Below are 54,907 nucleotides of genomic sequence, written 5' to 3' on the forward strand. Positions count from 1 at the left end.
AGCTGTTTCCGGTGTGGACGAGGCTATCGGGATCCTGCTGTAGGGCGGGTGCGTTGGCGAGCCGTCAGGGGTGAGGTCGAGGTCCTCGACGGCGGGGGTCTCTGGCCCGTCAGCGGGAGTGACGTCGGGTGCAAAGGTGTGGCTGTAGTTCGTCATCTGGACATGCCTTCTGCCGTAGAGGGCGGGGGCTGGTAAGAGGTCCGCACCGCTGTTCCACCCGGAATCGGCGCCGCCGGGGCAAGGCCTGCGACATGTTCTGCGGTGGTTGCCAGTACACGTGACCGGTGGCATTTCGAGCAGCGGATGGCCACCGCCAGGGTGCCTGCCTGTCCGCTTCTGACAGCCGGTGACTCGACCAGGAGGTGCCGGTCGGCGTCACGCGTCCGGCACCACGCATGTTGACCGCGCCATGCACGCCCCGGGGACGTAACTGTTGGTCGTTGTGGTCATCGGGGGTCAGATGACAGCCCGGTAGCTGTTCAGGATGTAGTCCGCTGCCGCTGGGCCCCTCATGCGCAGGTAATGCCCGGTATGGACGCGGTGCTTCATCGCGGCCCAGAAGGTGTGCTCTGGCCGGGGGAGTGGCGGGAGACGGTGGCACCAGCTGGTGTACAGGCCGTACAAGGAATCACCGTCAAGAGTCGAATCGGACTGCGGATCACGGTAGGTAGCTTCCTGGAGGAACTGGTCAAATTGCGAATGCGCCATGAACGGCTCTTACCAACACTGTGAATGTGCCATGAGGGCTCTTTTCACTACGGTGCAGATCTCCGCCGTTCGGCTACAGCGGCCTGAAACTCAGATGTCTTGCACGGGACATCGAGCGTACTGCCGCGACCATGAGGTCAGTGTTGCTCCGGCAGGCGAATACATAAGGTGAAGCAGATGACTCTGGCGCAGCATCCGTGTGGATGCTGCGCCAGGATCAGCATTCCCGGCGGGGGCCGGGGGGGCGCCCGTTAGGCGTGGTTGTTGTGGGCGCGGTTGCCGGCCTTGGCCAGGCCGCGGGCGATCATCAGACCAACAGTGAGCCAGGTGATGTACTGCATCGCGTCATTGGCGTTGAAAACATCGACACCGTTTTCGCTTGCATCGTCCCCAACAACTGCCGCGGTAATGATCGTGGCGATCACTGCAGCGACGTAGATAGCGAACTCGAGGGTCCGGGTCGAGATCTTGATGTCATTGGCGTTGCGGGCGGTGCTGGTGTGCGTGTTCTGGGTTTGGGTCGTCATGTGGTTCTCCTTGGGTGATGTGAGCAGCCCTGAGCGGCTATGCAAACTCTGATCCCTGTACTGAAACCATGTCGACAACTTCTCTACGCTGTAGACTTTACGCGTAGACTAAATAATAAGCAAGCTTACGCATCCGTAAACATGGGTGGGCCTGACGCAATCAACAGGACGGTTCCTCTATGGCCTCCCCCGCACACACTCCCAACAGTCCAGTTCCCCGGAAGGCGCGCCTGAGCAGGGACGTTGTCCTCTCTACCGCGTTGAAGTTGGTGGATGCCGAGGGCCTGGATGCACTCACTATGCGCCGGTTGGGCCAGGAACTGGGGCATGACCCCATGAGCCTCTACCGTTACGCGGCCAACCGGGCAGCCCTGCTGGACGGGGTCACCGAAATGGTGCTGAACGAACTGGCGATCTTTGCCGATGACCCTGACTGGCAGGCCCAACTGCGCCGGATCGCCCACGACCTCCGGCTACTTGCCCTGCGCCATCCCAACGTCGTGCCCCTGCTAGTGACCCGGCCACTGTCCACCCCTTTGGGCCTGCGCCCACTGGGCACACTTCGCCCCTTGGAACAGATCCTGGCGCTGCTGATAACGGCAGGCTTCAACCCCGCTGATGCCCTGCACGTCTACCGCGCCTACTACGGGTTCCTTTACGGCCACATCCTCAATGAACTGCAGGAATACATCGTGGACCCGGACGAGAACGAAGCCATCCTCCGCCTTGGCCTGCATCGCCTGCCGGCAAAAGAGTTCCCGCACCTGCGCGCACTGGGGCCGGTCCTCGCGGAGTACGACGGTGACGTTGAGCTTGATCAAGGACTGGGCATCCTGCTCTCTGGCCTTGCCACACAACTCTCGGGACCGCACCCAAAGCCTCTGGCTTGAAAACGCGTTCCGCCGCAGCGGAGATAAGCCTTCCTGAGGGCATCCGGCCCCCCCTCGGCAACTTGTAAACGCCGATTGTGATGATTCGTCAAGCCATCGTTCCACGGTGGGGGAGAGGTCATAATCTCCTGGACCGGCCAGTGGAGTCCGAAAGATAGGCCGGCATGGATAAACGTGTTGAGGTGGGATCGACGATCGGCCGGAAACGGTCCTGGAGGTACGCGTGGAACTGGTCGCGCCGCTGCGGCCGGTCGACGCCGCTGTGGTCAGAACGCGACGACGTCACGTTCGCCAATCCCCCGGGCCCCTTCGAAGGGCTACGACCAGGTATGTCAGGTCATCGACAGCGCGTCTGCACGTGTCCTATCCTGAGGCCAGCATGGTGCTGCAGGCGGCTTCGCAGCGGCGGCACGCTTCGGCGCAGATCCGGCAGTGCTCGTGCATGCCTGCGTGCTTTTCGCACTCTTCGGCGCAGGCGGCACATGCTGCCCGGCACGCCTCTAGTGCGGCGAGGGTGATGGATGTCTGTCCGCCGGTCTGCCGTGTCAGGATGTTTCCTGTCGCGGCGCAGACATCGCCGCAGTCCAGGTCTGTGCGGATGCATGCGGCGAGTTCTGCGACCATGTCTTCACCCAGACAAGCGTCCGCGCAGGCCGTGCACATCTGAGCACACTCGAAGCACGCCGCAATCCTCCCCGCGACCCTTCCCTTCCGCCCCCTGTTGACTTCGTCTGCCGGATGAGTTGGTTCGGAAGTGCGCGCCAACACTTCCGTGAATAGCCGTAACCGGTTTGGTTCGCCCATGCCTTGGCCGACAAACGCTCTAATCGCGATCATGATCCCTGTCGGAGGAGTCGCGTAAGCCAGGTCATATCTAATGGGCTGAATCAACGTCACCTTGGTAATAGTGTGAGAATCCCTAGGATTCTCTATTTCCCGTGGATAGTATCTGGGACAGGACGCCACCCTACGTGAGGGTCAGTGAGAACGTGATCGAAGGAGTTGCTGCGGTAATCGGCCGGAACAATGTCACCATTATCGGCCGGGATGATGGGCCTGTAATGATGTTTGCCCACGGTTTTGGTTGCGATCAAGCTATGTGGCGGAAGCTGCTGCCCTATTTCGTAGATGATTACCGGCTGGTGCTTTTTGATCATGTTGGTGCAGGACACTCCGACATCAGCGCCTACGATTGGGAGAAGTACGGGTCCCTGGATGGGTACGCGGCGGACCTGCTGGAGATTTGTGCCGCTCTTGAACTTGAGGACGTCATCCTGGTGGGCCACAGTGTCAGCACTATGATCGCTGTGATAGCCGCAGTGCAAGACCCCAACCGTTTCTCCCACCTGGCCCTGCTTGCTCCTTCACCCCGTCACACGGATGACCCGTACGACGGCTACGTGGGCGGGTTTTCGCGGGAAGACATCGAGGGCCTGCTGGCAGCTCTGGACAGCAACTATTTCGCCTGGGCGGCGGCCTTGGCGCCCGTGGTTATGGGCAACCCGCAGGAGCCGGAATTAGCGGAAGACCTGCGTACCAGCTTCTGCCGGACAAATCCGTCCATCGCGCGGCACTTCGCCGGGGTAACTTTTTTCTCCGATACCCGCCCTGAACTGAGAAAGGTGCGCACCAGCTGCCTGATTCTGCAGTGCTCCGACGATCGGCTTGCCCCGCCGGAAGTCGGCGCCTACCTGCACAAGAATCTGGAACACAGCACGTTGGTGCAGCTTCAGGCCACCGGGCACTGCCCCCACGTAAGCGCTCCGGAGGAGACGGCCCGGGCGATTCTGCACTACCTCAACACCACTGCGTAACCGGACAGCGCCGGAGCTCCGCGGATAGCTTCAGTGCAGCACCTTCCAACCGAGGAGCCCTCACCGTGAAGGGTGAGATGGTGCGATCAAAGCTTCCCATCGGATCAGAAGCGCCAACGGCCTGGAGGTAGTTGACTTTCTTGACGCCGACCGAGCAGGTAACAACTCTCTGACCGTACTTTCCTGGAATGACGGCTCGAGGCACCACGGTCAAGCGCCGGCCCAGAGTGCTCAAGCCGTTCGGAAAATGACCGTGGCCGGTACTGGGATGCAAGCACTCTGAGCCCGTCGGCACGGACCGCAGCATCCGCAACCGCGTAGAGGGCGCTACTTAGCTGGCTTCGCTCAGCAAAGGCGCCAAGCTCCCATGGCCTGGCAGAAAAGTCGGGGGCGTAACCCACAGACGTTTGGATCTGGTTCCACGCAGTGGCTATCTGTTTTTTCCGAGATCAATCCCGGCCATATCCAAGTGATTCGACAAAAGGCCTTGGTCATTAATTCGTGCAGTTTGGCCGTCGAACTCTACATATAACTCGACAGGAGTTCCGTCATGAAGAGTATGCGGAAGCGTGAATAGGTACCCATGGCCGGATTTCCGGACATCGATCAGACGTCGGTGATCAGGGGCCAGTTCTTCCATGAGATCGCTGGTTTTCGTTATGATGTTGTCGCCTCCTTCCAAGGGTGCGACCACGTCACTCCGCTTCGAGACCAGGATGCAGACGACCCAGAAGAACGCGGCCGAGTGCGTCCAGCTAGGATTCGCGTCCACCGCTACTCCCGCACGTTGTTCCCATGGCGCTCCTCCTGGGTTTCCCTACTTCACCCTCACCATCTTGATGGGCGAGTCTGGAAACTTGGTGAAAAACAGCCGTGCATTCACCACTTATTTGAAGCGTCCATGCAACTTGCCATCGCCCTCCGGACCACGCCCGCGATCCATGGCCCAAAAGTCACCCCACCGTGGCTTCGATCAGCGCTGGACGCGTTTCTGGGCAGAGGCTCGCGAAAGGCCCATGTACCCCTCCTTGGTCCCCAGTACATGGACTTTGAGAGCTTGACCGCGGTCAGTGGCCGCAATGCGGTAGGTGACTTTGTTGGCGCCCCGGATCGGCTGGTTGTTCCGGTACCACTGATAGCGAAGCTGCGTTCCGGGTATCCACGCCCCGGCATGGGCTGTTAGCGTCCGTCCTGCCTGCAGGGTTCCGGTTATTAGCGGTGTAGGGGCGGTCAGGACGCCGGTGTTGACCAGGTGCTGGGCGCCTTGCCTCGTGACCGTCGTGTAAAAGGTGTGCGTGCCCACGACCCGCACCCGCACTACGGCGTTGCGATCTCCCGCCAGCACTGTATAGCTTGAGCTTGTCGCGCCCTGAATGGCCTGGCCGTTTCTAAGCCACTGGTAGCTAAATTTGGTCCCAGCGGTCCACCCGGGGGTGGAGGCCCGCAGTGTCACTCCAACGCGTGCGCTTCCGGAGACCAGCGGTTCGGCGGACGTCAGATTAACCAGCGGGATCTTCACCACGGAGGCCTTGGCTTCGTGGGAGGCATAGCCGGGACTGTCCGTTCGAACCACTGCCTGAAGCGTAGCTCCGGCGTCAGAGGCTTTCAGGGTGTATGCCGCCGTGGTCGCACCGGAAACAGTCTGCCCGTTGCGCAGTCAAGCGTAGGTTACTGCCTGCCCGGTAGGCCAAGGATTGTTAGCCGTTAACCGGTAGCCGGGTTGGAGTCTCGGCTCGGTGAGCGCGACCGAAACGTCGTTCGCCCGTGTCGGTGCCCTGACGAAGCCCACGACCGTGACGGGAAATCTCCCGCTCTATCCCAGAATCAATACCCTGGTCATCAACCAGGACCGGCTGAACGGGTTGCCCGACAAAGAACGCCGCACCCTGGAGCAAGCAGCAGACGCCACCCGTGCGTGGGCCACCGCATCGATGCCTGCTACTGCAGCCGAGGCCGTCGGATACTGTCGGGCCGGAGGGACCATCTTCACGGCACCGGAAGAGGGCGTCGAGGCGTTTAAAGCAGCAGCAGCCCCAACAATCACCAGGCTGGAAAAGGACCCCGCGACCAAGGCCCTCATGGGCAAGATCCGCTCACTGGCGGCAACCACGCCCGCCCCGGCCCCGTTGGCCCCCTGCAGCCCCACCGGATAGCAACCCGCCTACCCCCGCAACGCGCCGAGCCCCGAAATCAGCGCCTCAAGCCCCAGTCCGAAGGCAACGTCAGCCGGCCGCCCCCCGCTCAAAGAAGCGGCGCTCCGCACGGCAGCGGTGAAATGAGGCGTGGACTCCGCCATGGACCCTGAATCAAAGATGTCCTCAGGCGCGGTCACGTCATAAGCCGAGCCGAAGATGAAGGACTCCAGTGCCACAATGGAGGAAACAACGCGCTCCTGTGGGAAACCGGCGTCGAGAAAACCTTTGCTCACTGTCTCGTACATGGCGAGGGTCTGCGGCGCGTCGGTCACCGGAAGCACGGCAATGACGGGGATCAGCGGCGTGTGTTCCGCGAAGACGTTGCGGTAGCTCCAGGCCCACCTGCGCACGGCGTCCTCCCACGGTGCCGACCCAAAATCCGACACGTCCACCAGTGAGGTGAGGTGGTCCTCCACCAGGAGCAGGACGTCCCGCTTGGCAGCAACATGGTTGTAGAGGGCCGACGGCGCCACGTCCAGTTCCTTGGCCAGGCCCGCCATCGTGAGGCCGTCGTAGCCCTTGCGGTTAATGAGCTCCAGCGCGGCTGCCGTGATCCCGGCCTTGTCCAGCAGCGCTGCCGACGGGCGCCCTGCACGCCTCCTGGCGCCGGCGTTTCCGGCGGAGCGTCCCTGCGTGGCTGGTACTGCCGGCATGACTGGCCTTTCTCTGGTGGGTCTCCAGCATTATTCCATCCGGCACTTCCGGTCCCTGCAGCGGGCCGCTATAGTTCTAATAAATGAACGCTATTCATTTAGTGGCTCCCGTCACCAAGGAAACAAAGAGGACATCATGCTGAACCTGAACCGCGACGTCGTTGTCGTCGGAGCCGGACCCTCGGGACTCACCGCAGCCCGCGAACTCAAGAAGGCAGGCCTCACCGTCGCCGTCCTTGAGGCACGCGACCGCGTCGGCGGCCGCACGTGGACCGACACCGTGGACGGCGCCATGCTCGAAATCGGCGGCCAGTGGGTCTCACCGGACCAGACAGTGCTCCTGGACCTCCTTCAGGAACTGAATCTCCAGACCTACCCCCGGTACCGCGAAGGCGAGTCGATGTACATCGGCAAAGACGGCGTTCCCGTCCGCTACACCGGCGACTCCTTCCCGGTGGACCAGGACACCGAAGCCGAGATGGACAAGCTCATCGCCCTGCTGGACGGGCTCGCCGCCGAGATTGGCCCCACCGAACCCTGGGCCCACCCCAAGGCGCGGGAACTGGACACCATCTCCTTCCATCACTGGCTGCGGCTGCACTCCGCCAACGAGGAGGCCTGCAACAACATCGGCCTGTTCATCGCCGGCGGCATGCTGACCAAGCCCGCCCACGCGTTCTCCGCCCTGCAGGCAGTGCTGATGGCTGCCTCCGCGGGCTCCTTCACCCACCTCACCGATGAGGACTTCATCCTGGACAGGCGTGTGGTGGGCGGCATGCAGCAGGTCTCCCTGCTGATCGCGCAGGAGCTGGGGGACGACGTCGTCCTTAACTCCCCGGTGCGCACCATCAACTGGGAACAGGACGCCGACGGCGGGCATCGCGTTACCGTCGTTTCCGACCAGGCCACCGTCAACGCCCGCTTCGTAATCATGGCCGTGCCGCCCAACCTCTACTCGCGGGTCTCGTTCAACCCGCCGCTGCCGCGCCGCCAGCACCAGATGCACCAGCACCAGTCGCTGGGCCTGGTCATCAAGGTCCACGCCGTCTACAGCCGTCCGTTCTGGCGGAACTCCGGCCTGTCCGGCACCTGCTTCGGCGCAGGCTCCCTCGTCCAGGAGGTTTACGACAACACCAACTTCGGTGACACCCGGGGCACCTTGGTGGGATTCATCTCCGATGAAAAGGCCGACGCCGTCTTCGAGTTGGGTGCCGACGAACGCAGGAGCGCCGTCCTGGAGTCCATCGCCGGGTTCCTCGGCGCCGAAGCCCTCGAGCCCGAGGTCTACTACGAGTCCGACTGGGGCTCGGAGGAGTGGACCCGCGGCGCCTACGCCTCCAGCTACGACCTCGGCGGCCTCCACCGCTACGGCAAGGACCAGCACGCCCCCGTGGGGCCCATCTACTGGTCGTCCTCCGACCTTGCCGCGGAAGGCTATCAGCACGTCGACGGTGCCATCCGGATGGGCCGCCGTACTGCCGCCGGCATCTGCGAGGCAGCCCGGGTGGGCGTGCCGGCCTAAGTGATGCCGGGGTAGGCGGGCTGGAAAATAAGCATGCTTACCAATAGGCTGGCGGATGGGGAGCGTCCCCGCATGCAGACGAACGAGGTGAAATATGACTGACACCGAGAGCATCAGCAAGGTCACGGACATCATCAACCATTCCCACATCGGAATGTTGACCACCGTCAACGAAGAAGGCGCCCTCGTCAGCCGGCCGCTGGCGGTCCAGGACGTTAAAGACGACGGCGACATGTGGTTCTTCACGGGCCTCGGCACCTCGCAGGTGGCCCATGTCCGGGCTGACCCGCGCGTCAACGTTTCCTTCGGCAAGAAAACCGAATGGGTTTCGGTTGCAGGGACTGCTGAGGTGGTGACGGACCGGGCGAAGATCCGGGAGATGTGGAACCAGGCCGTTGAAGCGTGGTTCCCGGACGGCCCGGATACCCCCGAAGTGTGCCTGCTTCGCATCGATTCCGACTCCGCCGAGTACTGGACCAGCCCGGGCGGCACCGCCGCGACCGTGTTCCAGTGGGTCAAGTCCAAGGTCACCCACAGCCGGATGAGCGTGGGCGAAAGCGGCACCGTCGAGCTGTAGGAAGCTCCTACGAATGGTTCAGGGCGCCGAGGACGGCGGGCAGCAGCACGCCGTCCCGGCCCCAGAACGGGTCCAGGACCTCCACGTACCAGGAATCGGCGAGCAGCAGCGCCAGCGTTTCGTTGGTCTCGTCGGCCCAGTCCTGGATTTGCTCCTCCGTGACAGGGTTCTCGCTGGACCCCAGGACCGTCACCACCTCGCCGCCATCCAGGGTCACCGGGATGGCTGCATTGCTGGACTCGCCGGGGGAGTGGGCCACAGTCACGAGTTCAGACCGGGTGGACAGGGCCAGGAGTTCGGCTGCCACTTCTGCGCTGCAAAAGCCGGTGACGTACTGGCGCTGTACAAGTCCGCCTGCGTTCAGCCCGGGCTGCGATTCCTTAGTAAAGAGCCCATTCCGGTTCAGGTCAGCAAGCGCGACGGCGATCGCTGCGGTCTCGGCGTCATACCTTGCCGTGAAGGTGGCAGGTTGAAATTCACTGTGCCCTTCGAGCCAGCGCGCTGTCAGTTCGCCGGCGGCCGGCAGCGTGGTGGCCTGCCGCCAGGCTCCCCGGTCCTCCAGACGCCTGCCGAACCGGTCGCGGTCTTCTGTTTCTTGAGGCTCCATCCTCGGATGCTACGGCGCCCCGCCGCCGGACTCCAGTGGAAGCGACACAGCAGTTAATGCACAAACAAGCAGTTATTGTCCCGCCGCAGGGATCCCCGCCGCCTGCTCGGCGTCGGCCAGGGCACGGCTGAATCGTTCGACGGCGGGCGGGTACCCGTGGTGCCCCGCGGCCCTCAGCTGCTCGGCCTCACGCATGGCTTTGATGACGGCAGCGGTCTGAGGCCGCCGGACATCGGTCATGGCCGGGTAGTCGATGCAGTACGCAGGATCCAACTCGTACCGGCGCCAGCGCTCCAGCAGCACGCTGTGTTCAGCCTGCGCAGCCGTGTGCAGGGGCAGATACTCCCGGCGTTGCCGCCGAAGAGAAAGCCAGGCCACCATCCGCGGGCTGCCCCGGTAGGCGGCGACGCCGGAAGCCACGGCCGCGCCGGCGAGGAAAAGCCCCGCCCACGCGGACGTGAGGGCGGGAATGATCAGGGCGGGAAGGGCAACCGCTGACCCAAGGAACAGGTCCCAGAACAACTGGTCCGACCACTCAGGTTCCGGGGCCGGCACGGCAAGCGCCCGCCGTCGGACCTGGAAAACGGTGGCCGCCACGCTGATGACCAGCACGGATCCGCACAGCAGGAGGATCCATGCCCCCTGGAACAGCGATTCTGCGATGGCTGCCACCTTGCACCTCCACGTCCACAGGCCCGGCGCGAGAGGCCGGCTGGTGTCCTTCCATTCCAGCGCCTTCCTGCGCCGTGGTCAATGGCCACGGGACCGGGACCGGGACCGGGAGCAGGGGAGGGCGGGGCTTTCGGGGCAGGTGCGGCTGCACGTACCTTGGGACCATGAGACTCAAGATGTGCAGCATCCACGTTCAGGACCCCACCGCCGCCCATACCTTCTACACGCAGACGCTCGGTTTCGAGACGCTGATGGCCATGCCCGAGTACAACCTGTTCATCATCAAGGACCCGGGCGCGGACCAGGGCTCAGTGGGCCTGCTGCTGGAACCAAGTGACAACCCGATCGGCGCGAGTTACATGAATGCTGTCTACGAGGCCGGCCTGCCTGCGATTGTTTTTGGCGTCCCGGATGTGCGGGCGGAGTATGAGCGGCTGGTGAAGGCGGGCGTCAGCTTCAAGAGCGAACCGGCTGAAGACCCCTCCGGGATCAGCGCAGTGTTCGACGACGGCTGCGGCAACTTCGTCCAGCTGCACCAGGACTGAGCCCCCTGACACAACGGAGGCTTGTTCGCGGATCCGGACCTTGAAGGGTTCGGGTCTGCGAACAAGCCCTCGGTTAATAACCTGCCCGGATTACTCGGCCTGGGCGCGGGCCCGCTTGGCGTCCTTCTTTGCAGCTTCTTCCTTCACCCGCTGGGCTTCGGCCCGGACCGCGGCGTGGGTAGCGCGCTCGCTGACCAGCCACGCGGGGGGAGCCTGCAGCAGTGCGGTGATTTCCGCCGTCGTCAACGCTTCCTCAACGCTGCCGCGGGACAGTCCGCTGATGGACACGTTCAGCTTCTGGGCCACCACGGGGCGGGGGTGCGGACCGTTGCGGCGCAGTTCGGCCAGCCACTCCGGCGGGTTGGCCTGGAGTTCGGCGAACTCGGCGCGGGTGATGGTTGATTCCTGGAACTCCTGCGGTGTTGCGGGCAGGTAGATGCCAAGTTTCTTGGCAACGGTGGCCGGCTTCATGGACTGGGAGTTTGCAGAGGTCATGCTTCAAGGGTATCCGGGCGGACGGTACTGTGAAGACGTGCCCACCGACAACACCCCCCAGACAGACGGCCGTCCTGCAGGGTTTGCTGACCCGGCCGATCAGGACGCCCCCCGCGTGCTCCGCATCGCCTACGTGGCGGGAGTGACGCCCGGCAAGTGGATCCGCCGGTGGGAAGAACGGGTGTTGGACATTCCGCTGCAGGCGTTTATGTCCGACGACGGCGCGCAGGTTGAGGTGCTGCAGGACGGTTCCGCGGACCTCAGCTTCGTCCGTCTTCCGGTGGAGCGTGAAGGCCTCAACGTGATTCCGCTGTATGAGGAGCAGCCCGTGGTGGTTGCCCCTAAGGGCCACGAAATCTCCGTGTTTGAGGAAGTGGCGTTCGCCGACCTGGAGCAGGAAGCCTTCCTGGACGTCACTGCGCTGGGTGGCCCGGAGGCGGCGCTGCAGGTGGTGGCAGCCGGCGCGGGACTGGTGATCCTGCCCATGTCCGTCGCCCGGCACTTCAACGTCAAAGACACCGTGGCACGGCGGCTCACCGGCGCCCCAGGCACCGAAATCGCCGTCGCCTGGCCTGTGGATTCCACTGATGAGGTCATCGAGGAGTTCATCGGGATCGTGCGCGGGCGTACTGCCCAGAGTTCCCGGCAGCCCTCCGCCCAGCCAGTCAAGGCCAAAAAGGAGCCCAAACCGGACCGGCGCGGTACCGGAACCAAGAAGGCCCCCAAGGTGGCCCAGCGTTATGCCCCGAATCCGGACAAGGGCCGGGGCAAGGGGTCCCGCAAGAAGGGCAAGCGCTGACATCAGCCCAAAGACGCCGGAAGGCCGGCTCCGTGCGGAGCCGGCCTTCCTGTACCTAAACGTTCTTAGGTGTTTTGGACGTTGGTTTTGGCGTCGGTGGCGCGGTCTTTGACGTCGGTGACGGCGCCTTGGCCTTCGGCTTTGACGTTTTGGGCGGCGTCAGCGGCGGTGGCTTTGACGCTTTCCATGGCTTCCTGGGCTGGTTCCTTCAGGTCCTGGACCATGTCCTTGGCCGCGTCGGTGACCTTGCCGGCGAGGGGCTCGGCGGCGGTTTTGAGCTGCTGGGCTGCTTCGCGTTCCTTTTGGCTGGCCGGGATCAGGGACGAGACGAGCATCCCGGCGCCGAACGCGATCAGGCCGGCGGCCAGGGGGTTGCCCTGGGTTTTGGCTTTGACCTGGTCCGGTGCGTGCGAGATCGCGGTGCCTGCGTCGCTGAGTTTGGCGGCGAAGTTGTCCTTGGCCCCATGGAGGGAGTCGCCGGTGCTGTGCAGGGCGTTCCCGGTGTGGCCGGTACCGGAGTGGACTTTGTCCTGGACACCCGAGGTGGCCGAGGAGACCTTGTCCTGGACGGTGGTGCTGGCTGAGTCTGCTGCTCCCATGATTTTCTCCTTCACCCCGACGACGGCGTCTTTTACCTTGTCGGTTTGGCGGTGGACGATGTTGGAAGGGGTGACTTTATCGGCGACCGCGTCCACGTTGGTGCCCAGGCGGGCGCGGGTTTCTTCAATGTCTGCACGGATTGCGTCCGGGTTATCGCTCATCGGTTTACCTCACCTGGTTTTAGGGTTGGGGGAATTTCGGAAAGTGTCTCGCTGGTCTGCGGGATGCCTTTGATCTGTTTGAGTTCCTTGCGGCCCATCGAGGCCAGGACCGCGGCGATGATGCCCCAGATCACGGCGACGATCACGGCGGCCCAGCCCAGCGGCATCAGGGCGCCCAAGGCAAACATCAGTGCCAGGGACAGGAAGACCAGGACGAAGTGCCCGGCGACGCCGGCGCCGGCGAGCATCCCGCCGCCTTTGCCTGCCTTGGTGGCGGACTGCTTCACTTCGGCCTTGGCCAGTTCGACTTCCTGGCGCATCAGGGTGGACAGGTCCCGGGTGACATCACCCAACAACTCACCCAGCGAGGCGTTATCAGCCTTCACATGCGCTTCACTCGGAGCAGGCTCCGGAATAGTACTACTCACAGGTGGCGTCCTTCCTTTGACTGGTAGGGGTCATCCTCGAACCGCAAGGGGGTGTCTTCTGCCGTGCCGGAGGGCAGGGTTGCCGTGGAGACCGGAGCTCCGGCCCCTACAACAGGCTCGTCGTACAGGTCCGTGTCGCTTCCTGCGGCGAACACTGTCTCCTGCCTGAGTGGCGCTGCCTGCGGGGCCAGGGCGGGACGCTGGGCGGGGTAGGACTGTGCGGTTCCACCCTGGGAACCGGTGGCGCCCGCGGTGAGGCCGCGGGTGAGGCGGCCCACGAGGATGCCGGCGCCTGCAGCGAGCAGGAGGAAGGTGCCGGGCTTGTTGCGGGCGAAGGTCTGGACCTCAGTCAGCAGCGAGCCTGCATCCTTGTTTTCGATCCAGGAAGCCATGGACGAGGTGCGGTCAGCAGCCTGTCGGATCAGGTCGCTGGCAATGCCCTGTTGGTCCGGGGCATCGGCCATGCTTTGCAGCTGGCTGGAGATGGTCCGGATGCCTTCGGCGGCCTTCTGCTGCTGGGTGCCGGCCTGGCTGGAAAGCCCGGACTTCGCCTGGGACAGCAGGTCCTGGGCACTGGACTTGGCCTCTGAGGCGACGTGGGCTACTTCTTCCTTGGCCGTCTGGGCTACGCCCTGGGCTGCCGAGGCGGCATGGCCGGCCACGTTCGATGCCTCTTCCTTGGCGGCCTGCTTCTTGGAGCCGGCGCTGGAATCGGCTGTGCCCGAAGTGGCGAAGGTGTTGTCAGAGCCAACCTCTGAGGCGTAAGGGTCCGAGATAGCAGGGTTGGGCGTCTGGGGCCATTGGTTCTCTGTCATCATGCTCTCTTTCGTAGAAGGGTCGGCTGGCGATCAAGAACCAGCAGTGCTTGCTGTAGTTAGTAAGCATGGTTACTACTTAGATACTAAGCACACTTCCCATTTGAATTGCAAGGGGGCGTGTTGGGGCGGCTGTCATACGGCCTTGCTGGCCCGGGCGATAGTAAGCCTACTTGCGAATTGGATGCTAAGCATGCTTATTGTAGGTAGGTAGCGACGCATGAAGGGGTGACGACACCCGCACTTCGCCACCTACAGGAAGGCCGCGGCCGATGACCAGCAATCTCGATCCGGACGCCCGGAACAGCTACCGCCTGATTACGCTTGCGGCGCGTCTGGTCCAACGGCGTCAGGATGATGCTCTGGCGCCCCTGGGCCTGACCCGGGCCGCCGTTATAGCGCTCGAAGGGCTGGCAGCCGGACCACTGAACCAGGAGCAGCTTGCGGAAGTGGTCCGGGTACAGAGCCAAACCCTGGGCCGGGTACTCACCCGGCTTGAGGCGTCAGGGCATATCAGCAGGAACCGCCACTCGGCGGATCGCAGGCAATTCAAGGTAGAGCTCACCCAAGCCGGCAGGGCGGCGCTCGAGGCGGCGCGGCAGGCGGAAATTGATGCCTACCCTGATGACGCCGATATCTCATGGACAGTCCTGCAGGAGGAATTATCGAAATTCATCCGTGCACTGCCGCCCAGCCGGGACCCGGACGTGGTTCCCTTCGTGGCTCCCGACCACAGGAGTGCGCGCCGCCCCCATGGCGGCCGCGGCAACGGCCTGCGCGGGCTGGACCAGCCGCACCAATGATGACACGCAAAGATCAGTCATGACAGGGCAAGAGGGGCAGGGCCGCACGGACCTGCCCCTCTTGCCTTGACTGCCTACTTGTTGTTCTCCTGGTTTTCGGTGGCGTCGCTGTCTTCCAACAGACCCCGCTGCGCCAGATCGGCCGTCTCCGACGACTCGGGCGGCAACGGATCCGTGGCCGGCGGTACATCTGCGGGCGCATAGTCGGCAAGGCCGGCGGCAACCCGCTCCTGGTCGGCTGCTGCTTCGTACACGTCGTCGTCTATGTCTTCCGGCATCTTGCCGTGGCCAGTCCGGGTGGGATTCGGCAGCGCATCCTCTTCGGGGATGATGACGCCACCGGGGGCAGCGTCCTGGTTTTCATTCGAAGTTGCCATCATTGACCTTCCGCTCGCTTGTGTTGTTTGGGCTTAGGGCGAGGGCACCGTTGGATCTGTGGGCCAGCGGAGCAGGGATTTTTGGGTGGGGTGAGCTTGTTCAGCCATGACGATCTCCTTCGCTCTGTGATTAGTATCACAGGCTTACTAGTTCGTCGTTTCACCGTAGCACCAGCCGGCGGCGGCTAAAAGGGGTTGCAGGAGGGAACTCCGGTTAGGCGGCGCAGGCATCCTTCAGGGCCTGGACGGACTCGGCCGGCGCTTGGTCTCCGGCCTCCGCGATCTGTCCCAGCGGCGTCGTAATTTCCGCCGGGACGCCGGCAGTACGGGCGGCTGACACCAGGCCGCCGAGCACCCGCTTGTCCTCCACGCTCACCACGCCGTCCTGGACTACCGCACAGATTTGCCGGTTTACTTCATCGGCGGCAGCGGTGGCCACTTTCGAGGCTGCATCGCTGGCAGCATTCCCGGCGGCTTCTTCTACGGCGCCGCAGCCGGCAAGCAGCAGCAGGGGGACAGCGGACAGGGCGGCAAGGCGGCGTTTCATGACTCCACCCTAACAATCCAACATCGTTGTCCTCCCGCGTACCATGAGGTTCCTATGGAGACAATGCCGCCTGCTCCCGGTCCGCCGGCATCCCCCGACCCGTCCACGGCCCTGAAGGTGCTGTCCGTCCGCGCGGTGGGCACGACGGCGGTTCTCGCCGAGCTTTCCGGGCTTCCGGCGGTGCTGGCCCTGCTGGCCTCACTGCTGAAGCAGCCGCTGCCAGGCCAGCTGGATGTCCTGGCCGCCGCCGAGACCGTGCTGGTGATGGCGGACTCTCCACGTTCGGCACGCGCCATGCCGGGGCTCCTGCTCGCCATGGACCTGACGGTCCCGGCCCGGGCCGAGGGCCGGCTGGTGACCATTGACGCGGTGTACGACGGCGAAGACCTAGCCGAGGTTGGGCGGCTGACAGGACTTGGCCCGGACGGAGTGGTCGCGGCGCACACCGGACAGGTGTGGACAGTGGCCTTTGGTGGTTTCGCGCCCGGCTTCGGATACATGGTGGGTGAGAACCAAGTGCTTGACGTTCCGCGGCGCTCCTCGCCCCGGACGGTTGTTCCTGCCGGCTCGGTGGCGCTCGCCGGCATCTACTCGGCCGTTTATCCGCGGCAATCTCCCGGCGGGTGGCAGCTGATCGGCCGCACAGCCGCGCATATGTGGGACCTCGGCAGGGAACAACCGGCGCTCGCTGCCCCCGGGGACAGGGTCCAGTTCCGGCCCGTCCGGGAACTGGTTGAGGTAGCGGCACCGTCTGCCCCCGCCACTGAAGCTGGTGCGCCGGAGGTGCCGTCGGGGCTGCGCATTCTGTCGCCGGGACTGCAGAGCCTTGTCCAGGACCTTGGCCGCCCCGGACACACTGGCTTGGGAGTGGGCGCAGCCGGTGCCCTGGACCGTTCATCCCTGCGCCGCGCGAACCGGCTCGTGGGCAATCCGGCAACGGCTGCCGCCGTCGAGACCGTTGCGGGAGGGCTGACGGTGCAGGCCCTGGGCGACCAGATCCTGGCTGTCACCGGAGCCCCGGGGGAGCTGATTCTGCGGCGGGCAGATGAGGACGAGGAGGACGCGGAAGCATACCTCGAGAGGAATATATCCACGGCGGAGGCTTTCGTGCTGCTTGATGGCGAGGTGTTCACTGTTGGAGCACCGCAACGAGGCGTTCGCAGCTACCTGGCCGTCCGGGGCGGTGTGACGGCAGAAGAAGTGCTGGGCAGCTGCTCCACCGACACCCTGTCCGGGCTGGGACCTGCTCCGCTGGCTGCAGGAGACGTGATTTACACGGGCGATGCCACGGTCTCACAGGTCGTCAGCAGCCCGGAGTTGCAGCCAGACTTTCCGGGCCCGGGAGTGACGCTGCTGGACGTAGTGCCGGGGCCGCGCGAGGACTGGTTCGACGCCGCAGAGGTGGGATCGTTCTACAGCCAGGAATGGGAAGTAACCCCGCGGTCCAACCGGGTGGGGATGCGCCTGGCGGGCGAAGCGCTTCAGCGGAGCCGGGAGGGGGAGCTTCCCAGCGAGGGTACGGTGACAGGGGCACTCCAGGTTCCGCCGGAGGGAATGCCGGTGCTGTTCCTGGCCGATCACCCGGTCAGCGGCGGATACCCCGTCATAGGCGTGGTGGTGGACCACCAACTGGACCTCGCGGGGCAGGTGCCCATAGGGGCTCGCATCCGGTTCCGCCGTGTCGAGGGTGCGGGCTGAGGTTACGTGTGGACCTGCCGCCGGCACCGGGAGCGGGACTAGGATGGCCCGAAAACGGAAGGAGGACCATCAGATGCCTGAGCACGTCCCGGCAGCCCCCGAAACGGGGTATGCCCCCGTCAACGGGCTGCAGATGTATTACGAGCTGCATGGCGCCGGCGGTACGCCGCTGCTGCTCCTGCATGGCGGACTCTTCGACATCGAACAACAGTTTGGTGCCTTGATCCCGGGCTTGTCGGAGGGCCGCAGGGTCATCGCCACAGACTTCCAGGGTCACGGCCGAACCAACGACATCGACCGTCCGCTGAACACCCGCGACCTTGCGGCCGATGTCGTCGGACTCCTTGACCAGCTGGACGTCGAGGTGCGGTCGCGCTGCATGTGGCAGTCAACCATCCGGAGCTTGTCCGCAAGCTCATCGTTTCATCGGTGTCGTTCCGGCCCGACGGTGACCGCGGCGGAAACGCTGAAGCGGTAGCCGCCATGACTGTCGACATGATCGCCGGCACCCCGATGGAACAGCGCTACCTGGCTGTTTCGCCGCATCCGGACCTCGCGCACCTGCAGGGGCTGCTGGACAAGCTCGGCGGCTACGATGCCGGCACCGGCGGATGGAGTGATAAGGAGATCCGCGGCATAGCCGCTCCAACGCTCATCACGGTGGGCGATTGCGACATGGTCAAGCTCGAGCATGCTGTGCGGTTCCTGCAGCTGCGCGGGGGAGACGTGAACGGAGACTTTGACGGCGTGCCCGCGTCGCAGCTGGCGGTTTTTCCCGGCACAACTCACTTCTTTGGGCTGTCCAGGACCGGGCTGGTGCTGGACGTTGTCACCACGTTTCTGGACGCGCCCCGGCCGTCAGGCTGGCAGGACCAGTGATTACCTGAAGCGTCCGACGGCGGGTGGCCCCCCGCCGTCGGACGCTGACGTCTGCACCCCGTCCGCCGAGGCGGACCTGGGAACTGACCGTCAGCGCGCGCTCGCCGCCGGGACGCCGAGGATGGTGTCCAGCAGTCCGTTGCGGAACTTGCCCTCGGGATCGTGCGCGGAGGCCAGGGAGCGGAACCCAGCGAAGCGGGGGTACAGCGACTCCCAGTCGTGGCCGCCGGGGGAGAACAGCTTGCCCCAATGCGGCCGGGCGCCGAAGGGCCGGAGCAGATCCTCCAGTTCCGGAAGGAGGGCTTCCACCTCGGGCTGCAGCGGCTTCCAGGTGAAGTGCAGCGCAACACTTTGTTGCCGGTAGAAAGGGCTCAACCAGAACTCGTCCGCGGCTCCCGTGCGGATCTCCGAGACAAACAGCAGCGGCGCCAGCTTGTCTGCGAGGCTGCGGACTGCCCCTAGTGCTGCCGGCGCGTGCTGCAGCGGCAGGATGAATTCGCTCTGGAGTTCCTCGCCCTTGCTGGGAGTGAACTCGTGCCGGAAGTGCGGCAGCCGGTCCAGCCACTGCCCCGGCTCATCAAGCTGTATGGTGCAGTTCTCGGCGGACATGTCGGGCAGGGGGTGCCTGGGGAGCAGTGCCGCCGTCGCGCCGAACAGTTCGGTCAGCGGAGGCTCCGAGTCCAGCGCCTTGAGCCACACCTGGCTGATGGTGTCACCGGCATAATCCGTAAAAAGACTCACGCTGTAGGCGCTGGAGATGAGTTCCGGAAAGTCTGCCAGCGCCCGGTCCCACGGCAGGTTCTCCAGGACGCGCTGGCGCATCTGGAAGCTGGGCTGGACGGACAATTCCAGCCCGGTGACGATCCCCAGGGCACCGAGCCCCACCACGCTGGCCAGGAACTCGTCGCCGTCTGCCCGGGTGAGCGTGACGGATTCACCCGAGGGCCGGACCAGGTCTATGGACTGCACCGCATCAGCCAGCGACGGGTTGTTGACCCCGGAGCCGTGGGTTCCCGTCTGCACCGCCCCTGCGACGGAGATGTGCGGCAGCGAGGCCAGGTTGTGAATGGCGAAACCGGACTTCTCAAGGGTGCGGCACAAGGTGCCGTAGCTGACACTTCCATTGACCCGCACGGTACTGTTTTCCGGGTCCAGGGCTATGTGCTGGGGCAGGGCGTCGAGCAGCACGTGGACGCCATCGGTGTCCCCCACGCGGTTGAAGGAGTGGCGTGATCCCAAGGCCTTGACCCGGCCCGCCCGCTCCACAATCCGTGCCAGCTCCGCCACCGACTTTGGCCGTTCGACGGTCGCGGAGGAGTATTCGAGGTTTCCTGCCCAGTTCTTCAATGAATCAGCTTTCCGGTGGGGTCTGTGACGGCCTTCTCAACTGTCAGCGCTCACAATCGGCATGTCAAGGCGGTTCCACCGCGCACGATGCCGTGGTCCGGGCCGTGATGGGACGGCCGGCGCTGTCTGTTGAGGTTCTGCGGCACGGGATGCATTTCTACAGGCTTTCCCGGGTACGGACATCCTGAGCCGCCACTCACCGGAAATTCATCGCCCGGCGCCGTTCGGCCAGCCGTTGAATCATGGCAGAGTGGAATGCAGTCAAGTTGAGGGAGGAACTCAGTGTCTGAACTGGGAAAAGCTACTGCCAGCGTCTCTGAGGGGGATGCAGTAGAGCTAGCGGGGGAAACCGGCGGTGTGACTGAAGTGGAGGCCGCGGAAGCTGCCGAGCTTATGGAGGCCCCGGAAGCGCCGGAAATCACCTTTGATGAGCAGTTCTATCCGGCACGGCCCAAAGCGTTGCGCCCTGTGGCACGCCGCCGGCAGTACTTCGCCAACGCACCGTCGCTGGAACTCGACGGACTCAACAAAACCTACGTGGAGTGGCTGAGGAACCAAGCCATGCTCGGCGACGCGAATGTCCTCGCCCGGCAGCTGTCAGGGCAGGCGAGCATGTGGCAGCACTCCTTCGCGCACCCCAACCCGAGGGCCGCCGTCGAACGCGCCTCGGTATGGTTCACCGCCTACCCCCTGTCCTTTATGACGACACCGGGACAATCCTTCCTGGGGGCGCTCGGCGACCCGGAGCTGTGGAAGACGTTCCGCGAGATCGGCATCCGTGCAATCCACACCGGCCCGGTGAAAAAAGCCGGCGGGCTGCAGGGGTGGGCTGAAACGCCCAGCGTGGATGGCCACTTTGACCGCATCAGCATGGCCATCGACCCGCTGTTCGGTTCGGAGGACGAGTTCCGCCGGATGTGCGAGGTTGCCGGCGAACACGACGGCACCATCATCGATGACATCGTCCCGGGGCACACCGGCAAGGGCGCGGACTTCCGCCTCGCCGAGATGAATTACCGGGATTACCCCGGCATTTACCACATGATCGACATTCCGGAATCGGACTGGCACCTGCTGCCGGACGTCCCGCCGGGCGAGGACTCGGTCAACATCAGCCCTGATGCGGAGCAGGCCCTGCAGAAGGCCGGGTACATCATCGGCAAGCTGCAGCGGGTCATCTTCTATGAACCCGGTGTGAAGGAAACCAACTGGAGCGCCACCCGCGCCATTGTGGACACCACCGGCCAGAAGCGCCGCTGGGTGTACCTGCACTACTTCAAGGCCGGGCAGCCTTCCATCAACTGGCTGGACCCAACCTTCTCGGGCATGCGCCTGGTGGTGGGTGACGCCCTGCATTCACTGCTGGACCTGGGCACCGGTGCCCTGCGGCTGGATGCGAACGGCTTCCTTGGCGTGGAAAAGAGCGCCGAGGAACAGCCCGGCTGGTCCGAAGGGCATCCGCTCTCCGAGGCCGCCAACCAGCTCATCGGCAGCATGGTGCGCAAGGTGGGCGGTTTCTCGTTCCAGGAACTGAACCTCACCATCGATGACATCAAGGCAACCTCGGAAACGGGCCCGGACCTGTCCTACGACTTCATCACCCGGCCCGGCTACCACTACGCCCTGGTCACCCAGGACACGGAATTCCTGCGGCTCACCCTGAAGCTGGCCATGGAGATTGGCGTGGACCAGGCGTCGTTGGTGCACGCGCTGCAGAACCACGATGAACTGACCTACGAACTGGTGCATTTCGCCACCCGGCACAAGGACGACGTCTTCCAGCTGGGTGGTTCCGAACTGACCGGCACGGAGCTGACGGAACACGTCCAGGACACGCTGCGGACGGCGCTCACGGGCGAAAACGGGCCCTACAACGCGGTGTTTACCACCAACGGCATTGCCTGCACCACCGTCAGCGTCATTACTGCTGCTTTGGGCATCAAGGACATCTCGGCGCTGACGGACGAGCAGATCGAGACGGTGCGGGAAGCCCACCTGCTGCTGGCCATGTACAACGCGCTGCAACCCGGGGTCTTCGCACTGTCCGGTTGGGACATGATGGGCATGACCACGCTGGACAGGGCGCAGGTTGGTGAGCTGACGTCCCAGGGCGATACCCGGTGGATCAACCGGGGCGCCCACGACTTGATGGGCACCAACGCCGAAGCCACCGTCTCCGCTTCCGGGATGCCGCGGGCACGCAGCCTTTACGGTCCCCTGCCCGAGCAGCTCAAGGACGACCAGTCGTTCGCGCGGCGGCTCCAGAAAATCCTCAGGGTGCGTGAGGAGTGGGGAATTGCCACCAGCCTGCTCCTGGATGTTCCGGACGTTTCCCACCGGGGCCTGCTGGTGATGGTGCACCGGCTCGCGTCCGGGCAGATCCAGGTGACCGTGCTGAACTTCTCCGGTGAAACCATCATGGGCAGTGTCCACTCCACCCACCTCCAGGCCGGCGCCCAGGTCCAGGACCTCTTCACCGAGCAGACCGTGGGGCAGGTGGACGACCTGCACAGTTTCTTCATCGAGCTCGGCGCTTACCAGGGCACGGCGCTGTTGATCGAGGATCTGGCCAACGACGAGGACGAAGCGTAAGGAAGGCCGAGACAGCGTGACCCGGGGGTGCGCCCCCGGGTCACGGCGGACCCAGGAAGCTAGGCTGCTTTGACGAGCGGGAGCTCATCCCAGTGGGTGGTGTACCTGGGGGAGCGCATGTCCCGTTTCATGGTCCAGTCCGGTCCGCCGCGGATCCCCGCGTGGCCCAGGCCGATGGAGCCGCGGCCGTACCGGCGGGTGACGTCCTCCAGCAGTGGCCCGATATGCCGCTCCTCATGCGGGTTCTCAAAGGGCTCCAACGGCTTTTGGTTGCCGCTGGGGCGAAGATCGGTGACCATGATGCCGGCGCGGGCGTATTTGATGCCGTCGATGATGGCGGGCAGCAGCGCGTGGGCGGCTTTGGTGAGGATGACGGGATCCGCCGTCGGCATCGGAAGCGGAACGCAGACGGAGGGGAAGGACGTCCCCTGCGCGTTGAACTGGGATGTTCCGGCGAACGCGGTGAGGACCTTCGCCTGCAGGTTGTGCTTGGCGAGACGGCCGCTGGCCATCTGGGCGTAGACGCTGAGGACCTGCCGCACATCGTGCGCCCTCGTGATGGGGGTGGAAAACGAGCGGGAGTAAATCAGCTGGTCGCGGCCCACCCGGGCTTCCTCCATGGGGATGCACGGCGTCCCCTGCAGTTCGAGCACGGTCCGCATCATCACCACGGAGAAGCGGTCGCGGATCAGGACGGGGTCCGCACGCTTGAGGTCAAGGATGGAATGGATGCCCATGGTGTTGAGGCGTCTGGTGATCCGAGCCGCCACACCCCAGATCTCCCCGACGGAGAGCCTTGCCATCAGCGCCTCCTGCTGTTTTGGGGGCACTGAATCCCAGCGGCAGACGCCGCCGAACGCGGGATTGTGCTTGGCCCACTGGTTGGCCAGCTTCGCCAGGGTCTTGGTGCGGGCGATCCCCACGCAGACCGGGACTCCGACATTCCGGGCTACGGCGGCTTTGATGGTCCGGCCAAGCCCCAGCAGGTGCTCCGGCGTGCCTTTTACTCCCAGGAAGGCTTCGTCGATGCTGTAGATTTCCAGCCAGGCGGAGTACCGGCCCAGCAGTTCCATCACGCGGGCGCTGATGTCCCCGTACAGTTCATAGTTGCTCGACTTCGCTACCAGGCCCCATTCCTTGGCCCGCGGTGCGAGCTTGAACCAGGGCTCGCCGACTCCAATGCCGAGGGCTTTCGCCTCGGGGGAGCGGGTGACGGCGCAGCCGTCATTGTTGGAAAGAACAATCAGCGGCTTGCCCTCAAGGGAGGGGTCGAAGGCACGTTCGGCGCTGGCGTAGAAACAGTTCACGTCCACATGCGCGATTTCGGGCAGCTGACGCATGATCGCCGGCCGGGTCACTGGCGCCCCCTAGACATGGTGAAGGCACCTGGTGGCCACGCCCCAGATGGTGAGCTCACTGAGGTCCGAGACCTTGATGTCCGGGTACTTGGGGTTCTCGGCCTGCAGCACCACGCCCGTGGCAGTGATGCGAAGCCGCTTTACCGTCAGCTCCCCGTCCAGAACCGCGATCACCACGCAACCGTCTTTGGGTTGCAGCGCCCTGTTGACGATCAGTTCGTCGCCGTCGCTGATTCCGGCGCGCTCCATCGAGTCGCCGGTGACGCGGACGACGAAGGTGCTGGTGATGTCCTTGATCAGGTGCTCATTCAGGTCTATCCGCCCGTCAAAGTAGTCCTGGGCGGGCGACGGGTAACCCGCAGCTACCGGCACCGGGGACACCCACGCCAGCTGCAAAGAGAGACCCGCATCTATCACGCGGGGACCGACAATAATGCCCACAACACACCCTTATTCGAATATATGTTCGATACCTTGAGTGTACAGCGGCAGGGCGACAATAACGACGGCGGCGCTACCCCCTCCGCTCCACTGCCGCCAGGATGGCCTGGCCCAGTTCCGCGGGTTTGGTGAACTGGGGCCAGTGTCCGGTGGGGAGGTCCACGTACTCCACGTCGCGCATCCGGCCGAGTTCGGCAACGAAGGGGTGGCCGCCATCGATCCATTCTTTCAGCATGGCGGATGGAAACTCGCAGGCGATGATGGTGGCCGGGACGTCGTAGCGGCGCTCATCGCTCAGGTGCTGCTGGTCGTATGCCACGCCTTTGGGCTGGGGGATGGCCCGCGCCCGGAAGGCTTCGCGCAGCCCGTCATCAAGATCCACCAAGTCGGCGTCCTCGAAGCCCTCCCACGGCGGAAGCGGAATGTCGTCGCCGTCGGCCTCCAGTTCATCGTTGATGACGCCCCCTTCGCCGAGCGGGCCGCTGTCCACATAGATGGCGCGTTCCACTCGGTTGGGACGGGCATCCAGGGCGCCGTGGATGATGGCACCGCCGCCGGAATGCCCCACGAGGACAACCTTGCCCTCCAAAGCATCGAGGGCGGCCACCACTGCGTCGATATGGTCCCGCAGGCCTATCCCGGTACGGCTCGCATCGACGGATTCCATGCCGGGAAGCGTGAGCGGATGCGTCCGGTGGCCGGCGGCGTTCAGGGCAGGCGTCACGTCCTCCCAGGATGAGGCGTCCAACCAGAAACCGGGTACCAGGATGATGTCCATGACGGAACCCTACTACCCGGGTAGGACGCAAGTCCCGCAGCCGGCGGTTCCTTGCGGGGCGGGACTTGCACAGGGGCTTCCCGGAGGGGCGGCAACCGCAGTAAAGTCCCGAAATAGCCACTGCACCGGACATTCACCTCTATTGGAGAGAGCTTCACATGAACCGGAAGGAATATCGCCGCAGCGCCCACGGCGTCCCCCAGGCCCGGGCAAACGTCGGGGGTGGGGCAGCATGAGCAGCACCCCCGCAGCCAGCTCGCCCCGGCCCGGCTCGGCCGCACCAACGAAGCGCGAGACCTTTTCCACACGCAGGCTCTTTATCCTCTCCGCCATTGGCTCAGCCGTGGGACTGGGCAACATCTGGCGATTTCCCTACATCGCCTATGACAACGGCGGCGGTGCCTTCCTCATCCCTTACCTTGTGGCATTGCTGACGGCAGGAATCCCGCTGCTGTTCCTCGACTACGCCGTGGGCCATAAGTTCCGTGGCTCCGCTCCGCTGGCCTACCGTCGGCTCAGCCGCGTTGCCGAGCCGTTGGGGTGGTGGCAGGTTCTGGTCTGCTTTGTCATCGCGGCCTATTACGCGGTGATCATCGCGTGGTCCGTGATGTACACCATCTTTTCCTTCACCGAGGCATGGGGCGACGACGCCGAGGGCTACTTTTTCGGAAGCTTCCTTAGGGTAGCCGAGGCGCCGGGCATCGGGTTCAACTACGTGCCCTCCGTTTTCTTCCCGCTGCTGCTGATCTGGATCGCAGTAATCGTCATCATGGTGGCGGGGATCCGTAAGGGCATCTCACGAGCAAACTCCATCCTGCTCCCGCTGCTGGTGGTGATGTTTGTGCTGCTGGTGGTCCAATCGCTGTTCCTCCCAGGCGCCGCAGAAGGGCTGAACGCGTTCTTCACCCCTGATTGGTCCGCCCTGGCCGATCCGTCCGTTTGGGCTGCGGCCTACGGCCACATATTCTTCTCGCTCTCGGTGGGTTACGGCATCATGGTTACCTACTCCTCTTACCTGAAGCGCAGGACGGACCTCACCGGTTCCGGCATGGTGGTTGCCTTCGCGAATTCTGGGTTCGAGATCCTGGCCGGTATCGGCGTGTTCGCCGCCTTGGGTTTTATGGCCCAGGCCGCGGGGGCCGGCGTCAATGACGTAGTGACCCAGGGCATCGGTTTGGCATTCGTCGCGTTCCCTACCATCGTTTCCCAAGCTCCGTTCGGGGCCGTCATGGGGGTGCTGTTCTTCGGATCCCTGGTGTTCGCGGGGGTCACATCACTAATCTCCGTGCTCGAGGTTATCGTCGCGGCCGTGCAGGACAAGCTCGGCTGGGGGCGTATCAAGGCTTCCCTGGTGGTCAGCGTGCTGGTCGGGGCAGTGTCTTTGGCACTGTTCCCCACAGCAACGGGCCTCTACCTCCTGGACACCTCCGATGCGTTCGTCAACAGCTTCGGCATTACGCTCGGCGCGCTGGTGACCGTAGTGGTGCTGGCCTGGTTCCTGCGCAGGCTGCCGCTGTTGTCAGCACACCTCAACGGCGTATCAACCATTAAGATGCGCCGTACGTGGATGGTACTGGTGGCCGGTGTGGTGCCACTCGCGCTGATCTACATGGTGTCCAACGAATTCATCAGCAAGATTTCCACGACGTACGAGGGCTATCCTGAGTGGTTTGTGGGCCTGTTCGGCTGGGGCATGGCTGGCGGCCTCGTGGTCCTGGCGCTGGTCTTGACCTTCATTCCCTGGAGTCGCACATCCAAAGCGCACCATGACCCGGAGTACCAATCCATGATGGACGAGGAAGAAGAGGAAGCGGCACGATGACGCCGATCGCGATAACCATGATGATCATCGCCATCCTCACAGTATGGGGCGGTCTGCTGTTGGCGTTGCTCAACCTGAAGCGGCACCCGGAGGATGAGGGCGCGCTGCCCGAAGAGCACGCCCCGGAGCTCTAACACCGGTTTGGCGTCAAACCAGCGGCTGATCGCATGCAGACGACCGCAGCACACCATCAGCGCCGCTTGCGGCTCGCACGGTCCTTCCGCTCCGCCGTCTCCCGCTCGGCCCACCGCTGGGACTTCCCCGCCGTCACCACCTTCTGGTGCCACTCCCGCTGGTAGGCGCGCTGCGCCGCGGCGTCGCTGCGGCGGGCCAGGGCGGCCAGTTCGCGCTGCAGCTTCAGGTAGTTGTGCCAGCGGCGTTCCTCCAGCCCGCCGTCGGCAATGGCCTCCTGCACGGCGCAGCCGGGCTCGCCCTGGTGGGCGCAGTCCGCAAACCTGCACTGACCCGCCAGCTCCTCGACGTCGCCGAACATCTCGCCGAGGCCGTCCTCGGCGTCGAACAATCCGAAGCCCCGCACCCCGGGGGTGTCCATCAGGACCGTCCCGTTCGGCAGGGGCACGAGTTCCCGCGACGTGGTGGTGTGCTTCCCCTTGAAGTCGCCGGTCCGAACCTCCCCGGTGTGCTGGACTTCGCGGCCCACCATGGCGTTGATGAGCGTGGACTTTCCGGCGCCGGACGGCCCAAGGAGGACGATGGTGCCGCCCGCCGGAATGTGTGCCAGCATCTCGTCGATGCCGTCGCCGTTCTCCGCGGAGGTGGTGACCACGTCCACGCCTGCCGCCTGCAGGATGACCTTGCCGACGACGTCGTCCGCCACATCCGCGAGGTCCGCCTTGGTGATGATCACCAGGGGAGTGGCACCGGAGTCCCACGCCGCGACGAGCGTGCGTTCCAGGCGGTTGTGCGTGAGCGGCCGGTCCACGGGCACCACCACGCCCACCATGTCCATGTTCGCAGCCAGCAACTGCGCCGCGGAGGAGTCCTCGAAGGCACGCTTGCGGCTGAGTTCCGAGCGGCGCGGAAGGACGCCCAGGATCTGGCGGTCACCGGCCCTGTTGGGCCCGATCCAGACCCAGTCGCCGGTGACTGCCGTTTCCCCTGTCAGCGGGTAGGGCAGGTGCAGCAGGTCTGGACCGGCTGCCACCAGTAAAAGGTTGCGGTCCACCCGGACCACGCGGCCCGGCTCGGTTGCGTCCGGGACGGGATGGTTTTGGAAGTGGCGGGCGACGGCGGGGGTGTAGCCGTAGAGGAGCGGGCCGTTGCCTGCGCTGGTGACCAAGTTGTTAGTGCTTGAGATGTTGGTGCTGTCCAGGGCGCTGCCTGACGATGTGTTCACTGTGATACCTCATGGGAATGCCCCTGCGCACCGGCCGCTTTTGGCCTGGGTGTTGGCGCTCCGCGGAGAGGTCAGGCGGGGCCGGTGCGGTACAGGGGAAGGGTTTGGATGAGGGTTGCGGAGCGCTGTGGGCGCACGGCTGTAACAGTCATCAAAAACACCTCCCTTCCCGCAGAGGGGGCCGGCATCAGGTCCCTCAGTTGTGAAGCCCATCGGCTTCCGGCTGGCCGGCACCGCCGTCTGGGGGTGCGGATCCGGTCCTACTGTAGTAGCAGGCGGCGGGATCCGCCAGAGTTTCCTGCGCACCGTCCCCAAGGTATGGGTGGTCGCTCCGCCTAGCGTTGCAGTTCCAGCGCCCGCTTCTCCCGCGCAGAGATCCTCGAGACGTAGCCGCAGTTTGTACACGTGATCTGGTAGGACCGCGAGGTGGTGAACACCGGGATGAAGAAGAGCGTGAACTTGGTGGCCTTCTCCTCGAGGTGGTGGTGGACGAACGAGCGGCAGTACTGGCAGGTGGCCGGCTTACCGGGGAGGGCCTTCAGCACTGTCTTGAAACCAAAAAGAAGGAGCATGGGTTTTGCCTTTCGGTGGTCCTGCGGGCTGTCTGGCAACCTTAGGCCCTGCACAAGCCGAAGCGGATATCCTGACAGGCTCCCGCGCCGGTGCAATACTTGGGGTCGGCACGCATTTTCCGCATTCGGGGGGACTACGGTTACATGGTTCTGGATACCGCGACCCTGAGAATCGCGTTTGGCCTGATGGCCCTGGTTCTGGTGTTCCTCTTCTACTTTTCCGCCTACCGGACCACGCGCTCGCCGTACAGCGGCTGGTGGTGCCTGGCGTTGATATTCTTCCTCTCCGGATCGGCGTGCTTCCTTCTGGACCGTACCCCGCAACAGGTATGGGCAAACCCGCTGGGCAACGTGCTGCTGGTGCACGGCGGCGTCGCGGTGTGGGCAGGTGCGCGCTCGCTGCGGACGGTCCCGCCCCCAAAGTGGGCCTTCACCGGCATTCCCCTGGTTACCCTGATCGCCTCCGTCCTGGACAACCCGGCCACCAATACCTGGTCCGGCGGGCCGGTGTTCCTGGCAGCTATGGGCCTGACCATCGGCCTGGCATCCCGCGAGCTGTGGCGCCTGGAACCAGGATATTCACGCGTTCGGATCCCCATGGCCATGGCCGCCGGCGGTCTGGCGGTCTTCTACCTGCTGCGCTGGGCTGCCTTCCTGATGGAGGGCCAGAATGGCCCCACCTTTGTCACCATCTTCGGCTCCGCCGTCACGACGTTGGTGACAATGGTGCTGTTGGTTGTGGTGTCGTTCAGCATGGCCGCCCTCAGCAGCGAACAGCAGACCCGGGCTCTGCGGGTGGTGGCTTCCCGCGACGACCTCACGGGGCTCCTCAACCGGAAGGCCTTCCTGGACCTGGCGGCCGAGCAGTTGGCCGACCGCACCATCACCCGCGGCTCCGGCACACTCATCCTGGCCGACCTGGACCACTTCAAGTCCGTCAACGACACCTACGGCCACGCCGCCGGTGACCTCGCCCTGCAGTCCTTCGCCGAGGCGTGTACTGACACGGTCCGCTCAACCGACCTGATAGGACGGTACGGCGGGGAAGAGTTTGTCCTCCTGCTGCCCGGCACCAGTGCGGAGCGGGCGGAAACGATCGCCGAGGAAATCAGCAGGCGCCTGGCAGCGGCACCCACGGTGGAGGAGATGGAGATGCCGACGGTCAGTTACGGAATTTCCACGTACGACGCCGGCACAACCGACGTGGACAAGCTCATCGCCGCCGCGGACCGCGCTTTGTACGCCGCGAAGTCACTGGGCCGGAACCGCGTTGCCCGCAGCGACCGGATGCTTTAGGACAGCTACGCCGCGCCCTAGTTGCCGGAGTTGAGCTTTCCGGCCAGCCGTTCACGCATCTGGACGCTGGCGGAGTTCAGGCCGAGCAGTTCCACTTCGCGGCCGTGGCGGCGGTACTTTTCCGTCACGGCGTCCAGCACGGCGATGGTGGAGGCGTCCCACAGGTGCGAGGCGTGCAGGTCCACCACCACGCGGCTGATCTCCGGCTCCGCATCCAGTGCGTAGTCGAACTGCATGTAGAGATCGTTGGACGAGGCAAAAAACAGCTCGCCATCCACTGTGTACATGGCAACGTTTTCGCCATTGATCCCGAGCACCGTCCGCTCAACGGTGACAAAGTGAGCCACCCGCCGGGCAAACATGGCCATGGCGGCCAGCACCCCGACGCCGACGCCGATGGCCAGGTTGTGCGTCGCCACCACCACGCCCACCGTGATCAGCATGACGGCGGTTTCGGACTTTGGCATCCGCCGGAGAGTCCGCGGGGCGATGGAGTGCCATTCAAACGTAATGGCGGAGACGAAGATCATCACCGCCACAAGCGCCGCCATGGGGATGAGGCCCACCACGTCGCCGAGGACCACCACAAGCACCAGCAGGAACACGCCGGCCAGGAAGGTGGACACCCGGCTGCGCGCCCCGGAGCCCTTGACGTTGATCATCGTTTGGCCGATCACAGCGCAGCCGCCCATCCCGCCGAGGAAACCCGTGATGATGTTGGCGACGCCCTGCCCCCACGATTCCCGGGTCTTGTTGGAACGGGTGTCTGTGATGTCGTCCACCAGCTTGGCGGTCATCAGGGATTCGAGCAGCCCCACCAGCGCCATGGACAGCGAAAACGGCGCGATGACCTGGAAGGTCTCCCACGTCAGGGGGACGTTCGGAAGGAAGAACGAGGGCAGGCTTTCCGGCAACTGGCCCTTGTCATTGACGGTGGGCACGTCCAGTCCTGCCACCATGGCAATGACGGTGAGCACCACGATGGCCACCAGAGGTGAGGGCACCGCCGTCGTAATCCTTGGCAGTCCCACTACGATGACCAGGCCGGCTGCAACGAGGGGATAGACCAGCCAGGGGACTCCGACCAGCTCCGGGAGCTGGGCCATAAAGACCAGGATGGCCAGGGCGTTGACGAAGCCCACCATGACGGACCGGGGGATAAAACGCATGAGCCGGGTGACGCCGGCGACGGCGAGGAGGATCTGGAAGACGCCGGCCAGGATGACGGCCGCAATCAGATGGTCCAGTCCGTGGCTGCTCATCAGGGGAGCGATCACCAGCGCCACGGCTCCTGTGGCCGCCGAGATCATGGCGGGACGCCCGCCAACGAAGGAGATGGTCACCGCCATGGTGAAGGAGGCGAACAGGCCTATCCGGGGATCCACGCCCGCAATGACCGAGAAGGCGATGGCCTCGGGAATGAGGGCCAGCGCTACCACCAGCCCGGCCAGGGCCTCCGTCTTCAACCGCCGGGGGGAGCGCAGCGTGGCGCGCACGGACTGCAGTTGCCGGGGCGACGGCGCCTTGTTGTCGGCAGTGGCAACAGCCATGGTGCGGCTCCAATCGGGATTTGAGAATGCGGCAGACGGGGAAGTGCACGCCTTCGCAAGGATGTGGGTGGTCAGGAAGGTGGGCGCTTCCTTGCGCCGGAGTGAAAGAGTCGATCCGGGCATAGGCGGCGTGGCGCGGGCCGGACTCTCCAACTTTACGCGGACCCTCTGAGGAACCTGTATCCGGGCCTGTTGCCAAACTGTGGCTTGCGATGGTTCGTCATCCAGGAGCAGCGGGAAGCCCGGCTGGTAAAATAGCCGGGTTGCAGGGCGGCTTTCTCGCTGGTGCAACCAGCGCCGTAACGAAGTAGGGGACCAACAATCATGTCGGCAGGCGGTGCACACATAGGGACGTCGGAAAGCCAGTCTGGCCAACCGGCCACAGCCGCGGCCGAGCCCGTCAAACGCCGCGCCTACGTGGCAACCATCGAGGGTCTCCTCGGTTCCCTCATGATGTTCGTTGGCTCCATCGGCACCGGCTGGATCGCCAACGGCTCGCCCATGATCCGCCAGCCCGTGGTCATCGCACTCCGCACCGAAGGCTGGGGAGTCACTGTTTCCACCGTGCTGCTGACGGTGGGCGCCATGGTGCTGATGCGTTCGTGGCTGCGGCTGGGGCAACGGCTGGCTGAGTGGGGAAAATCCTCCCTTCGGTCTGTTGTCATCGCCATTTCCGCCTGGTCCCTGCCACTGCTTTTCTGCGTGCCGGTCTTTTCCCGCGACGTCTACGCCTACACCGGCCAGGGCAGGCTGGTGGTGGAGGGCCAAAACCCGTACGAGGTGGGCATTTCCACGCTTAGCAACTGGTTCGCGCTCGGGGCAGACCCTGCCTGGGCTGAGAACAGGACCCCGTACGGCCCGTACTTCCTGTGGCTGGCGCGCGCCGTCGTCGGACTAACCGGCGCCCAGCCCGACGTCTCCGTGCTGCTCTTCCGGCTCCTGGCCGGCGCCGGCGTCCTGCTCTGCGTCATCTACGTGCCTAAGCTCGCGGAGCTGCACGGCATCAACGGGGCGCGCGCGCTCTGGATCTCCGTGGCCAACCCCCTGTTCCTGATCAGCTTCATCGCCAGCGCCCACAATGACGCACTCATGGTGGGGCTCGCCGTCGCCGGCGTCTACTTCGCGGCTACGCGCCGCTACGTGCTGGGCATCCTCCTGGTGACCGCGTCCATCGGGATCAAGCCGATCACCGTGCTCCTGCTTCCGTTCATCGGCCTGATGTGGGCGGGCGCCTCGGCCACCTGGCCGCGCAAGTTCCTCTTGTGGGGCGCGACGGCGGGCATCAGCTTCGCCGCGCTGGCCCTCAGTGGCATCCCGTACAACCTGGGGCTGGGCTGGACCTGGGCCATCATGGACCCCACGCCGGGCTACACGGGCTATTCACCGTCCGGCTTTTTGGGCCAACAGGTGGAGTTCCTTGGAAACGTGCTGGGGCTGCCCGGCGGGACCTTTGCCACCGTACTGAGGACCGGCATGAAATATGCCGCCATCGGACTGGTTCTGCTACTGATGTTCCGCGGCGACTACTCGCGGGTGGTGCGCCGGATGGCCCTGGCGTTCACCGCCGTCGTGATGCTCTCACCCATCATCCAGCCCTGGTACATCCTCTGGTTCGTGCCCTTCCTGGCAGTTACCGGGATCCGTGATGACTGGCAGATCAAGTCGTTCTATGTGGGCGTGACGTTCTTTGTGGTGTTCGGCGCGCAGGACCAGCTCTCGGTATGGTCCTTTGTGGAACTGCCCATTGACGCGTCGTCACTGGCGTTCGTGACGGCCCTGGCATTTACGTTCTACCTTTTATTCCTCGACGTGCATACACGGAAGCTGCTCTTCGAAGGCAAGCCCGTGGACCTGGCAAAGCGGGGCTGGAACTGGGTCCTTGCCAAGCGTGAAGCCCGCCGGATCAGGGCAGAAGAGCCCGGCCGGCAGCAGCTCGGGAGCCGCTGAGCCGAGCCTCCGGATCAGGCGCCGGCGGGCACCGCAGCAGGGGATTTGCGGCCCAGCTCGGCAGTCCGCTTTACCGACCACCACAGCAGCACTGCCAGGAGCACGTTACGGGTGGTGAGGATTGCTGCCATCACGGGATGGGCATGAATCAGCGGCGTGTAGAACAGGGGATAGATCACGAACGTGGTCATGGCGATCCCCATCAGCAGTGCGGCCGGGACCTTCCACCTGTTCCAGTCATGCGTGAGTCCGGCGATGATTACCGGGGCCAGCCAGATGATGAACTGCGGGGAACCCACCTTGTTGAAGACAATGAACGCGGTAACCATCATGAGGGAGCCCTCAAGGAACAGCTCTTCCCGTTCGGCGCCGCGGTTTAGTGCGCGGACCAGCAGGACGGCCGCTCCTGCCGCTGCCAGAATCAGCAGCGGCTGCATCAGGAACGCCGCCACGCTGGCACCCGGGCCGTAGACCTCGGTGGAGTTGATGGCTGTGTTGTCGGCCATCCTTGACCCTGCGATGTTGAAGACGCTCAGCCATACCCACGGCGTGGAGAAGGTGGCCTCCAGCTGCATGCCGCGCTCGCCCTGGTTGGTGAGGAAGTCCATGATGTGCGGCAGTCCGCCGGACAGCCACGTTCCCAGGGCCACCACCGCGGTCACCGCTACGCCGGAAAGGACCACCTGGATGCGCTTCTGGCTGGCAATCACGATGGGCGCCAGCACGGCGGCCGGCCACACCTTGATCCAAGTGGCGATGCTCAGCAGGACGCCCGCCACCACGGGCCGCTTTGCCGCGTACAGCAGCGCGACCAGCACGATGGGAGCGGTGATGCCCTCCACCCGGGCGAAGCTGAGGTAGCCCATGAAGACCGTGAAGAACAGCCACCACCAGGCGGGGGCAATGCCGCTGACCTTCCGCGGGCCGCGGGTGAGGAAGAACAGCCCGATGGCGTTGAGGGCTGTGATGATCAGGAACCAGACCAGCAGATACAGGCTGGGCCCGGCGATGTTGGCGAGGAAGATCGGGATCTGGGCCAGCACGGGGTAAACCCAGGGGCTGATTTTCCCGTCGAGGTCCGCCGGGTTGTAACCGTCCTCAGCCCACTGGCGGTACTGCTCGGTGTCGCTGAAGGTGTCGCCGTGCAGGAAGAAGGATGCCATCCAGCCAAGGAAGTAGAGATGCACGACGGCGAAACCCCACCACACGCTGGAAGGGCGGGCAAACCAGTTCACCACCTTCGCCGGAAGGACTTTGGTGCGGACGCTGACCAGCCGGTCTAAGAACCTCGTGGAAATCTCAGGACTCCTTCAGCGCGGGAGCGGCTGCCGGCGTCTTCTTGCCCAGCAGGTAAAGGCGCCGGACACTCCACAGGAACAGGACCACCAGGAGGACGTTGCGGATGGTCAGCACGAGCGCCATCCACGGGTTGTTGTGGCTGAGGGCGTCGTAGAACAGGGGGTAGATGAAGTACGTGGCCACGGCGATGACGATCAGCATGGCGGCCGGGACCCGCCATTCGCGCCAGCTGTGGGCCAGTCCGACGGCGACGGCCGGGGCCAGCCACACCATGAACTGCGGAGAGCCCACCTTGTTGAACACCACAAACGCGGTGGCGAGGGTGAGGGCGCCGGCCAGGAGCAGTTCGGTGCGGTCAACGCCGCCGTTGCGCTGGTTCCCGTTGTGCAGGGCCCAGAACGTCAGGCCGGCGACCAGCAGTGCGGCGAGGATCAGGAGGGGCTGCATCAGCACGGACATCAGCGCCGTGCCGGGGCCGTCCACCTGCATGGAGTTAATGTCGGTGTTCATGTACATCCTGGAATCACCGATGTTCAGCACGGACAGCCAGAGCCACGGGGTGGTGAACGTGGCCTCGAGCTGCATGCCGCGGTCGCCCTGCTGGGTGAGGAAGTTCAGGAGCTTCGGGAGACTGCCCGCCGCAGCGGCCAGCGCAACCACAACGGCCGACGTCGCAATTCCGGCAAGCACCACCAGGATCCGGTTCTTTACGACGGCGAACAGGGCCAGCATGATGGCGGCCGGCCAGACCTTCACCCAGGTGCCGATGGCCAGCAGGACGGAGGCGATGAACGGCCGGCCCACGCCGTACGCGAGGGCGACCAGGACGAGTGGGGCGGTGAGACCGTCAACGCGGGCGAATCCGAGCCAGCCCATGAGGAAGGTGAAGACCAGCCACCACCAGCCGGCGGGAATCGCCTGGTGATCGCGGCCGCGGTCGGTGAGCTTCAGCAGGGCCCAGCCGTTGAGGAGGGTGGTCATAAGGACCCACAGGAAGAAAAACGGCCCCGGCCCGGCGGCACCCGCTATGGCCATCGGGATCAACGCGAGGATGGGGTAGACCCAGGGGCTGGGGCCGCCGGTGAGGTTGGCTTCGTTAAACCCGGCCATCGCCCAATCGCGGTAGATGAAGGTGTCGCTGAACGCTTCACCGCGGAGTGAGAGCGAGGCCGCGAAGATGAGGAAGACCAGGTGCACCACGATGAACCCGCCCAGCAGGCCGCGCCCGGTGTTCAGGCGGGTCCGGGCTGTTGCGGGAAGGATGACGTTGCGGATCCGGGTGAGATTGCCGAAGATAGCGTCCGTGGAAATGGCGGGATCCTTTGTCAGGTCGTGGCACACGCAGGTTGCTGCGCTGGCGGCGGAGTTCTGCCGCGTGGCGGGTGTTAGGGGGCATCGGAGCCGTCCGGGAACAGCTTCCACGCGCTTCCAACTCTAATTCAACGTGCTTTGGCGCCCGTAATTGGGCACGCTGCTTCAGCGCCCACGGGTCTGACCTGCGGTGATTCTTTACTTGATTATTCAAGTTGCTGGCGGCCTGAACCGTGAGGGACCATGGCAGGCAAGGTACTAAGATCCCTTACTTCACCTGCAGCCTTGGGGAGCGCTGGTGTTTGGCCCGCCAATTCCCCCGATCCACAAAGGTTGCCCCATGAACTTTCCACTGACCCTGACTGTTGCCGACCGCGAGAGCATGGACAGCGAGCTGGACGCTGCCGTCACCGCCGCCAAGGCCCACGCCCTTGCGGGAAGGCGGCACGGCATTCTGGTCACCCGTCTCGGCGTTGACAAGTTCACGGTGGATCTCAGCGATGCCGTTCCCTTCGGCTTCACGCGGGAACACCAGGCCTGGTAAAGGGCCCTCTTTACCTGATGGCTCTCTAGCTTTCCCCGGTGTTGCCGGAGCCGTCCCCGGACACCCTTCCGCTGCGCTGCTGCAACCGGTCAATGTGCTTCGAAGCCTCTGCCTTGCTGAGGTCCGCCGGGAGTTCTTCCCCTGCTTCGCGGGCCAGCGTGTCGAGGTAGCTTCGCTGAGCTGCCGTCATCGGCTCGTCGCCGGTCACCCAGTCTTCCGGATCCCTGTTTAGTCCCGCATCCGGCTCAGGGGTGGGGCTGCCAATGGTTTCGTTGTTTTCACTCATGCCCAGAAGTCTAGGCGCCGCGACTGACAGGGCGAACCTGCACCTCGGTCCTGCACGGTCGTTATCGACGTCCCGCACAGCGGAGCGCGACGCATCCTGCCATTTCCAATGTATCCCCCGGGGTGGGGCTTGCGGCAAGGCCCGGGGACGGCCGGATAATCGCACTGCTGCAACCGGGAGAACTGGAGCGAGAGCGATGACTGATCATGCGGTGGTAATCGTGGGCGGCGGCCCTACCGGGCTGATGCTGGCCGGGGAGCTGGCGTTGGCGGGAGTTGACGCGGCCATTGTGGAGCGCCGTCCCAGCCAGGAGCTCGCCGGTGCGCGGGCAGGGGGCCTGCACTCGAGGACCATCGAAGTCCTGGACCAGCGCGGCATCGCCGGCAGGTTCCTCGCGGAGGGGCAGGTGGCCCAGGTGGCGGGGTTCTCGGGGACCCGCTTTGACCTTAGGGACTTTCCCACCCGCCATCCCTACGGGCTGGGGCTGTGGCAGAACCATATTGAACGCATCCTGGCAGGCTGGGTGGAGGAACTGGCGGTGACCCTCTACCGCGGACGCGAGGTGAGGGGGCTCGCCCGGCACGGCGCCGGCGTCGACATCCAGCTCGCTGGCGGCGGGGAGCTGCGGGCGGACTACCTTGTGGGGTGCGACGGCGGCAGGAGCCTGGTCCGCAAAGCGGCAGGCATTGACTTTCCCGGCTGGGATCCCACCACCAGCGCGCTGATCGCCGAGGTGGAGATGACCGGGCAGCCGGAGTTCGGCGTCCACCAGGATGAGTTCGGCATCCACTCCTTCGGCCGGCGGGAGTACAAGATTGTGGACGGCACGGTGGTCTACGCGGACAACGGGCCGGTGGGTGTCATGGTGACAGAGGAGCGTGTCGGGACCGGCAGCGAGCCCACCCTTCGCGACCTGAGTGCTGCGCTCATCGCCGTCTGCGGGACCGATTACGGCGCCCACAGTCCTATCTGGATTTCCAGGTTCACGGACATGGCGCGGCAGGCCGCTGCCTACCGTGCCGGCCGCGTGTTGCTGGCCGGCGACGCCGCCCACGTCCATGCCCCTGACGGTGGCCAGGGCCTGAACACGGGTGTGCAGGACGCGGTGAACCTGGGGTGGAAGCTGGGGCAGGTGGTCAAGGGGACGGCTCCGGAGAGGCTGCTGGATACCTACCATTCGGAGCGCCACCCGGTGGCCGCGCGGGTGCTGCGGAACACGATGGCGCAGTCGGCGCTCCGCCGTCCTGACCCGCGGATCAGGGCTGCAGGCGAGGTTATTGCCGAGCTCCTCGGCATGGAGGAGCCGCGCAAACGGTTTGCCGCGATGCAGTCCGGCCTGGACATCCAGTACGACTTTGGGGAGGGGCACCCGCTGCTCGGACGCCGCATGCCCGACGTCGACCTTGTCCATTCGGGCGGAACGCAGCCGGTCTATTCGCTGCTGCACGAGGCGCGCGCTGTCCTGCTGAACCTGGGGCGGCCCGGGGTCCTCGACCCGATCCCCCTGCCGCAGCTGGTTCGGCTGGTGGAAGCGCGATACGACGGGTCGTGGGAGCTGCCGGTACTTGGCGAGGTCACCGCTCCCGCTGCGGTCCTGGTCCGGCCCGACGGGCACGTGGCTTGGGTGGGTGAGGGAACGGCGTCGGGCCTCAGGGAGGCATTGGCCAGGTGGTTTGGATTCCCGGACGGAGTAGGGCCGGAGGAAAGCAGCAACCTCGAGGGTTAGGAAAGGCGCTCGCCGGTCACTCGGGCGAGGTGGCCCAGGAGCTCGTTCTGGAACCGCTCATCGTGGACAGCCTGATGGGCCTTGTGCCGCTGCTGGTGGAACCAATATCCACCGCTCGTGAGCGCCTCCTGGTCGTCGCTGGTGGCCAGCCACTCCTGCGTGAGGTGGCCGAGGCGGAGGTCGTCCGGAGCGCCCGGGCCGCCCATTTTGGTGGGCACCCAGCCGGGATCGACGGCACTGCTGAGGACGCCGGGCCATAAGCGGGCGACGGCGGCAGCCAGGGCCGTGACGTGGAGCTTGCTGTCCGAGTAGGTCACCCTGGGGGTGCCTTGGTCGACGCCGTCGGGGCCGCCGAGGCGGGTGTGGCCGCCGCGGTGCATGCCGCTGCTGAGGTAGATCAGCCGGCGCGGGCGGTTGATCAGTGCGGTGAGAAGGTACGGTGCCACTACATTGACCTGAAAGATATTTTGGCCGTGGAGGATGCCGGCGTTGTGGATCACGGCGTCCACAGGATCAATTCGGTTCACCTGGTCCGCGAGATCGCGGGTCTGGTTGATGTCGGAAAGGTCGCCCGTCACGCCTCCCGCGCCGCGGTCAAGAAGGTCCTGCAACGCGGACAGGCGACTGGCGCTCCGCGCGTGCACAATCACGTGGTGGCCTTTATCCAGGAGGGACTCCGCGGTGGCACGTCCCAAGCCGTCAGCCGAGCCGGTGATAAAAATACGTGCCATTAGTCCTCCGCAGCTATTCGGTCTGCCCGTCCGGATGCGCACGCTTGACGCCGGGAGCCGTTGCGCCCTGAAGAACCCAGCGGTTGCCGTCGGGGTCCGTGAAGTAGGCAAACTTCACGCCACCCATGTCCTGGACGTCGCTGATGTTGGCGCCTCGGCGCACCAGCTCGACCTGTGTAGCGTCGATGTCCGGCACCACGAGCTGCAGCCCTTCCAGGCTGCCCGGTGTCATGCTCGTCATTCCCGTGCCGATGACGATCGAAGCAGCGGACCCCGGCGGCGTCAGCTGAACCACCCTCATGCCGGGGATGTGCTCCACGTCGTGGTCGAGGACAAAGCCCAGCATTTCCGTATAAAAGGACTTGGACCTGTCCACGTCGGACACGGGTACCTGCACAACCTCGAGGCGCATCTCCATCCGCCCACAGTACCCTTTGAGGCCTCCTGAAAAGGCCGGAATACGCCCAGTTTTGCTTGGGGGGGTCCAACAAATTCAGGCGGCGGCAGGGCGGGAGGGGCGGGGGGCCTGTTCACGTCCCGGATCGGGGAGAGGTCCCTGGCCGCCGGGCTTGGCATTGCTTGGGGGGCTGCGCTGCCAGGCCCGGCGCACTGACCGGATTGAGTCATTGGGGGTGAAACTCCCCTGCCAGATAAGGACATCTTGACGCCCTGACCTTGCGGAAACCCTTTGCCGGAAACCTTGGAAAAACCTTGCGAAGCGGAACCAGGGCCCCAAGGTTAACAGAACGCATGGTGGGTAACTCGAAAAGGACCGCCGTCAGCAGAGGGGCGGTGCGATGTGCTGCTAGTGGTTACAGCAGGAGCAGGAGTTTTCGCCGTTCCGGCCGCTATCGGATGAGCAGGAGGTGCGCTCGTCCAGGCTCTCGGCGCTGGCAGCGAACGTAGGGGCGCAGCAGTTGTCGCCGCGCCATGCTTCCAGACCCTCCTTGACGGCCACACCGGCAATCACCAATGCGGCGATCGGGTCTGCCCAGGACCAGCCGAGGGTCGCGTGCAGGACAAGGCCGACCAACAGCACGGCCGACAGGTAGGTGCAGAGCAGGGTCTGTTTTGAGTCCGTCACGGCCGGCCGTGATCCGAGCTCACGTCCGGCCCGGCGGTCAGGCGCCGGGGAAAGTTGCACAGCGCTCATGCAACACACGTCCCGTCGGGGGCGCAGCACGCCGGATTCACGGCAAGCACCACACCAAGCAGGTCACGGATGGCGTGGCCCAGTCGCACGTCAGCCAGCTCATACCGGGTCCGCCGGCCATCCGGCACCGCGACCACGAGACCGCAGCCGCGCAGGCAGGCCATCGTGTATTGGCGGGGTTTGCGTAGTTGTATACAAGTATAATTGTTGGCGGAGGTCCATCACATGCCAGATTCGCCTGCCCGGAACACCGGTGCACACCTTGTTTACGCCGAGTTGAAGCGGCGCATCCTGAGCCTTGAACTCAAGCCGGGGGAGCGTATCTACGAACCGGCGATGGCATCAGCGCTGCAGGTCAGCCGCACGCCCTTAAGGGAGGCCGTCCGGCGGCTCATTGCAGAAAGCCTGTTGGAACAGCAGCCCACCGGGGGTGTGTTGGTGCCGATCCTGGACAAGGCAGCAATATCGGAGCTGTACGAGGTTCGTGCGGCGATGGAATCACTCATGGCACGGAATGCCTGCCTGAAGACGACCCCGACAGACATTGAAGCGCTCCGGGGCATCCTTGAGCGCAACGAGGCCTTGGTGCGGTTTGCGGACGAAGCCATGAAGCTTGGCATGTCGCTTCACGCAACGATTGCTGACATCGCCGGAAATTCGTGGGCCGCCCGCTTCCACGGCCAGGTGTCCAGCCAGATGGAGCGGTACCGGCACTTCACCAACAGCACGCAGGAACGAAGGGACCGGGCCCTGGCCCAGCACCGGACCCTGGTGGAGGCGGTGGCCGCCGGCGATCCCGAAAAGGCAGCCAAAATCGCCTTCGAGCACGTCCTCGGGGCCCGGGATGCGGCTGTGCTGGCCATGTCAGGCCACGGCCCAACCATCTCATGATTGGCGAACTCGGACGCCGCTCGGCCACAGCCCTTCTTCTACATTCCGCCCTGATCCAGGCCGTGACCTTCCTGGTCCGGCCGGCCGTTACCTATCGCGCACTCGAGTTGGATGTTCCCGGCTTCGCCCTGGGTCTCCTGGCGGCAAGCTACGCAGTCTTTCCCCTGCTGCTCGCCGTTCCCACGGGCGGACTGGTGGACCGCCTGGGCGAGCGCCGGTTGATGGCCATCGGGGCCGCCGTCGTTCTTGGCTGCTCCACATTCCTGCTGATCTGGGGATCATCGATAGCCGCCCTGGTCATTGGAACCACCCTCCTTGGCGCCGGCCAACTGGCCTGCGTGGTGGGGCAGCAGGCCGTGGTGGCCAACAACGCCGCCTCAGCCCGAATGGATTCAGCCTTCGGCTACCTGACGTTCGCGGCGTCCCTGGGGCAGGCACTGGGGCCGTTGGCGATAGCCCTGGTTGGCGGCGCCTCCGTCCGCCCCGACACGCAGGCGATCTTCTTCCTTTCCGTCTGCATGAGCCTGGTGCTTTTCGGAACCACCTTTGTTGTGTCGGCCAAGGTCAGCGGCGGAAACAAGCCGGCTGGGCCACGCGGCAGCAACGGCGGTGCGGTTTCGCTACTGAGGACCCCCGGCGTCGCCCGGGCGTTGGCCACCAGTGCCACCGTCCTTGCCGTGGTGGACCTGACCATGGTCTACCTGCCGGCACTCGGTGCGGAGCGCGGGCTGAGTGCGGCAACGGTCGGCGCGATGCTCACTGTCCGGGCAGTCTTCTCGATGATTTCCCGGATCCTGTTGGGGCAGGTGTCAAGACGAATCGGGCGGATGAGGCTGTTGGTTGTAAGCCTCGCGCTGTCCACGGTCGCTTTGGCCGTGGCGGCGATTCCGATGCCGGCTTGGCTGCTGTTTGTGGTCATGGCCCTGCTTGGGTTGGGGCTTGGCATTGGCCAGCCGCTCACCATGTCCTGGCTTTCATCCCAGGCGCCGGCGGGTCAGCGCGGCCGGGCACTTGCTCTCAGGCTGGCAGGGAACCGGGTGGGCCAGGTTGTGCTGCCCAGCACCATCGGCGTGGTCGCGGCAGGGATCGGCACAGCGGGCGTCTTCCTTGCGTCGGCGGTTGTGGTGGGCGGAACGCTCCTGCTGCTCCGGGGCGTGCGGTTGGACGACTAGCTACGGCAGCCGGCCCGGCCGCAGCAGAGTAGCCACGCCGGCCTGCCCTGGGTCCAGCGCAACAGGGCTGACCAACACGGCCGGGCCGCGGTGCAACAGGCCACTGGAGAGTGCCCGGCAGCGGATGCCGCCCCGGCCACGCATCGCGGCATGGCCTCCGGGCGCGAGCACCCCGTTCATCCACGCACAGGGGTGGGCCGGGCGGCCGCCATGGAACTCCACCCGGGAGCCGCCGGACTCCAGCGCGAAGTCCTGGCCCAGCAGCGGCGCCAGGTGTGCACCCCGGAGGATGACGTTCCGCCGCGTCGCCAGGGGATCAAACGGCCCGGCGCCGAGCTCCGTTGCCATGGCTTCAAGGGCCTCGACGGCGAAGAGGGTAACCGCCGCGTCCATGTGTGCGGCCTTTCCGAAAAAACGGTCACCCACAATGCCCTTGCCCGCCACCACCTCCGCGATGGCGGCGTCCACAGTGGGCACGTCTGCGGCGCCGTCCCGGGCCCGCCCGAAGTAGGCATGCGCCGGTGACACCAGCAGGTGCAGGATCTCGACGTCGTACCTATAGGTCTCCGTCATTCCGCCTAACCACCGACGTAGGCCGCAAGATGCTTGCCGGTGAGCGTTGCGGCGCCGGCCACAAGCTCAGCGGGCGTGCCCTCGAAAACCACCAGCCCGCCGTCGTGCCCTGCTCCCGGACCCAGGTCGATGATCCAGTCGGCGTGGGCCATCACGGCCTGGTGGTGCTCGATGACGATCACCGACTTGCCTGACTCCACCAGCCGGTCCAGCAGGCCCAGCAGGTTCTCCACGTCGGCGAGGTGCAGGCCGGTGGTCGGCTCGTCCAGGACGTACACATCACCCTTCTCGGCCATCTGCGTGGCGAGCTTGAGTCGTTGGCGCTCGCCGCCGGAGAGCGTGGTGAGCGGCTGGCCGAGGCTGAGGTAGCCCAGTCCCACGTCCTCCAGCCGGTCGAGGACGGTCCGGGCAGCCGGTGTTTTGGCCTCGCCCTCGGCGAAGAACGCGGCGGCCTCCGTCACTGACATTGCCAGCACGTCGGCGATGTTCTTACCCCCGAGGGTGTACTCCAGCACGGACGCCTGGAAGCGGCGGCCCTCGCAGTCCTCGCACGGGGACTCGACGGTAGCCATCACGCCCAGCTCCGTGAAGATCACGCCGGCACCGTTGCAGGTGGGGCAGGCGCCCTCGGAGTTGGAGCTGAACAGCGCCGGCTTTACCCCGTTGGCCTTGGCGAATGCCTTGCGGATGGGCTCCAGCAGGCCTGTGTACGTAGCCGGGTTGCTGCGGCGGGAACCACGGATCGCGCCCTGGTCGATCACCACCACGCCGTCGCGCTTTGCCACCGAGCCGTGGATGAGCGAACTCTTGCCCGAGCCGGCCACCCCGGTGACTACAGTGAGGACGCCCAAGGGAATGTCGACGTCGACACCCTGCAGGTTGTGCGTGGAGGCGCCGCGGACTTCCAGCGCGCCGGACGCCTTCCGGACCGTGTCCTTCACCGACGCGCGGTCCCCAAGGTGGCGCCCCGTGATGGTGCCGCTGGACCGCAGGTCCTCCACCGAGCCTTCGAAGCAGACCGTGCCGCCCGCGCTGCCGGCGCCAGGCCCGAGGTCAACGATGTGGTCCGCGATCGCGATGGTCTCCGGCTTGTGCTCCACCACCAGCACCGTGTTGCCCTTGTCCCGCAGCTGCAGCAGGAGCTGGTTCATCCGCTCGATGTCGTGCGGGTGCAGCCCGATGGTGGGCTCATCGAAGACATAGGTGACGTCCGTGAGTGAGGAGCCGAGGTGCCGGATCATTTTGGTGCGCTGTGCCTCACCGCCGGACAGGGTGCCGGCGGGCCGGTCCAGGCTGAGGTAGCCGAGGCCGATGTCGGAGAACGAATCGAGCAGGTGCTGGAGGCCCTTGAGCAGCGGAGCCACCGAGGGGTCCTTGAGGCCGCGGACCCACTCGGCGAGGTCGCTGATCTGCATCTGGCACAGCTCGGCGATGTTCTTTCCGTTGATTTTCGAGGCCAGGGCCTGCTGGGTCAGCCGGGTTCCTTCGCACTCGGGGCAAGTCTGGAACGTCACGGCCCGCTCCACGAACCGGCGCACGTGCGGCTGCATCGCCTCGGGGTCCTTGGACAGCATCGACTTCTGGATCTTCGGGATGATGCCCTCGAAGGTCAGGTTGACGCCCTCCACCTTGATCTTGGTAGGCTCCGCGAACAGCATAGTATCCAGCTGCTTCTTGGTGAACTTCGCAATGGGTTTGTCCATCGGCAGGCCCATGCCCTCGAACAGCCGGCCGTACCACCCGTCCATCGAGTAGCCCGGGACAATCAGCGCGCCCTCGCTCAGGGACTTCCCGTCGTCGTACAGCGCTGTCCGGTCAATGTCGCTGACCGCGCCCATCCCTTCACACCGCGGGCACATGCCGCCCAGGTAGACGGCCTGCTGGACCACCGCCTTCTCCACCCGGCCGCCCTTCTCCGTGGACATCACACCGCTCGCCTTGCGGGTGGGAACGTTGAAGGAATACGCGGTGGGCGGACCAACATAGGGGGAGCCGAGCCGGCTGAAGAGGATGCGCAGCATGGCGTTCGCGTCGGTGGCGGTGCCCACCGTGGAGCGCGGGTTCGCGCCCATGCGCTCCTGGTCCACAATGATCGCCGTCGTGAGGCCTTCCAGGAAATCCACCTCGGGACGGGCCAGCGAGGGCATAAATCCCTGCACGAACGCACTGTAGGTCTCGTTGATCATGCGCTGCGACTCTGCAGCGATGGTGGCGAACACCAGGGAGCTCTTACCCGAGCCGGATACACCCGTGAACACCGTCAGCCGGCGCTTGGGCAGCTCGACGCTGACGTCCTTGAGGTTGTTCTCCCGGGCGCCCTGCACACGGATGAGGTCGTGGGTGTCGGCAGCGTGCAGCCCGTTGGTCCGGGGATCGGTGTTTGTCTCGGTACTGGTGTCCGTGCTCATCGGGTCTCCATCTGTTGGGCTGCGATTCTTCGTGCCCGGGGGAGGGTTCGCTCGCTGCCTCCCCCGGCGTCGCTCGGTTCAATCCTCCCAGCTCACGGGTGCTGGTTGATGCGGACGGTGTTGCCTGCCGGGTCGCGGAAGGCGCAGTCGCGGATTCCGTAGGGCTGGTCGACAGGTTCCTGGACGACGTCGGCCCCGCTCGATTCAACTTTGGCGAACGCGGCGTCCACGTCCGGGGCAGACAGGATGACCGTTGCGTAGGTGCCCTTGGCCATCATCCCGGCGATGGTGCGGCGTTCGTCGTCGGTGATGCCGGGGTCCACGGCCGGCGGGTGCAGGACGATGGAGACATCGGGCTGGCCGGCGGGACCCACGGTGATCCAGCGCATGGTGCCGCGGCCAACATCATTGCGGACCTCGAAGCCCAGGGCGTCGCGGTAGAACGCCAGGGAGGCGTCCGGATCGGTGTGCGGAAGGAAACTGGAACTGATGTTGATGTTCATGGCAGTCATGCTAGTTCCGGCTCCGGCGCGGGCGCTTCTCGATTCCTGACCGGTCTGGTGACCTGTTTCGCCACGCACGCCGGGATGCCCGCCGTCGAGCTTTCCGCTTCCTGTTTGTAGACGCTGGGAGGCATACCCACCAGCTCAGCAAAGCGGGTACTGAAGGTTCCCAGGGAGGAGCAGCCGACGGCGAAGCATACCTCCGTGACGGAAAGGTCACCGCGGCGAAGGAGCGCCATGGCCCGCTCAATGCGCCGGGTCATCAGGTAGCTGTAGGGCGATTCCTGGTAGGCGAGCCTGAAACGGCGGCTGAGGTGCCCGGCGGACATGTGGACGCCGCGGGCCAGGGATTCGACGTCCAGCGGCTGCGCGTACTCCCGGTCGATCCGGTCCTTGACGCGGCGGAGCTCTCGAAGCTCACGCAGGCGTGGATCGGAGTCGGGGCTGGTGGTCACAACTCAGATCGTGCTACGCCGCAGGGGAGATGTCCAGAGGCGGGGTATCCCGCCTCTGGACGTCGGTTGTCAGCTGATCGGTGCCGGGCCGAGCTCATCCAGTAACTTCTGCATTGCCACGTAAGCCTTGTTGCGGTACGCGATCAGCTCGGGTGTGCGTGCTGCCGGGACGTCGAGGAATCCGGCGCCCGTCTTGGTGCCGAGCTTTCCGGCATCCACCAGGTCGCTGAGGATCTTCGGGGTGGCGAACCGCTCCGGGAAATCCTTTTGCAGGGACTTGTAGCAGAAGTTGTATACGTCCAGCCCGGCCATGTCCGCGATGGCGAACGGCCCGAAGAACGGCAACCGGAAGCCGAACGTGGTGCGGACCAGGGTGTCCACGTCATCCGCCGTCACGATTCCCTGCTCCACGAGCTGCGCGGCCTCGTGGAAGAGCGCGTACTGCAGGCGGTTGAGCACGAACCCGGTGACGTCCTTCACCACGGCGGTCTGTTTGCCCGCTGCGTGGACCAGTTCGCGGACGGTACCCACGGCGGAGGCCGAAGTGCCTGCGTGCGGAATGATTTCCACGCCGGGGATGAATGGCGACGGATTGGAGAAGTGGACCCCGAGGAACCGCTCCGGATTGGTGACGGGCGCGGACAACTCGGCGATGGAAATGGTGGAGGTATTGGACCCAATGATGGCGTCCGGCCGGGACGCGGCGCTGATGCGGGCCAGTGTCTGGTGCTTGATGGCGATGACCTCGGGGACGGCCTCCTCAATGAAGTCCGCGTCCGCCACAGCTTCCTCAATGTCATTGGCAGCCCAGAGGTTCTGCTTCAGGATTTCGGTGGAACCTTCGGGGAACAGGCCGTCCGCTACGAACTGGTCAGACTCAACGAGGAGGCGGTCATAGTTGCTTCGGGCCACCTCCGCGGACACGTCGGCGAGAGCCACGCGCGCTCCGCCGATCGCCAGGACCTGGGCGATTCCGCCGCCCATGTAGCCGGAGCCGACGACGGCGATCCTCCGCGCGCCGATAATGTCAACAGGGTTTGGGGTGCTTGCCGGTTCGGTCATGATCAGACTGCCTTCGTGTAGTCGGGCTCGTAGGAGCAGATGGCGTCCACCTTGGCGGCGGATGCTGAGGTTTCGTCGAAGCGGTAGTCGAGCCATTCGCCCACCAGTTTCTTGGCCAGTTCCAGCCCGATGACGCGCTGGCCCATAGTAAGGACCTGCGCGTTGTTGCTCAGCACTGACCGTTCAACGGAATATCCGTCGTGGGCCGTGACGGCGCGGATGCCGGGAACCTTGTTCGCCGCAATGGCCACTCCCAGTCCGGTCCCGCAGATCAGCAGGGCACGGTCCGCCTGGCCCTCGGCCACTTTGCGGGCGGCGTCGACAGCAACGTGCGGATAGGCAGTGGAGTCCTCAGCGCCCACGCCCACATCCACCACCGAGGCGACGCGGCTGTCGGCTTCGAGCAGCACCTTCAGCGCTTCCTTGTACTCCACGCCAGCTTCGTCGTTGCCGATGACGATGCGCCATCCTGTTGCTGGGCCTTCATCCATGCTCATGCTTGTACTCCTTCTCCGACCGCAGAGGTTGCCATCCGGGCATCAGCAAGTGAAGGGCGAAACTGGCCGGAATTGAGGGAGTCCGCGATTCTGGCGGCGATCAGCGCCAAGGAAACCGCGCCGGGGTCCGGGTGGCCCAAGCTCTTTTCGGCCAGCGGCCGGGCCCTTCCCTTGCGCGGCCGGAGGGACGCCGTGGCGTCAGCGGCCTCCCGCGCAGCCGCGGCCCCGGCCGCCAACGCCACGGCAACGGGAGCTCCGCCGTTGTACGCCGACTGGAAGGCGCCACGGAAGGGAAGCAGCGCGTCCACCATGGTCTTGTCCCCGGGTACAGCCTTGCCCAGGGCAGTGATGGCGTCAGTAAAGGCGGTCACGACGACGGCCGCGTCCCCGCGCCCATAAAAGGCCTTGTTGCCGAGGGTCCTTCCGGCAGCCTGCAGGGCAGAGCCCCACAGGGCCCCGGAGGTGCCGCCGGCGCGTTCGCTCCAGGCCTCGCCGGCCGCGGCAAGTACCCGTTGCACGGAAGCTCCGGCTTCCGCCACATTGCGTGCTGCCGTTGCCGCTGCCTCCACGCCGCGGCGCATGCCGATGCCGTGGTCACCGTCGCCGGCTATGGCGTCCAGCCGGCCCAGTTCCTCCGCATGCTCCACGACGGCGTCCTGCACCTGGGCGAGTACTGCGGCTGTCAGCCGGCCCAGCTCTGCTGCTGCCGCCGTGGTCTCTTCCGCTTCGATGGCCGCGGCTTTTTCCGGTCCGGCCGGCTGTGGCCGTTCCCGCAGTGCACGGGGGGCCGGACTGCCCTTGCGGAAGCCGGGGGTATCGGCCGGGGCAGCCCAATATTGCTCCAGTTCCTCGTCGAGCCACAGCAGGGTCAGGGACAGCCCGGACATGTCCAGGCTGGTCACCAGTTCGCCGCATTCCGGTTCCACAACTGTGAGGCCTGCGGCGGTAAGGAGCCTTTCGATCTTCCCGAACAGCAGGAACAGCTCCTCGTATTTGACCCTGCCGAGGCCGTTGAGGATGGCCACCACACGGTCCCCTGCGTTATCGGGTTTGTCTTCGAGAAGCCGGGAGACGAGCATTTCGGCAAGTTCGGAGGCCGTGGGCATGGGGTGGTCGGAAATCCCCGGTTCGCCGTGGATGCCCAAGCCCAGCGACATCTGGCCGGCCGGCACCTGGAACAGCGGCTCGGCAGCGCCGGGGAAGGTGCACCCATCGAAGGCCGCACCCAGGGAACGGGTGCAGTGGTTGGCGCGGACAGCGAGCCGTTCCACGGCGTCGAGGTCCAGTCCCGCCTCCGCTGCGGCGCCGGCAATCTTGAAGACGGTCAGGTCGCCGGCGATTCCACGGCGTTGCGCGATCTGGTCCAGCGGGGCGCTGGCGATGTCGTCCGTGACGAGGACGGTGCGGGTCTCGATGCCTTCGGCGTTAAGCCGCTGCTGCGCCTCACCGAAGTGAATCACGTCCCCGGCGTAGTTGCCGTAGCTCAGCAGCACGCCGCCCCCGGCATTGGCCGCCTTGGCCACCCGGTAGACCTGCCCGGCGGAGGGTGACGTGAAGATGTTGCCGCACACCGCACCTGCCGCCAAACCGGGCCCTACCAGGCCGGCGAAGGCCGGATAGTGGCCGGAACCGCCGCCCACCACCACAGCCACTTGCCCGGCGGGTACTTCGGTGGAGCGGACCACGCCGCCGTCCACCCGGGCAACGTACCTGCGGTTGGCTGCCACGAGGCCGTCGAGCGCGTCTTCGGCGAAGTCCGCGGGGTTGTCAAAGATCTGGGTCATGGGTTCCTCGTTGAATCCTTCTTGGAAAACGGTGTTGAGGGAGCGGGTTTTGATCACACCCGGGCGAGCTCCTGCGTCGGTTGTTGCCGTCCCTGGGACACCTGGCTGGTGCCCAGTGCGTAACCGTCCGTCTTGGGGAGAACGTGGCGGCGGAGGTAGCCCTGGTTGCTGGCGGCCACGCTCAGGCCGTCTCCACCGTAGTGCTCGGTGCAGAGAATGCCCTGGAAGCCGACCGACAGGGCTGACTTGAACGCCTCGCGGTAGTTAATGAGGCCGCTTTCCATCGGAGACGGCATCGTCACATATGAGTCGCGGGCCACGTCCTCGTCGCGGAAGTAGTTCTTCATGTGCCAGTAGTTGGAGAAGGGCAGGGTCTTGGCTACCAGCTCCCGCCAGTCCTCGACGGGCCGGTGGAGCCGGATCAGGTTCCCGAGATCCGGGTTGAGTCCCACGTTCGGGAGTCCGATGTCCTCGACCAGCCTCACCGAGGAGTCGGCGGTGCCCAGGTAGGTGTCCTCATACATTTCAAGCGAGAGCAGGACGCCCACGTCGGCGGCATGCCTGCCGAGGTCGCGGAGGCGGGTGACTGCGTTGCCCCAGGTTTCCTTGTTACCCGCCGGGTCCTTGTGGCCTTGGACCGTCCAGAACCACAGCTGCTTTTGCTGCTCCTGCGTGATGGCCTGGTGGAGGCCGACGGAGACGACCTCGCAGCCGAGCTCTGCAGCCGCCTCGATGGTGCGGTGGCTGTAGGCCAGGTTGGCTTCCCAGTTCCTCTCCTCGATGACGCTGCGGCGGATGGCGGAGATGGCCGGGATGCCAATTCCTACGTCCTTTGCGGTCTGCTTGAATTCAGCGAGGCGGTCCCGGCTGAGGTCACCGGGACGCACCCAGCTGTCCGTCAGGTCCGCGTTTGCGAAACCTGCTTCCTTGACCTCGGTGAGCGCCGCGGCCCAGACTGACGACTCAGCGTCATTGATGTGGATTCCCTGCCCGCTTGTGCCCGGGAATGGCAGCATCGCCGCGGCGATGGGCCAGTTGTCGGCTGTGTATGCCATAAATGCTCCAATCTCAGAAGGTGGTTCGCCCTGGTGCAACAGCTCCTAGGAAGCGGCTTCCTGGGCCTGGAGCTCGTCCGCGCCGTCCGTCAGGACGGTCAGCTCCACGCTCTCCGGCCGCTCCGCTGTGCTGGTGATTGCTACCGCAGCGCCTGTGCGGGCCGATTCGAGCACTGATTCCATGACTTCAAGCGCGTGGTAGGCCAGGGTGCCGCCCGCGCGGGGCTCGGCGCCCGGCGCGGTGGAGGCCAGGTCGGCGATGCCGAAGCCGCGCCCGGCATCGACGTAGCCTGCGGACACAGGAAGGGTCTCCCAGGTGTCTGCGCCCAGGGGGAACAGCTGGACCTCGCCGTCGAAGTGGTTGGGGTCCGGCACCACCAGCGATCCCCGCTCGCCGTGGATTTCGATGTTCGGGGACTTGGACTTGACGGCGTCGAAGCTCATAAAAAGCGTGGACATCGCACCGGAGGCGTGGACCAAAACACCGGTGACGTGGGAGTCGATGTCTACGGGAACCTTTTCGCCCTGGCGTGGTCCGGAGCCAATGGTGCGTTCATTGCGGGTGTGGCTTGCTGCGCCGATAACGGAGACGACGGGTCCCAGGAGAGTTACGAGGGCGGTCACGTAGTAGGGGCCCATGTCCAGGAGCGGGCCGCCGCCGGGCTGGTAGTAGAAGTCCGGATTCGGGTGCCAGCGCTCGTGTCCCGGCGTCACCATGGTGGCGGAGGCGGAGATCGGCGCGCCGATTAGTCCGTCGTCGATGGCTTTGCGGGCGGTTTGGATGCCGGTGCCCAGTACAGTGTCGGGCGCGCAGCCGACGGCGACCCCTGCCTCGCCTGCCGCGTCCAGCACCTGGCGTGCCTCGGCAGTGGTGGCGGCGAGGGGCTTCTCACCGTAGACGCTCTTGCCGGCGGCGATCGCCTTCAGGGCCACCTCGGCGTGCGCGGCCGGGATGGTCAGGTTTAGGACCAGCTCGACGTCGTCCGCGGTGAGGAGTTCGTCAACGGAAACAGCACGGACGCCTTCGTATTGCTCCGCTATCGCTTGGGCCCGTGCCGGGTCGAGGTCTGCTACCGCCACCAGTTCGATGTCGTTGAGCTTGCGGAAATTGGTGAGGTACTGCGCGATGATGGCTCCGCAGCCAACGATTCCTACTTTCAACGGCTTGCCCACAGCAGGCCCCTTTCAATTATGGTTCGGACATTAGTGTCCTGGAGGATTTCGACCCGGTGGCCGGGGGTGGCGACGAAGATGCGGCCCTTGCCCCACTGGCGGGTCCAGATGGCCGGTGAGGTGACTTCGCGATTCCACGGGTCCCACTCCCGGACCTTCTGGGTGGTGGTGGCCAGGACATCGATGTAGTCGTCCGAGAGGACCCAGTACTGCTCGGTGGCAAGGTCGAAGTCGGAGAGGCCCTTGGTGATGGGGTGCTCTGCTGCGGCGGAGAGCATGTTCACCGTGTAGGGCACGTAGTTGTCCGACTGTTCGCCACTGCACTCGTCCGGGTGCTTGCCGGGATGGCAGGCGAACTGGCCGCCGACCAGGTGCAGGTAGTCCGAGTTGTTCCGGTAAGAGTCGGCGATTCCCCCGTGCCAGCCCGCCAGGCCGGTGCCGTTTTCGACCGCAGTGCGCAGCCCGGCGAACTCGTCCTTTTCAATGGTGGTCATGGTCATGCACTGCATGATCAGGTCCACGCCTGCCATATATTCGGCATCAGCGTAGACCTTGGGGGATTCCTCGACACGGACGTCGTAGCCGTTGTCTTTGAGGTAGGGGATGAAGAGCTCGGTGGCCTCGTACGGCTGGTGTCCGTCCCAGCCGCCGCGGACCACCAGGGCGTTTTTGGAATCTGTCATGGAGGTTTTCCTTTTGTTCGGTTGCCGGCTTTTGTCGTGCCGGTAAAATCGGGTCAGCGGCTGGCGAAGGCTGCGTCGAATGCGGCGGCTGGCGGGGCGATCCGGGCGAGTTCCTGGACCATGGCCAGAGCCTGAGGGGCGCCGACGAGGCGGTCCATTCCGGCGTCTTCCCATTCGATGCTGGTGGGGCCGTCGTAGCCGATGGCATTGAGGGTCCGGAAGATCCGGTTCCACTGCACGTCCCCGTGCCCTGCGGTGACGAAGTCCCAGCCGCGCCGCGGATCTGCCCACGCCAGATGGGAGCCCAGGCGCCCGTTGCGGCCGTCCAGTTGCCGGACGGACTCCTTCACATGGACGTGGAGGATGTGCTCCGCGAAGTCCTGCAGGAACATCACCGGATCCAGGTCCTGCCAGATGAAGTGGGACGGGTCGAAGTTCAGCCCGAAGCTCTTGCGGTGCCCGATGGCCTCCAGGGTGCGCTTGGCGGTCCAGTAGTCGTAGGCGATTTCGGACGGGTGGACCTCCAGGGCGAAGCGGACGCCTTCCTCCTCAAAGACGTCCAGAATCGGATTCCACCGGTCCGCGAAGTCCTGGTAGCCGGCGTCGATCATTGCCTCTGAGGCGGGCGGGAACATGGCGACGGCCTTCCAGATGGAAGAGCCGGTAAATCCTGTTACGGTCTTCACACCGAGGCGGGCAGCTGCCCTTGCGGTGTCCTTCATCGACTCGGCAGCGCGGCGGCGCACTCCTTCTGCTTCGCCGTTGCCCCAGATTTCCGTGGACAGGATGCCCTGGTGGCGTTCATCGATGGGGTCATCGCACACTGCCTGCCCCGTGAGGTGGTTGGCGATGGCGAAAACCTGAAGGTTGTTTTTTTCCAGGATGTCCAGTCGGCCCTGGAGGTAGTTATCGTCCTCCGCAGCGCGGCGCGGGTCCAGGTGGTCGCCCCAGCAGGCGATCTCGAGCCCGTCAAAGCCCCACTCGCCGGCGAGCCGGGCCACCTCCTCGAAGGGCAGGTCGGCCCACTGGCCGGTGAAAAGTGTGATTGGTCGTGTCATTGGGGTTCCTTGTCCTGTGTTCACGTTCCTAGACCTTTTGCCACTGGCTTGAGTTCGAGGCGCTGGCCTCGACGGCGGCCAAGACCCGCTGGACCTGCAGGGCGTCCGCGAAGGACGGTTCCGGCGGGCGGCCCTCACCGATCGCCGTCACCAGGTCCACTACCTGGTGGGTGAAGCCGTGCTCGTAGCCCAGGCCGTGGCCGGTGGGCCACCAGTTGCCGACGTAAGGGTGCTCGGGCTCCGTGACGAAGATCCGGCGGAAGCCGGCGTCCGGGGACTCCGCTGCGTCGTAGAAGGACAGGACGTTCATGTCCTCGAAATCAAAGGCGAGGGAGCCTTTTGTGCCGTTCACTTCCAGGCGCATGGCATTTTTCCGGCCGAGCGCGTAACGCGTGGCTTCAAAGACACCAACGGCCCCCGTGGAAGCAACACCGCCCTCGAACCTGGCGCTGAAGACGGCGGCATCGTCCACGGTGACCGTTCCCCGGGGTGCGTCGCGGCTGAGGTCTCCGTGGCCGCCCAAGCCCACAAGGTCACCGGCGAGCGGGCGCTCCCGGACGAAGGTTTCGAGCAATGCAGAGACGCCTGTGATGCTCTGCCCGGTGACCCACTGGGCCGCGTCGATGCTGTGTGCCCCGATGTCGCCGAGGGAGCCGGACCCGGATTTGCTCTTGTCCAGCCGCCAGGTCATGGGGGCGTTCTCGTCGGAGAGCCAGTCCTGCAGATACTGTGCCCGGACGTGCCGGAGGTCACCCAGCCTGCCCTGTTCCACGAACTGTTTGGCCAGTGCCAAAGCGGGTGTCCGCCGGTAACTGAAGCCGCACATCGAGAAGATGCCCTGCTTGGCGGCGGTCTCCGCAGCGAGGGTCATCCGCTCCGCTTCCTCCACGGAGTTCGCAAGCGGCTTTTCGCACAGCACATGCTTGCCGGCCTCAAGGGCGGCGATCGCAATCTCGGGATGCGTGTCGCCGGGGGTGCAGATGTCGATCAGGTCGATGTCGTCACGTTCGATCAGGCGGCGCCAGTCCGTCTCTACTGAACCCCAGCCAAGCTTGTCTGCTGCGGCCCGCACGCCATCGGCGTTCCGGCCGGCAATCGCGGTGAGTTGGGGCTGCAGCGGCAGCTCGAAGAACCGTGGCGCGGTCCGCCAGGCGTGGGAGTGCGCTGCACC

57 protein-coding genes and 2 pseudogenes (1 of these 59 cut by a window edge) are annotated in these 54,907 nt (G+C 65.1%); 20 read left to right on the top strand and 39 right to left on the bottom strand.

The window, feature by feature from the left end; translation table 11 throughout:
* Positions 1–456: 456 nt before the first annotated feature.
* Together AC50X7_RS13035 and AC50X7_RS13040 are read right to left on the bottom strand one after the other, a co-directional pair.
* Positions 457–708 carry a hypothetical protein gene (locus AC50X7_RS13035; protein WP_494979392.1) on the bottom strand — a complete coding sequence of 84 codons (252 nt, stop codon included), beginning with the start codon at positions 706–708 and terminating at the stop codon, positions 457–459.
* Between the two features lie 251 nt (positions 709–959).
* On the bottom strand, positions 960–1,235 hold the full coding sequence (locus AC50X7_RS13040) for a hypothetical protein (protein ID WP_494979393.1): 276 nt from the start codon (positions 1,233–1,235) through the stop codon (positions 960–962).
* A 179-nt stretch (positions 1,236–1,414) separates the two neighbouring features.
* On the opposite strand from AC50X7_RS13040, the gene AC50X7_RS13045 reads away from it, so the two are divergent.
* Positions 1,415–2,125 carry a TetR/AcrR family transcriptional regulator C-terminal domain-containing protein gene (locus AC50X7_RS13045; protein WP_494979394.1) on the top strand — a complete coding sequence of 237 codons (711 nt, stop codon included), beginning with the start codon at positions 1,415–1,417 and terminating at the stop codon, positions 2,123–2,125.
* A 363-nt stretch (positions 2,126–2,488) separates the two neighbouring features.
* On the opposite strand, the gene AC50X7_RS13050 is transcribed toward AC50X7_RS13045, so the two are convergent.
* Positions 2,489–2,929, bottom strand: a complete 441-nt coding sequence (locus tag AC50X7_RS13050) for a four-helix bundle copper-binding protein (RefSeq protein ID WP_494979504.1) — start codon at positions 2,927–2,929, stop codon at positions 2,489–2,491.
* A gap of 185 nt (positions 2,930–3,114) precedes the next feature.
* On the opposite strand from AC50X7_RS13050, the gene AC50X7_RS13055 reads away from it, so the two are divergent.
* Positions 3,115–3,939, top strand: coding sequence for an alpha/beta fold hydrolase (locus AC50X7_RS13055; RefSeq protein WP_494979505.1), 825 nt, complete (start codon positions 3,115–3,117; stop codon positions 3,937–3,939).
* 973 nt (positions 3,940–4,912) lie between these two features.
* Here AC50X7_RS13055 and AC50X7_RS13060 read toward each other — a convergent pair.
* Positions 4,913–5,512, bottom strand: a complete 600-nt coding sequence (locus AC50X7_RS13060) for a hypothetical protein (RefSeq protein WP_494979395.1) — start codon at positions 5,510–5,512, stop codon at positions 4,913–4,915.
* Between the two features lie 163 nt (positions 5,513–5,675).
* Here AC50X7_RS13060 and AC50X7_RS13065 point away from each other — a divergent pair, with 163 nt between their 5' ends.
* The gene (locus AC50X7_RS13065) at positions 5,676–6,092 is read left to right on the top strand and encodes a hypothetical protein (RefSeq protein ID WP_494979396.1); all 417 of its coding nucleotides are present in this window, start codon (positions 5,676–5,678) and stop codon (positions 6,090–6,092) included.
* 8 nt (positions 6,093–6,100) lie between these two features.
* On the opposite strand, the gene AC50X7_RS13070 is transcribed toward AC50X7_RS13065, so the two are convergent.
* Complete coding sequence (locus AC50X7_RS13070) at positions 6,101–6,787, bottom strand: TetR/AcrR family transcriptional regulator C-terminal domain-containing protein (protein WP_494979397.1); 687 nt, start codon at positions 6,785–6,787, stop codon at positions 6,101–6,103.
* 136 nt (positions 6,788–6,923) lie between these two features.
* Between AC50X7_RS13070 and AC50X7_RS13075 the strand changes: the two genes are divergently transcribed.
* Both AC50X7_RS13075 and AC50X7_RS13080 read left to right on the top strand, forming a co-directional pair.
* Positions 6,924–8,309 carry a flavin monoamine oxidase family protein gene (locus AC50X7_RS13075; protein WP_494979398.1) on the top strand — a complete coding sequence of 462 codons (1,386 nt, stop codon included), beginning with the start codon at positions 6,924–6,926 and terminating at the stop codon, positions 8,307–8,309.
* Between the two features lie 94 nt (positions 8,310–8,403).
* Positions 8,404–8,886 carry a pyridoxamine 5'-phosphate oxidase family protein gene (locus AC50X7_RS13080; protein ID WP_494979399.1) on the top strand — a complete coding sequence of 161 codons (483 nt, stop codon included), beginning with the start codon at positions 8,404–8,406 and terminating at the stop codon, positions 8,884–8,886.
* Between the two features lie 7 nt (positions 8,887–8,893).
* Here AC50X7_RS13080 and AC50X7_RS13085 read toward each other — a convergent pair whose 3' ends face one another.
* Both AC50X7_RS13085 and AC50X7_RS13090 read right to left on the bottom strand, forming a co-directional pair.
* Positions 8,894–9,493, bottom strand: a complete 600-nt coding sequence (locus AC50X7_RS13085) for a DUF6919 domain-containing protein (RefSeq protein WP_494979400.1) — start codon at positions 9,491–9,493, stop codon at positions 8,894–8,896.
* A gap of 72 nt (positions 9,494–9,565) precedes the next feature.
* Complete coding sequence (locus tag AC50X7_RS13090) at positions 9,566–10,165, bottom strand: hypothetical protein (RefSeq protein WP_494979401.1); 600 nt, start codon at positions 10,163–10,165, stop codon at positions 9,566–9,568.
* A 164-nt stretch (positions 10,166–10,329) separates the two neighbouring features.
* Here AC50X7_RS13090 and AC50X7_RS13095 point away from each other — a divergent pair, with 164 nt between their 5' ends.
* Positions 10,330–10,710 (top strand): VOC family protein, encoded by a 381-nt coding sequence (locus AC50X7_RS13095; RefSeq protein WP_494979402.1) that lies wholly within the window; start codon positions 10,330–10,332, stop codon positions 10,708–10,710.
* A 90-nt stretch (positions 10,711–10,800) separates the two neighbouring features.
* Here AC50X7_RS13095 and AC50X7_RS13100 read toward each other — a convergent pair whose 3' ends face one another.
* On the bottom strand, positions 10,801–11,205 hold the full coding sequence (locus AC50X7_RS13100) for a DUF5997 family protein (protein ID WP_494979403.1): 405 nt from the start codon (positions 11,203–11,205) through the stop codon (positions 10,801–10,803).
* Here AC50X7_RS13100 and AC50X7_RS13105 point away from each other — a divergent pair.
* The gene (locus AC50X7_RS13105) at positions 11,168–12,004 is read left to right on the top strand and encodes a LysR substrate-binding domain-containing protein (protein WP_494979404.1); all 837 of its coding nucleotides are present in this window, start codon (positions 11,168–11,170) and stop codon (positions 12,002–12,004) included. The genes AC50X7_RS13100 and AC50X7_RS13105 overlap by 38 nt on opposite strands.
* Positions 12,005–12,069: 65 nt before the next feature.
* Here AC50X7_RS13105 and AC50X7_RS13110 read toward each other — a convergent pair whose 3' ends face one another.
* Genes AC50X7_RS13110 through AC50X7_RS13120 form a run of 3 tightly spaced genes read right to left on the bottom strand, consistent with a single transcriptional unit; the run spans position 12,070 to position 14,008 of the window.
* Complete coding sequence (locus AC50X7_RS13110) at positions 12,070–12,765, bottom strand: DUF3618 domain-containing protein (RefSeq protein WP_494979405.1); 696 nt, start codon at positions 12,763–12,765, stop codon at positions 12,070–12,072.
* On the bottom strand, positions 12,762–13,193 hold the full coding sequence (locus tag AC50X7_RS13115) for a phage holin family protein (protein ID WP_494979406.1): 432 nt from the start codon (positions 13,191–13,193) through the stop codon (positions 12,762–12,764). The genes AC50X7_RS13110 and AC50X7_RS13115 overlap by 4 nt, the downstream gene beginning before the upstream one ends.
* Complete coding sequence (locus AC50X7_RS13120) at positions 13,190–14,008, bottom strand: hypothetical protein (RefSeq protein WP_494979407.1); 819 nt, start codon at positions 14,006–14,008, stop codon at positions 13,190–13,192. Before AC50X7_RS13120 ends, AC50X7_RS13115 begins: the two co-directional genes overlap by 4 nt.
* A gap of 272 nt (positions 14,009–14,280) precedes the next feature.
* Between AC50X7_RS13120 and AC50X7_RS13125 the strand changes: the two genes are divergently transcribed.
* Positions 14,281–14,811, top strand: a complete 531-nt coding sequence (locus AC50X7_RS13125; protein WP_494979408.1) for a MarR family winged helix-turn-helix transcriptional regulator — start codon at positions 14,281–14,283, stop codon at positions 14,809–14,811.
* Positions 14,812–14,885: 74 nt separating this feature from the next.
* Here the strand turns inward: AC50X7_RS13125 and AC50X7_RS13130 are convergent, their stop codons facing one another.
* Both AC50X7_RS13130 and AC50X7_RS13135 read right to left on the bottom strand, forming a co-directional pair.
* Positions 14,886–15,188, bottom strand: coding sequence for a hypothetical protein (locus AC50X7_RS13130; protein ID WP_494979409.1), 303 nt, complete (start codon positions 15,186–15,188; stop codon positions 14,886–14,888).
* A gap of 214 nt (positions 15,189–15,402) precedes the next feature.
* Positions 15,403–15,735 (bottom strand): hypothetical protein, encoded by a 333-nt coding sequence (locus AC50X7_RS13135; protein WP_494979410.1) that lies wholly within the window; start codon positions 15,733–15,735, stop codon positions 15,403–15,405.
* A gap of 63 nt (positions 15,736–15,798) precedes the next feature.
* Here AC50X7_RS13135 and AC50X7_RS13140 point away from each other — a divergent pair, with 63 nt between their 5' ends.
* The 3 genes from AC50X7_RS13140 (at position 15,799) to AC50X7_RS13150 (ending at position 18,312) form a co-directional block, all read left to right on the top strand.
* The gene (locus tag AC50X7_RS13140; protein WP_494979506.1) at positions 15,799–17,433 is read left to right on the top strand and encodes a 5-oxoprolinase subunit B/C family protein; all 1,635 of its coding nucleotides are present in this window, start codon (positions 15,799–15,801) and stop codon (positions 17,431–17,433) included.
* A gap of 73 nt (positions 17,434–17,506) precedes the next feature.
* Positions 17,507–17,911: an alpha/beta fold hydrolase gene (locus tag AC50X7_RS13145; RefSeq protein WP_494979411.1), complete on the top strand. Its 405-nt coding sequence runs from the start codon at positions 17,507–17,509 to the stop codon at positions 17,909–17,911.
* A 5-nt stretch (positions 17,912–17,916) separates the two neighbouring features.
* A complete protein-coding gene (locus AC50X7_RS13150) occupies positions 17,917–18,312 on the top strand; it encodes an alpha/beta fold hydrolase (protein WP_494979412.1) in 396 nt (131 codons plus the stop codon).
* 90 nt (positions 18,313–18,402) lie between these two features.
* Here AC50X7_RS13150 and AC50X7_RS13155 read toward each other — a convergent pair whose 3' ends face one another.
* Positions 18,403–19,659, bottom strand: coding sequence for an FAD-binding protein (locus tag AC50X7_RS13155; protein ID WP_494979413.1), 1,257 nt, complete (start codon positions 19,657–19,659; stop codon positions 18,403–18,405).
* A 393-nt stretch (positions 19,660–20,052) separates the two neighbouring features.
* On the opposite strand from AC50X7_RS13155, the gene treS reads away from it, so the two are divergent.
* Positions 20,053–22,251, top strand: coding sequence for a maltose alpha-D-glucosyltransferase (treS, locus tag AC50X7_RS13160; RefSeq protein ID WP_494979507.1), 2,199 nt, complete (start codon positions 20,053–20,055; stop codon positions 22,249–22,251).
* A 59-nt stretch (positions 22,252–22,310) separates the two neighbouring features.
* Here treS and AC50X7_RS13165 read toward each other — a convergent pair whose 3' ends face one another.
* From AC50X7_RS13165 to AC50X7_RS13175, 3 genes are all read right to left on the bottom strand, one after another.
* Positions 22,311–23,591 (bottom strand): Y-family DNA polymerase, encoded by a 1,281-nt coding sequence (locus AC50X7_RS13165; protein ID WP_494979508.1) that lies wholly within the window; start codon positions 23,589–23,591, stop codon positions 22,311–22,313.
* 27 nt (positions 23,592–23,618) lie between these two features.
* On the bottom strand, positions 23,619–24,050 hold the full coding sequence (locus tag AC50X7_RS13170; protein WP_494979414.1) for a LexA family protein: 432 nt from the start codon (positions 24,048–24,050) through the stop codon (positions 23,619–23,621).
* Positions 24,051–24,123: 73 nt separating this feature from the next.
* Complete coding sequence (locus AC50X7_RS13175) at positions 24,124–24,828, bottom strand: alpha/beta fold hydrolase (protein ID WP_494979415.1); 705 nt, start codon at positions 24,826–24,828, stop codon at positions 24,124–24,126.
* Between the two features lie 232 nt (positions 24,829–25,060).
* Here AC50X7_RS13175 and AC50X7_RS13180 point away from each other — a divergent pair, with 232 nt between their 5' ends.
* Together AC50X7_RS13180 and AC50X7_RS13185 are read left to right on the top strand one after the other, a co-directional pair.
* The gene (locus AC50X7_RS13180) at positions 25,061–26,650 is read left to right on the top strand and encodes a sodium-dependent transporter (protein ID WP_494979416.1); all 1,590 of its coding nucleotides are present in this window, start codon (positions 25,061–25,063) and stop codon (positions 26,648–26,650) included.
* A complete protein-coding gene (locus tag AC50X7_RS13185) occupies positions 26,647–26,784 on the top strand; it encodes a methionine/alanine import family NSS transporter small subunit (protein WP_307097375.1) in 138 nt (45 codons plus the stop codon). The genes AC50X7_RS13180 and AC50X7_RS13185 overlap by 4 nt, the downstream gene beginning before the upstream one ends.
* Positions 26,785–26,840: 56 nt before the next feature.
* Here AC50X7_RS13185 and rsgA read toward each other — a convergent pair whose 3' ends face one another.
* On the bottom strand, positions 26,841–28,007 hold the full coding sequence (rsgA, locus tag AC50X7_RS13190) for a ribosome small subunit-dependent GTPase A (RefSeq protein WP_494979417.1): 1,167 nt from the start codon (positions 28,005–28,007) through the stop codon (positions 26,841–26,843).
* 335 nt (positions 28,008–28,342) lie between these two features.
* Entirely contained in the window at positions 28,343–28,579 is a 237-nt protein-coding gene (locus AC50X7_RS13195) for a zinc-ribbon domain-containing protein (protein ID WP_307097373.1), read from the bottom strand.
* Between the two features lie 144 nt (positions 28,580–28,723).
* On the opposite strand from AC50X7_RS13195, the gene AC50X7_RS13200 reads away from it, so the two are divergent.
* Positions 28,724–29,875, top strand: coding sequence for a GGDEF domain-containing protein (locus tag AC50X7_RS13200; RefSeq protein WP_494979418.1), 1,152 nt, complete (start codon positions 28,724–28,726; stop codon positions 29,873–29,875).
* Positions 29,876–29,892: 17 nt separating this feature from the next.
* Here the strand turns inward: AC50X7_RS13200 and AC50X7_RS13205 are convergent, their stop codons facing one another.
* A complete protein-coding gene (locus tag AC50X7_RS13205) occupies positions 29,893–31,425 on the bottom strand; it encodes a SulP family inorganic anion transporter (protein ID WP_494979419.1) in 1,533 nt (510 codons plus the stop codon).
* Between the two features lie 324 nt (positions 31,426–31,749).
* Between AC50X7_RS13205 and mptB the strand changes: the two genes are divergently transcribed.
* Positions 31,750–33,372 carry a polyprenol phosphomannose-dependent alpha 1,6 mannosyltransferase MptB gene (gene mptB, locus AC50X7_RS13210; RefSeq protein ID WP_494979420.1) on the top strand — a complete coding sequence of 541 codons (1,623 nt, stop codon included), beginning with the start codon at positions 31,750–31,752 and terminating at the stop codon, positions 33,370–33,372.
* Between the two features lie 14 nt (positions 33,373–33,386).
* Here the strand turns inward: mptB and AC50X7_RS13215 are convergent, their stop codons facing one another.
* Entirely contained in the window at positions 33,387–34,610 is a 1,224-nt protein-coding gene (locus AC50X7_RS13215; protein WP_494979421.1) for a glycosyltransferase 87 family protein, read from the bottom strand.
* A 61-nt stretch (positions 34,611–34,671) separates the two neighbouring features.
* The gene (locus tag AC50X7_RS13220) at positions 34,672–35,934 is read right to left on the bottom strand and encodes a glycosyltransferase family 87 protein (protein ID WP_494979509.1); all 1,263 of its coding nucleotides are present in this window, start codon (positions 35,932–35,934) and stop codon (positions 34,672–34,674) included.
* Positions 35,935–36,322: 388 nt separating this feature from the next.
* Between AC50X7_RS13220 and AC50X7_RS13225 the strand changes: the two genes are divergently transcribed.
* A complete protein-coding gene (locus tag AC50X7_RS13225) occupies positions 36,323–36,526 on the top strand; it encodes a hypothetical protein (protein WP_494979422.1) in 204 nt (67 codons plus the stop codon).
* Between the two features lie 25 nt (positions 36,527–36,551).
* Here the strand turns inward: AC50X7_RS13225 and AC50X7_RS13230 are convergent, their stop codons facing one another.
* Positions 36,552–36,812, bottom strand: a complete 261-nt coding sequence (locus AC50X7_RS13230; RefSeq protein WP_494979423.1) for a DUF3072 domain-containing protein — start codon at positions 36,810–36,812, stop codon at positions 36,552–36,554.
* 196 nt (positions 36,813–37,008) lie between these two features.
* On the opposite strand from AC50X7_RS13230, the gene AC50X7_RS13235 reads away from it, so the two are divergent.
* A complete protein-coding gene (locus AC50X7_RS13235; protein WP_494979424.1) occupies positions 37,009–38,538 on the top strand; it encodes an FAD-dependent monooxygenase in 1,530 nt (509 codons plus the stop codon).
* On the opposite strand, the gene AC50X7_RS13240 is transcribed toward AC50X7_RS13235, so the two are convergent.
* From AC50X7_RS13240 to AC50X7_RS13255, 4 genes and pseudogenes are all read right to left on the bottom strand, one after another.
* Entirely contained in the window at positions 38,535–39,269 is a 735-nt protein-coding gene (locus AC50X7_RS13240; protein ID WP_494979425.1) for an SDR family NAD(P)-dependent oxidoreductase, read from the bottom strand. The genes AC50X7_RS13235 and AC50X7_RS13240 overlap by 4 nt on opposite strands.
* A 13-nt stretch (positions 39,270–39,282) precedes the next feature.
* The gene (locus AC50X7_RS13245) at positions 39,283–39,687 is read right to left on the bottom strand and encodes a VOC family protein (protein WP_494979426.1); all 405 of its coding nucleotides are present in this window, start codon (positions 39,685–39,687) and stop codon (positions 39,283–39,285) included.
* A gap of 387 nt (positions 39,688–40,074) precedes the next feature.
* Positions 40,075–40,389, bottom strand: a pseudogene (locus AC50X7_RS13250) (cobalt transporter); the annotation flags it as partial.
* 29 nt (positions 40,390–40,418) lie between these two features.
* Positions 40,419–40,586: pseudogene (locus AC50X7_RS13255) on the bottom strand (helix-turn-helix domain-containing protein); the annotation flags it as partial.
* A 61-nt stretch (positions 40,587–40,647) separates the two neighbouring features.
* On the opposite strand from AC50X7_RS13255, the gene AC50X7_RS13260 reads away from it, so the two are divergent.
* Complete coding sequence (locus AC50X7_RS13260; protein WP_494979427.1) at positions 40,648–41,313, top strand: GntR family transcriptional regulator; 666 nt, start codon at positions 40,648–40,650, stop codon at positions 41,311–41,313.
* Positions 41,310–42,485, top strand: coding sequence for an MFS transporter (locus tag AC50X7_RS13265; RefSeq protein ID WP_494979428.1), 1,176 nt, complete (start codon positions 41,310–41,312; stop codon positions 42,483–42,485). Before AC50X7_RS13260 ends, AC50X7_RS13265 begins: the two co-directional genes overlap by 4 nt.
* Here the strand turns inward: AC50X7_RS13265 and AC50X7_RS13270 are convergent, their stop codons facing one another.
* The 12 genes from AC50X7_RS13270 to AC50X7_RS13325 form a co-directional block, all read right to left on the bottom strand.
* Positions 42,486–43,058, bottom strand: coding sequence for an MOSC domain-containing protein (locus AC50X7_RS13270; protein WP_494979429.1), 573 nt, complete (start codon positions 43,056–43,058; stop codon positions 42,486–42,488). It lies immediately after the preceding gene.
* Positions 43,059–43,063: 5 nt separating this feature from the next.
* Positions 43,064–45,466, bottom strand: coding sequence for an ATP-binding cassette domain-containing protein (locus AC50X7_RS13275; RefSeq protein ID WP_494979430.1), 2,403 nt, complete (start codon positions 45,464–45,466; stop codon positions 43,064–43,066).
* A gap of 92 nt (positions 45,467–45,558) precedes the next feature.
* Positions 45,559–45,978 carry a VOC family protein gene (locus AC50X7_RS13280; protein WP_494979431.1) on the bottom strand — a complete coding sequence of 140 codons (420 nt, stop codon included), beginning with the start codon at positions 45,976–45,978 and terminating at the stop codon, positions 45,559–45,561.
* Complete coding sequence (locus AC50X7_RS13285) at positions 45,975–46,424, bottom strand: helix-turn-helix transcriptional regulator (protein WP_494979432.1); 450 nt, start codon at positions 46,422–46,424, stop codon at positions 45,975–45,977. Before AC50X7_RS13285 ends, AC50X7_RS13280 begins: the two co-directional genes overlap by 4 nt.
* Before the next feature lie 69 nt (positions 46,425–46,493).
* A complete protein-coding gene (locus tag AC50X7_RS13290; RefSeq protein ID WP_494979433.1) occupies positions 46,494–47,486 on the bottom strand; it encodes a 3-hydroxyacyl-CoA dehydrogenase family protein in 993 nt (330 codons plus the stop codon).
* Between the two features lie 2 nt (positions 47,487–47,488).
* Positions 47,489–47,977, bottom strand: coding sequence for a ribose-5-phosphate isomerase (locus tag AC50X7_RS13295; protein WP_494979510.1), 489 nt, complete (start codon positions 47,975–47,977; stop codon positions 47,489–47,491).
* A gap of 2 nt (positions 47,978–47,979) precedes the next feature.
* Entirely contained in the window at positions 47,980–49,767 is a 1,788-nt protein-coding gene (locus tag AC50X7_RS13300; protein ID WP_494979511.1) for a dihydroxyacetone kinase family protein, read from the bottom strand.
* Between the two features lie 53 nt (positions 49,768–49,820).
* Positions 49,821–50,822 carry a sugar phosphate isomerase/epimerase family protein gene (locus AC50X7_RS13305; RefSeq protein WP_494979434.1) on the bottom strand — a complete coding sequence of 334 codons (1,002 nt, stop codon included), beginning with the start codon at positions 50,820–50,822 and terminating at the stop codon, positions 49,821–49,823.
* A gap of 45 nt (positions 50,823–50,867) precedes the next feature.
* Positions 50,868–51,995 carry a Gfo/Idh/MocA family protein gene (locus AC50X7_RS13310; protein ID WP_494979435.1) on the bottom strand — a complete coding sequence of 376 codons (1,128 nt, stop codon included), beginning with the start codon at positions 51,993–51,995 and terminating at the stop codon, positions 50,868–50,870.
* On the bottom strand, positions 51,980–52,678 hold the full coding sequence (locus AC50X7_RS13315) for a ThuA domain-containing protein (RefSeq protein ID WP_494979436.1): 699 nt from the start codon (positions 52,676–52,678) through the stop codon (positions 51,980–51,982). The genes AC50X7_RS13310 and AC50X7_RS13315 overlap by 16 nt, the downstream gene beginning before the upstream one ends.
* Positions 52,679–52,731: 53 nt before the next feature.
* A complete protein-coding gene (locus AC50X7_RS13320; protein ID WP_494979437.1) occupies positions 52,732–53,736 on the bottom strand; it encodes a sugar phosphate isomerase/epimerase family protein in 1,005 nt (334 codons plus the stop codon).
* 28 nt (positions 53,737–53,764) lie between these two features.
* Positions 53,765–54,907, bottom strand: the 3' portion of a protein-coding gene (locus AC50X7_RS13325) for a Gfo/Idh/MocA family protein (RefSeq protein WP_494979438.1). 51 nt of this gene lie beyond the right edge of the window; only the last 1,143 of its 1,194 coding nucleotides appear in the window; its start codon lies beyond the right edge, outside the window; the stop codon is at positions 53,765–53,767.

It is taken from the genome of Pseudarthrobacter sp. Hb11, assembly GCF_059383655.1.

Excerpts from the sequence above, each read along its gene's own strand:
- AC50X7_RS13045 (WP_494979394.1), top strand. The coding sequence starts at position 1,415 with ATGGCCTCCCCCGCACACACTCCCAACAGTCCAGTTCCCCGGAAGGCG.
- AC50X7_RS13225 (WP_494979422.1), top strand. The coding sequence starts at position 36,323 with ATGAACTTTCCACTGACCCTGACTGTTGCCGACCGCGAGAGCATGGAC.
- AC50X7_RS13085 (WP_494979400.1), bottom strand. The coding sequence starts at position 9,493 with ATGGAGCCTCAAGAAACAGAAGACCGCGACCGGTTCGGCAGGCGTCTG.
- AC50X7_RS13145 (WP_494979411.1), top strand. The coding sequence starts at position 17,507 with ATGCCTGAGCACGTCCCGGCAGCCCCCGAAACGGGGTATGCCCCCGTC.
- AC50X7_RS13035 (WP_494979392.1), bottom strand. The coding sequence starts at position 708 with ATGGCGCATTCGCAATTTGACCAGTTCCTCCAGGAAGCTACCTACCGT.
- AC50X7_RS13295 (WP_494979510.1), bottom strand. The coding sequence starts at position 47,977 with ATGGATGAAGGCCCAGCAACAGGATGGCGCATCGTCATCGGCAACGAC.
- AC50X7_RS13165 (WP_494979508.1), bottom strand. The coding sequence starts at position 23,591 with ATGCGTCAGCTGCCCGAAATCGCGCATGTGGACGTGAACTGTTTCTAC.
- AC50X7_RS13050 (WP_494979504.1), bottom strand. The coding sequence starts at position 2,929 with ATGGGCGAACCAAACCGGTTACGGCTATTCACGGAAGTGTTGGCGCGC.
- AC50X7_RS13180 (WP_494979416.1), top strand. The coding sequence starts at position 25,061 with ATGAGCAGCACCCCCGCAGCCAGCTCGCCCCGGCCCGGCTCGGCCGCA.
- AC50X7_RS13235 (WP_494979424.1), top strand. The coding sequence starts at position 37,009 with ATGACTGATCATGCGGTGGTAATCGTGGGCGGCGGCCCTACCGGGCTG.
- AC50X7_RS13245 (WP_494979426.1), bottom strand. The coding sequence starts at position 39,687 with ATGGAGATGCGCCTCGAGGTTGTGCAGGTACCCGTGTCCGACGTGGAC.
- AC50X7_RS13150 (WP_494979412.1), top strand. The coding sequence starts at position 17,917 with ATGACTGTCGACATGATCGCCGGCACCCCGATGGAACAGCGCTACCTG.
- AC50X7_RS13270 (WP_494979429.1), bottom strand. The coding sequence starts at position 43,058 with ATGACGGAGACCTATAGGTACGACGTCGAGATCCTGCACCTGCTGGTG.
- AC50X7_RS13290 (WP_494979433.1), bottom strand. The coding sequence starts at position 47,486 with ATGACCGAACCGGCAAGCACCCCAAACCCTGTTGACATTATCGGCGCG.
- AC50X7_RS13260 (WP_494979427.1), top strand. The coding sequence starts at position 40,648 with ATGCCAGATTCGCCTGCCCGGAACACCGGTGCACACCTTGTTTACGCC.
- AC50X7_RS13230 (WP_494979423.1), bottom strand. The coding sequence starts at position 36,812 with ATGAGTGAAAACAACGAAACCATTGGCAGCCCCACCCCTGAGCCGGAT.
- AC50X7_RS13080 (WP_494979399.1), top strand. The coding sequence starts at position 8,404 with ATGACTGACACCGAGAGCATCAGCAAGGTCACGGACATCATCAACCAT.
- AC50X7_RS13175 (WP_494979415.1), bottom strand. The coding sequence starts at position 24,828 with ATGGACATCATCCTGGTACCCGGTTTCTGGTTGGACGCCTCATCCTGG.
- treS (WP_494979507.1), top strand. The coding sequence starts at position 20,053 with ATGGAGGCCCCGGAAGCGCCGGAAATCACCTTTGATGAGCAGTTCTAT.
- AC50X7_RS13130 (WP_494979409.1), bottom strand. The coding sequence starts at position 15,188 with ATGGCAACTTCGAATGAAAACCAGGACGCTGCCCCCGGTGGCGTCATC.
- AC50X7_RS13205 (WP_494979419.1), bottom strand. The coding sequence starts at position 31,425 with ATGGCTGTTGCCACTGCCGACAACAAGGCGCCGTCGCCCCGGCAACTG.
- AC50X7_RS13075 (WP_494979398.1), top strand. The coding sequence starts at position 6,924 with ATGCTGAACCTGAACCGCGACGTCGTTGTCGTCGGAGCCGGACCCTCG.
- AC50X7_RS13195 (WP_307097373.1), bottom strand. The coding sequence starts at position 28,579 with ATGCTCCTTCTTTTTGGTTTCAAGACAGTGCTGAAGGCCCTCCCCGGT.
- AC50X7_RS13185 (WP_307097375.1), top strand. The coding sequence starts at position 26,647 with ATGACGCCGATCGCGATAACCATGATGATCATCGCCATCCTCACAGTA.
- AC50X7_RS13120 (WP_494979407.1), bottom strand. The coding sequence starts at position 14,008 with ATGACAGAGAACCAATGGCCCCAGACGCCCAACCCTGCTATCTCGGAC.
- AC50X7_RS13110 (WP_494979405.1), bottom strand. The coding sequence starts at position 12,765 with ATGAGCGATAACCCGGACGCAATCCGTGCAGACATTGAAGAAACCCGC.
- AC50X7_RS13280 (WP_494979431.1), bottom strand. The coding sequence starts at position 45,978 with ATGACTGCCATGAACATCAACATCAGTTCCAGTTTCCTTCCGCACACC.
- AC50X7_RS13135 (WP_494979410.1), bottom strand. The coding sequence starts at position 15,735 with ATGAAACGCCGCCTTGCCGCCCTGTCCGCTGTCCCCCTGCTGCTGCTT.
- AC50X7_RS13125 (WP_494979408.1), top strand. The coding sequence starts at position 14,281 with ATGACCAGCAATCTCGATCCGGACGCCCGGAACAGCTACCGCCTGATT.
- AC50X7_RS13100 (WP_494979403.1), bottom strand. The coding sequence starts at position 11,205 with ATGACCTCTGCAAACTCCCAGTCCATGAAGCCGGCCACCGTTGCCAAG.
- AC50X7_RS13070 (WP_494979397.1), bottom strand. The coding sequence starts at position 6,787 with ATGCCGGCAGTACCAGCCACGCAGGGACGCTCCGCCGGAAACGCCGGC.
- AC50X7_RS13265 (WP_494979428.1), top strand. The coding sequence starts at position 41,310 with ATGATTGGCGAACTCGGACGCCGCTCGGCCACAGCCCTTCTTCTACAT.
- mptB (WP_494979420.1), top strand. The coding sequence starts at position 31,750 with ATGTCGGCAGGCGGTGCACACATAGGGACGTCGGAAAGCCAGTCTGGC.
- AC50X7_RS13275 (WP_494979430.1), bottom strand. The coding sequence starts at position 45,466 with ATGAGCACGGACACCAGTACCGAGACAAACACCGATCCCCGGACCAAC.
- AC50X7_RS13300 (WP_494979511.1), bottom strand. The coding sequence starts at position 49,767 with ATGACCCAGATCTTTGACAACCCCGCGGACTTCGCCGAAGACGCGCTC.
- AC50X7_RS13240 (WP_494979425.1), bottom strand. The coding sequence starts at position 39,269 with ATGGCACGTATTTTTATCACCGGCTCGGCTGACGGCTTGGGACGTGCC.
- AC50X7_RS13140 (WP_494979506.1), top strand. The coding sequence starts at position 15,799 with ATGCCGCCTGCTCCCGGTCCGCCGGCATCCCCCGACCCGTCCACGGCC.
- AC50X7_RS13040 (WP_494979393.1), bottom strand. The coding sequence starts at position 1,235 with ATGACGACCCAAACCCAGAACACGCACACCAGCACCGCCCGCAACGCC.
- AC50X7_RS13200 (WP_494979418.1), top strand. The coding sequence starts at position 28,724 with ATGGTTCTGGATACCGCGACCCTGAGAATCGCGTTTGGCCTGATGGCC.
- AC50X7_RS13315 (WP_494979436.1), bottom strand. The coding sequence starts at position 52,678 with ATGACAGATTCCAAAAACGCCCTGGTGGTCCGCGGCGGCTGGGACGGA.
- AC50X7_RS13320 (WP_494979437.1), bottom strand. The coding sequence starts at position 53,736 with ATGACACGACCAATCACACTTTTCACCGGCCAGTGGGCCGACCTGCCC.
- AC50X7_RS13095 (WP_494979402.1), top strand. The coding sequence starts at position 10,330 with ATGAGACTCAAGATGTGCAGCATCCACGTTCAGGACCCCACCGCCGCC.
- AC50X7_RS13305 (WP_494979434.1), bottom strand. The coding sequence starts at position 50,822 with ATGGCATACACAGCCGACAACTGGCCCATCGCCGCGGCGATGCTGCCA.